This is a genomic window from Pasteurella dagmatis (assembly GCF_900186835.1).
GTDB classification, from domain to species: domain Bacteria; phylum Pseudomonadota; class Gammaproteobacteria; order Enterobacterales; family Pasteurellaceae; genus Pasteurella; species Pasteurella dagmatis.
Window position 1 is genome coordinate 1,960,001 of record NZ_LT906448.1, and the last position, 57,671, is coordinate 2,017,671.

Below are 57,671 nucleotides of genomic sequence, written 5' to 3' on the forward strand. Positions count from 1 at the left end.
AAAGCGTAATAGCTCACTAGTCGAGTCGGCCTGCGCGGAAGATGTAACGGGGCTAAAATATAGCACCGAAGCTGCGGCATCAGATGTAAATCTGTTGGGTAGGGGAGCGTTGTGTAAGCGGATGAAGGTGAATCGAGAGGTTTGCTGGACGTATCACAAGTGCGAATGCTGACATAAGTAACGATAAAACGAGTGAAAAACTCGTTCGCCGGAAGACCAAGGGTTCCTGTCCAACGTTAATCGGGGCAGGGTGAGTCGGCCCCTAAGGCGAGGCTGAAAAGCGTAGTCGATGGGAAACGGGTTAATATTCCCGTACTTGGATAAACTGCGATGTGGGGACGGAGAAGGTTAGGTTATCGACCTGTTGGATGGTCGTTTAAGGTAGTAGGTGGAAGATTTAGGCAAATCCGGGTCTTCTTAACACTGAGAGCTGATGACGAGGTGCTACGGCACTGAAGTAACTGATACCACGCTTCCAGGAAAAGCCACTAAGCTTCAGGTTTATCTAAACCGTACTGAAAACCGACACAGGTGGTCAGGTAGAGAATACTCAGGCGCTTGAGAGAACTCGGGTGAAGGAACTAGGCAAAATAGCACCGTAACTTCGGGAGAAGGTGCGCTTACCGTAATTGTAGTCCCTTGCGGACGAAGGTGAAGTAAGTCGAAGATACCAGCTGGCTGCAACTGTTTATTAAAAACACAGCACTCTGCAAACACGAAAGTGGACGTATAGGGTGTGATGCCTGCCCGGTGCTGGAAGGTTAATTGATGGTGTTATCGAAAGAGAAGCTCCTGATCGAAGCCCCAGTAAACGGCGGCCGTAACTATAACGGTCCTAAGGTAGCGAAATTCCTTGTCGGGTAAGTTCCGACCTGCACGAATGGCATAATGATGGCCAGGCTGTCTCCACCCGAGACTCAGTGAAATTGAAATCGCCGTGAAGATGCGGTGTACCCGCGGCTAGACGGAAAGACCCCGTGAACCTTTACTATAGCTTGACACTGAACATTGAATTTTGATGTGTAGGATAGGTGGGAGACTAAGAAGCAGGCACGCCAGTGCTTGTGGAGTCGTCCTTGAAATACCACCCTTTAACGTTTGATGTTCTAACGAAGACTGCGGAACGTGGTCTCGGACAGTGTCTGGTGGGTAGTTTGACTGGGGCGGTCTCCTCCCAAAGCGTAACGGAGGAGCACGAAGGTTTGCTAATGACGGTCGGACATCGTCAGGTTAGTGCAATGGTAGAAGCAAGCTTAACTGCGAGACAGACAAGTCGAGCAGGTGCGAAAGCAGGTCATAGTGATCCGGTGGTTCTGAATGGAAGGGCCATCGCTCAACGGATAAAAGGTACTCCGGGGATAACAGGCTGATACCGCCCAAGAGTTCATATCGACGGCGGTGTTTGGCACCTCGATGTCGGCTCATCACATCCTGGGGCTGAAGTAGGTCCCAAGGGTATGGCTGTTCGCCATTTAAAGTGGTACGCGAGCTGGGTTTAGAACGTCGTGAGACAGTTCGGTCCCTATCTGCCGTGGGCGTTGGATGATTGATTGGGGCTGCTCCTAGTACGAGAGGACCGGAGTGGACGCATCACTGGTGTGCCAGTTGTCTCGCCAGAGGCATTGCTGGGTAGCTAAATGCGGAAGAGATAAGTGCTGAAAGCATCTAAGCACGAAACTTGCCAAGAGATGAGTCATCCCTGACTTAAAGTCAGTAAGGGTTGTTGGAGACTACGACGTAGATAGGCTGGGTGTGTAAGTGTAGTGATACATTGAGCTAACCAGTACTAATTGCCCGAGAGGCTTAACCATACAACGCTCAAGTGTTTTTGGGTGTAGGTGAGAGACGCTAAGCAAAGCAATAACGCAGACGAAAATTGGAAAGACTCATTAGACAGCTTGTTTCGAATTAAAGAACAAAGACAATAAGATAACATCAACGGGATATCTTGGCGGCGATAGTGCAGTGGACCCACCTAATTCCATGCCGAACTTAGAAGTGAAACGCTGTTACGCCGATGGTAGTGTGGGGTTTCCCCATGTGAGAGTAGGTCACCGCCAGGTTTTGATTTAGAGAGAGCCTCAACTAGTGATAGTTGAGGTTTTTTTGTGTTCGGTGGAAATTGTAAAAGATGAAAAAAAGAGTAGAGATGAAATAAAAGAGGGCTAGTTTTTAGTGTCACTCAAAAATATGGACATATCCAGAACATTCGATCCTTGCAATTCGTTTTCTATGTTTGAATACTTCAACACCATTCTCTTCAGGAACTTTAGGAATACCAGAAAATATACGATAAATATAAGGCCCAGTTGTTAACTCATAGGCACGTTTAGTTTCAAATCCGTTTTGAGTTTCACTGGTTCGTTTTACATCTTCAATATGATTTTCGAGTCTAATCTCTGGTTTATCAAGGTTTTTACCGAAACGATAAATATAGACTTCCTCATATTTGGTTAATTGAATAATTTTTTTGTTAGGCGCTTTACAGTAGAAAATGGGTTCTTCTTGTTGATAGTCTATATCTTCTACAACATTATTGGCTGTAGCAGCACTAACAAAGAATAATAAGGTAATGAGTGTTATTTTTTTCATAGGGCATTCCTTATATTTTGGATGATTTGTAAATAGTATATGCTTTTTCATAAGTGATGTAATAGTTTATTTTTTGTTCTCTGATATCTTCTGCACAAATAAAAAGAGAGAACCTAAGTTCTCTCTCAAAGTGCGGTATATTTTACCCTAACTTTTATGCATTTAAGATGTTTTGAATTTCCGTCATACTTAAATGATATCCATGTGGGCAGGCGCGCCAAGCATCTAGCATACGAGTATACTTATCCCACATTGGTACTTGTGAGTCACAACCATGTTCACAACGCATAAAGTCTTGATATTTACCTTCCACTCCCGTAATAAAGCGCAAGTAGTTAAGATATTTTTTCTCACGTACAGCACAATAACCTGCAAATTGTAGGCGGTGTGGTGTTAATGCCGTTTTATCATTTAAGTTGTCATAAGAAATTTGTAATGCTTGATACATTTCAAGTGTATCTAGTACAGTTTGGCATTCTGCTTCTGAAATATCAGAAAATTCTTTATCTAATTCCTTTAACTCTAGTGCAAAACCACCTTTAACAATAGCTTCTAAGCGTTGGTATTTTTTAGCATTTTCGATATCTAATAGTGCCATCAATTTATATTGGTTTGCTAAAATAAGACGTTGAGTTGAAGTCATTTCCATAATTTATTCCTTCTAGTCGATTTCGTTTAAAATATCTTGTGAAAGATCCTGTTTTGGTGCACCTGTTTTTCCATCTTTAATGCGATATTCCAAATTTTGGAAATACGCTTCACGGAAGGTTATATAAGGATCTTGTGATTGTTCTAATAATGCTTCTTTATCTAATGCTTTAGCACGACCATCGATGATTTGTACGCCTGATTTTAGCAACGTCCAAGGACCTAATAAAGATAACATTGGATAAGTTGTGTCGGCTAGATTACCAATATCTTGACGTGGAGTAGCAGCTCCGTAGAAAGGTAGCATCACATATGAGCCTGTTTCTACGCCATAGCGACCAAGCGTATCACCAAAGCGACTTTGATTTTTAATCTTAAGTGGATCGCTGTAGCTTGCGACATCAATTAACCCGCCAATACCAAATACAGAGTTAATCCAGAAGCGATTAAAGTGAACCATTGCTTTTTGAAAATCACCAGATAGCATACGGTTTACGAAGCTTGCTGGTTCATCTAGGTTATTTGCAACATTGGTTAAACCTGATTTAACAGGCGTTGGTACATATTCTTTCCAACCTTTTGCAACAGGTTTTAGTACATAAGGATCAACAACTTTATAGTTAAAGTCCCACATCACGCGGTTAAATCCCTCAAGAGGATCTTTACGTTCCCCTGTTTGTTGATCGATAGTTGTACAGCCACTTAATAAAAGTGAAGTACAAGCAAGTGTTGCAAGAAAGTGTGTTTTTTTCATACTTTTTCTCTGTCAGGTTAAAAGACACTTCATTTTAGCAAGTTAATGATTAACTACAAAACACTTTATATCTGAATAAAAAATTCACATATAATTGCATTTATATGCAGTTATATTTGTTAAATATTCATTTAATCGTTTGCGAAAATAACTTGAATAGTTACACATTGTCCATTAGAATTGCGAGGTTTAATTTTTGGTTAGAGAAATTCTCATCAGAAGTTGATATTCAGACACGATTTAGTGGCTTATTTCATTTCTCATTAGCCAAGTGCGGTCAGTTTTAAATAAGTTTTACTAAGTTGTGGTTAATGAACATTTGTAAGTGTTCAACCGAAACAAATTAGGAGTTTTTTATGTCTGAACCAGCAATTCTCGTATTAGCTGATGGTAGTGTTTTCTACGGGAAATCCATTGGTGCAAAAGGTCACACCATTGGCGAAGTCGTTTTTAATACCTCAATGACTGGCTACCAAGAAATCCTCACCGACCCTTCTTATTTTAAACAAATTGTGACATTAACCTATCCTCATATTGGCAATACTGGAGCAAATCAAGAAGATTGTGAATCAAATAGTGTATATGCCGCGGGATTAATTATTCGTGACTTGCCTTTATTACACAGTAACTTCCGTTCGGAAGTTAGTCTAAGTGATTACTTACAAACTAATAATGTGGTTGCTATCGCAGATATTGATACTCGCCGTTTAACCCGAATTTTACGTGATAAAGGTGCACAAGCAGGTTGCATTATGACAGGTGAAATTGATGAGGTAAGAGCTCTTGAATTGGCTAAAAGTTTTGGCTCAATGGCGGGTAAAGATTTAGCTCAAGAGGTAACGAGCAACGACTCATTCTCTTGGTCATCAGGTGAGTGGAGGTTAGGAAAAGGCTTTGTTGAACAAACACAGCCTGAATTTAATATTGTGGCTTACGACTTTGGCATAAAACACAATATTTTAAGAATGCTAGCTGAGCGTGGTTGTCGTATTACTGTTGTGCCTGCTAAAACCCCTGCAGCACAAGTACTCTCGCTCAATCCAGATGGTATCTTTTTATCCAATGGGCCTGGTGATCCAGAACCTTGTGACTATGCGATTTCTGCGATTAAAACCTTACTTGCATCAAAAAAGCCGATTTTTGGTATCTGCTTAGGTCACCAATTGCTTGCCTTGGCCGCAGGCGGAAAAACCAAGAAAATGGCATTTGGTCACCATGGTGCAAATCACCCAGTGCAAGATTTAGATACTCAAAAAGTTTTGATTACAAGCCAAAACCATGGTTTTGAGGTGGATGAAGCTAGTTTGCCAAGTAATGTGCGTGTAACACACCGCTCTTTATTTGACCATTCGGTACAAGGGATTGAGTTGATTGACCAATCTGCCTTTTCTTTTCAAGGGCACCCAGAAGCAAGTCCAGGCCCAAACGATGTTGCTTATTTATTTGATAAATTTATTAATGAAATGCGTAAAGCAAATTTAAGTCAATTATCGACTTACGCTGCACATCATTAATAAAAAATGAACTTTGCGTAGAGGAGCACAAAAATGATCTTATCTACGCAAAATTTATCAAATAATGACCGCACTTTGCATCTGAAACGGAGGCTTAATGATGTTAACACCTTATCCATATCAACTCGTCAATGTTTTTGCTGAAAGCCATTTTGGTGGTAATCCGTTGGCTGTTTTTCCGCAAGCAGATGGTTTAAATGATCTGCAAATGCAGCTGATTGCACGACAATTTAATTTGTCCGAGGTGGTATTTGTGCATCAAGCCGAGCAGCTAAGTGCGGTGAAAAAATTACGAATTTTTACCCCTGATTATGAGCTACCTTTTGCGGGTCATCCTACGATTGGTGCGTCGTTTGTACTACATCGTCAATTAGGTTTACCCGATCAATATGTACTGCAAACAAATGCAGGATTGATTGAGATTTATCATCAACAAAAGCAGATTATTTTTGGTTTGAATACGGATATTCAGATTCAAACTATCAAGGACGATCCCCTTTTATATGCAAAACTATTGGGTTTGCAGCCAGCTGACATCGCTCAAATTGCTTGGGTGAATACGGGGAGTCAGCAACTGCTTATCCAACTGAATTCTGCTTCCGCTATTAAAACTTGCCAAATTGACACCGCACTTTTTCATCAACTTGTTCAACAATCTGCTTTGTATGTGTGGTTTGAAGAACATAACCAAGCCAAAGTGCGGTTATTTTTTGGCTCAAATGGTGCAGTTGTGGAAGACCCAGGCACAGGATCTGCAGCTGCAAATTTAGGTGGACTATGCATAAAAAATGGCTTAACGCCACTGAATTGGAAAATTACCCAAGGCGATGAAATCCAACGTCCAAACCGTTTAACATTAAGTGTTGACGAATCCGAAACCATTTATGTTGGCGGTGAAGTGATTGCAGTAGGGAATGGTGAGTTTTTTGTGCCGAGTGATAATATTAAGTAAGTGGTAATAAATAATCAATTTTATAAATACAAGAACTAGCAAGCTTGTACTATTAAGGAGAGGAGGAATTATGTCGAAAATTAAGACAAGTTTTAATGTTATAGAAGAAAGTACAAAACGTTTAGCTGTGTTGATTGATGCTGATAACGCATCTGCTAGAGATATTAAAGCAATATTAGAAGAAGTAACAAAATATGGTGAAGCGACAGTTAAGCGGATTTATGGAAATTTTGTTTCTACTAATGGTCAATGGAAAGAAACAATTAATCAATATGCGATTAAACCAATGCAACAGTTTGCATTTACTACGGGTAAAAATGCAACAGATGGTTTTATGATAATTGATGCAATGGATTTGTTATATACGAACCGTTTTGATGGTTTCTGTATCGTATCAAGTGACAGCGATTTTACGGCTTTGGCTATTCGTTTAAAAGAACATGGGGCTACTGTTTATGGCTTTGGAAAAAAACAAACGCCTTTAGCTTTTCGTAATGCATGTAGCCGTTTTATCTATGTTGAGAATTTACATGATGATGAGCCAAGTCAGGTAAATGATGAGGTTAACCAAATGAGTAATGTCTCTAAACCAGAGGAAACAGCTACAGCTATTTCATCAGTGAAGCCAATTCCTATAGAGACATTGAAGAAAATTTTTGAACAACAAAGTGATTGGATCCAATTAGGATTATTAGGACAACAATGGGGTTTGTTAGAAACTGATTTTGATCCAAGAAATTATGGATGTAAGAAATTAAGTGATCTTGTGAAAAAACATGACGATATTTTCGAATGTTCAATGAGAAATGTATCAGAAAGTGGTCAAGCTCAAATGTATGTTAAATTGAAAAAATAATGTGCAGAAACCTTGCTTGATTTAAAAGAAAAAACGTACGGTTAAATTTTTAATCGTTTTACAGAGAGAGAACAAAAATGCCAAAACGTACAGATATAAACACCATATTAATTATCGGCGCGGGTCCAATTGTGATTGGGCAGGCGTGTGAATTTGACTATTCGGGGGCACAAGCCTGTAAAGCGCTGCGTGAGGAAGGGTATAAAGTCGTCTTAGTGAACTCAAATCCTGCGACGATTATGACTGATCCGAATATGGCGGATGTGACTTATATTGAGCCGATTGAGTGGCGAACGGTTGAGAAAATTATTGAAAAAGAACGTCCAGATGCTATTTTGCCAACAATGGGCGGTCAAACTGCGTTGAACTGCGCACTAGATTTATCGAAAAATGGCGTGTTGAAAAAATACAATGTAGAACTGATTGGTGCGACTGAAGATGCCATTGATAAAGCGGAAGATCGTGGTCGTTTTAAAGAAGCGATGGAAAAAATTGGCTTAAGCACACCAAAATCTTTTGTTTGTCATACCTTTGATGAAGCCTGGGCAGCGCAAGCGGAAGTGGGGTTCCCAACCTTAATTCGTCCGTCTTTCACAATGGGCGGTTCTGGCGGTGGTATTGCCTATAACAAAGATGAGTTTTATGCGATTTGTGAGCGTGGCTTTGATGCCTCGCCAACTCACGAATTATTGATTGAGCAATCCGTTTTGGGTTGGAAAGAATATGAAATGGAGGTCGTACGTGATAAAGCTGATAATTGCATTATCGTGTGCTCGATTGAAAACTTTGACCCAATGGGTGTGCATACGGGAGATTCTATTACCGTAGCACCTGCGCAAACTTTAACCGATAAAGAATATCAGATTATGCGTAATGCCAGCCTTGCGGTGTTACGTGAGATTGGTGTAGATACCGGTGGTTCAAACGTACAATTTGCGATTAATCCACAAAATGGTGAAATGATTGTGATTGAAATGAACCCACGTGTAAGCCGTTCTTCTGCGCTTGCTTCAAAAGCGACAGGCTTCCCAATTGCGAAAGTGGCAGCGAAATTAGCAGTCGGTTATACCTTAAATGAATTGCGTAATGATATTACAGGCGGATTAATTCCTGCTTCTTTTGAACCCTCGATTGATTATGTCGTGACTAAAGTGCCACGTTTTGCCTTTGAAAAATTCCCGAAAGCCGATGATCGTTTGACTACTCAAATGAAATCAGTGGGCGAAGTGATGGCGATGGGGCGTACATTCCAAGAGTCATTGCAAAAAGCCTTGCGCGGTTTAGAAACGGGCATTTGTGGTTTTAATTTAATGTCGGAAGATCTTGAGAAAATTCGTCAAGAATTGGGAAACCCTGGGCCAACACGCATTTTATATGTCGCAGATGCCTTTGGTGTGGGCTTCACGTTAGATGAGGTGCATCATTACAGCAAAATTGATCCGTGGTTCTTAATTCAAATTCAGGATTTAGTTTTAGAAGAGTTAGCGTTGGAAAAACGAGTGTTAGACGAGTTGGATTATGCGGAATTACGTCGTTTAAAACGCAAAGGCTTCTCTGATAAACGTATTGCTCAATTAACGAACTCTACAGAAAGTGCGGTTAGAAATAAACGCATTTCGTTAAATTTACACCCTGTTTATAAGCGTGTAGATACCTGCGCAGGTGAATTTACTTCGGATACTGCGTATCTGTATTCGACTTATGAGGAAGAATGTGAAAGCCGTCCTTCAGATAAGAAAAAAATTATGATTTTAGGTGGAGGACCAAATCGTATTGGTCAAGGGATTGAATTCGATTATTGCTGCGTTCACGCCTCACTTGCATTACGTGAAAGTGGTTTTGAGACCATTATGGTGAACTGTAATCCAGAAACAGTTTCAACAGATTTTGATACTTCTGACCGTTTGTATTTTGAACCATTAACGTTGGAAGATGTGCTAGAAATTATTCATGTAGAAAAACCATATGGCGTGATTGTGCATTACGGTGGGCAAACACCATTGAAATTAGCGAATGATTTATATGCTAATGGTGTGAATATTATTGGTACCTCAGCCGATAGCATTGATGCGGCGGAAGATCGCGAACGTTTCCAACAAATTTTGCATAAATTGAATCTCAAGCAGCCAACTAACCGCACTGCACGCAATGCAGAGGAAGCGGTGAAATTAGCTGAAGAAGTTGGTTATCCATTGGTAGTGCGCCCCTCTTATGTATTAGGTGGACGTGCAATGCAAATTGTGTATAACGTGGAGGAATTGAAGCGCTATATGCGTGAAGCTGTTTCAGTTTCTAATGACAGCCCAATCTTATTAGATCACTTTTTAAATAATGCGATCGAAGTGGATGTAGATTGTATTTGCGATGGTGAAGATGTTGTGATTGGTGGCATTATGCAACATATTGAACAAGCGGGGATTCACAGTGGCGACTCGGCTTGCTCATTACCACCATATTCATTAAGCCAAGAAGTGCAAGATGAAATTCGTCGTCAAACTGCTGATATGGCATTTGCATTGGGGGTAAAAGGGTTGATGAATGTGCAGTTTGCGGTACAAGATGGCGTAATTTATGTCTTAGAAGTCAACCCTCGTGCAAGTCGTACTGTGCCATTTGTGAGTAAAGCGACTGGTCGCCCATTAGCGAAAATTGCGGCACGTGTGATGGCAGGCATCACTCTAAAAGAGCAAGGTATTCAAGACGAAGTGATGGCGCCGTTCTATTCAGTGAAAGAAGCAGTATTTCCGTTCATCAAATTCCCTGGAGTGGATACAGTATTAGGTCCTGAAATGCGTTCAACAGGTGAAGTAATGGGGGTGGGCAAAACCTTTTCTGAAGCTTTCTTAAAAGCACAGCTAGGTGCTGGTGAACGTATTCCAAAAACAGGAAAAGTCTTCTTGTCTGTAAATGATGCGGATAAGCCACGTTTATTACCTATCGCTCGTCAATTACAAGAGGCTGGCTATGGTTTATGTGCGACTTTAGGTACAGCAACATTTCTACGTGAAAATGGCATTGCTGTACAAATTATTCATAAAGTGCGTGAAGGGCGTCCAAATATCGTGGATGCAATTAAAAATGGTGAGATTGCGATGGTGATTAATACGGTAAGTGGTTTAGCAGAAACTGTTACTGATGGACACGAAATCCGTCGTAGTGCTTTGCAACAGAAAGTCTTTTTACAAACTACACTTGCTGGTGCAGAAGCACTTGCTGATAGTGTTAGTCGTTTGGCAGATTCCTATGTGTATTCAGTGCAAGAGCTACATCGCAGTTTACATAATGTATGCTAGTTAAATTAAAAGAGCGGTGAAAATGACCGCACTTTTTCTTTTTTCACACAAAAAAATCGGGACACTTGCCCCGATTTCTTATCTCTTACTGTTTAGTAATTAAAGGTAGTATTTTTCAACTACTTTTAAGTTGTCATCAAGTTTGTACACTAATGGCTGACCAGTTGGGATTTCTAAATCCATAATGTCAGCATCAGAAATACCTTCGATGTGTTTTGCAAGCGCACGTAATGAGTTACCATGAGCGGTTACAAGTACTCGTTTACCAGAAAGTAATGCTGGTGCAATTTGGTCTTCCCAGAATGGCAATACACGCTCAAGGGTGATTTTTAGGTTTTCTGCATCTGGTACAACATCGCTTGGTAAATGAGCATAGCGACGATCGTTGTGAGCAGAATTTGGATCTTGTGGGTCTAAATCTGGAGGAGAAATATCATAAGAACGACGCCAAATGTGTACTTGCTCATCACCATATTGTTCAGCAGTTGCTTTTTTATCTAAGCCTTGTAATGCACCGTAGTGACGCTCATTTAAACGCCAGTTTTTCACTTGTGGAATCCAAAGTTGGTTAGATTCTTCTAACACGATATTACAAGTTTTGATTGCACGAGTTAACACAGATGTGAATGCAATATCAAATTCAAAACCCGCTTCAAGTAATTTTTTACCTGCTGATTTTGCTTCTTCGATACCACGATCAGTTAAGTTCACATCACGCCAGCCTGTGAATAAATTTTTTGCGTTCCACTCACTGAAACCGTGGCGAATAAAGACCAATTCCATAGAAAATCTCCTCAAATGTTAATCAAAAATGATAGGCAAGTTATAGCAAAAAACAGTCTTCATTGAAAGGAAAATACTGTGCTTTTCTGATCTGTCGCAAACATTTAATTAAAAATTAGGTTTAGAGCCGTTGAACAAATAATGGTATATTTAGTCAGATTGATTTTAAGGGAAATTTATTGATGTGGTTTAGATTGGCTCAGGCGAAAAATTTGAAAAAATTGACCGCACTTTGTTGTGGGTTTTTATGCATTTCAGTGAATGTGTTGGCGAATGATCTTTCAAAAATTCAGCAACAAATTAAGCAACAGGAACAAAAAATTGCTGAACAGAAAAAAGAGCAGCAAAAGTTGCAATCGCATTTAAAAAACCAAGAAAATCAAATTAATCAGGTGCTGACTCAACTACGCCAAACTGAAACAGATTTAAAAGAAAGCCGTAAAATTATCAGTGAAACAGAAAAGCAAATTAAACGCTTAGAAAAACAAGAGCGAGAGCAAAAACAAAAGTTAGCGAAACAGCTTGACTCTGCCTATCGTTCGGGTGCAAATCCTTCTGTGATGGAAAGAATTTTGTCGGAAGATGCGAAAAATGCGGATCGTCTGAAGCAATATTATGCACATATGAACCAAGCGCGTTTGGATTTAATCGAAGATATCAAAGCCACTCAAGCACAACTTGAACAGGAAAAAGCTACGATCTTATCGCAACAAAAAGAGCAGCAAAGCCAGTTATCCCAGCAGAAAAAACACCAACAAGATCTGCAGAAAGTACAGCAAGAGCGTCAATCTACCTTAAATCAACTGAATCGTAATTTATCGCGTGATGAAAATCGCTTGGAAACGTTGCGCGCCAATGAAAATGCATTGCGCCAAGAAATTGAACGTGCAGAACAGGCTGCTCGTCAGCAAGAACAGCGCGAACGTGAGGCCTATGCTCAGAAAAAACAAGCGGAAGAAAAGAAAACACACAAACCTTATAAACCAACTGCACAAGAAAAACAGTTGATGGCAAGCTCAAGTGGATTGGGTACGCCGAAAAAACAATATGCTTATCCAACTGCAGGGAAAATCCTCAATAGCTTTGGTTCAACACAAATGGGAGAATTGCGTTGGAAAGGAATCGTGATTGGAGCAAGTAAAGGTAGCGCAGTGAAAAGTATTGCCGATGGACGTGTGATTCTAGCCAACTGGCTACAAGGTTATGGCTTGATGGTGATTGTAAAACACGGTGAACACGATTTAAGTTTATATGGTTATAATCAATCCGTCTTAGTAAAAGAAGGACAGTTTGTGAAAGCGGGTCAAAAAATTGCAGAAGTGGGCAGCAGTGGAGGGCAATCTCAATCAGCACTTTATTTTGAAGTGCGTCGTAAAGGGGTGGCTGTTAACCCAATAGGTTGGTTGAAATGAGAAAGTTAGTGCGTCATTGGCAAAAAAGTGCGGTTGTTTTTGCGCTATTTTTGAGTCCATTGGTGGTGGCTCAGTCAGCTAAACTCGCCATTGTGATTGATGATATTGGCTATCATCAAAAAGAAGATGCGCAGATTTATGCAATGCCGACAGAAATTTCAGTAGCGATTATTCCTTCTGCGCCCCACGCTCGTCAGCGCAATGAACAAGCTAAGCAACAAGGACGCGATGTGCTGATTCATATGCCAATGCAGCCGTTAGGACAGCAAAAAATAGAGACCGGCGGTTTGAAATTAGGTTTAAGCCAAGATGAAGTAAATGATCGGGTGCAAACGGCAAAACGGATTGTGTCGCACGCTATTGGTATGAATAATCATATGGGCAGTGCTGCAACATCGGACAGTGCATTGATGACAAAGCTAATGAGATCACTAAAAGAGCAGCATTTATTCTTTTTAGATAGCCGTACAATTGGGCGTAGCGTGGCGGGTAAAATTGCCAAAGAGTATGGTGTGAAATCCTTAGATCGTCATATTTTTTTAGATGACAGCGACTTATACGCTGATGTGCAACGTCAATTCCAAAATGCGGTGCGTTATGCACAAAAAAACGGAACTGCTATTGTGATTGGTCATCCTCGTAAAAATACAGTTGCTGTGTTGCAAGCCGGTTTAAAAAACTTGCCTAAAGATGTGCAATTAGTGGGGATAGGGAGTTTATGGAGAAATGAAAAAGTGGTGCCAGCTAGACCATTTAACTTGTTGTTTAACGATATACCAGCACCAACCTCAGTTGCCCCTTTTCAATCAGTTCCATTACTCAGGGGCATTCCAGATTAATATTTATAACTTACAGTAAAGACATAAGTACGACCACGTGCAAAGTTATTTAACACATTGATGGTTTGATCTGATAGGTCAAGATTAAATACAGATTGACTTGCTGCATCATTATTAGAATCTAATGGGTTAACATATCGTTTATCAAATACGTTTTGTACTTCTGCTTTAAGCACCAAGTTTTTAAGTGGTTCATAGCTTACTTGAAGATCAACGATGATAGGTTGTTTTGGTATTTCTTCAGTTACCCTAATTCTTTCTTTTACTGTATCACGAGCATCTCCAGATTTTATTGTTAAAGGTTTACTTAATACTCTTTTACTTGAACCATAGTATTTTGCAGTACCACTAAAATTGAGTTTTCCATCTAAAAAACGAGTACCAATTTCTAATGAACCATAATCTTTAGGTAAAATAGATATTTTACTTGCACCGAACCCTTGTAACAATCGTTCCGTTTCACTTGCGCCTTTCCCTCTCGCACTACCATCTGTGAATGAGACAGGCTGATTATTTTTTTGTCGCGCATAAGCTAGGTTAAAATAAATATTTCCCAGGTCATAACTTAATTCTGTTTCAATACCTGTCATTTTTACTCGTTGTTGATAATTCTTATGTAGAATATTCGTATCATTCAGATAGCGTAATTTACCAGCTACTAGTGGCTGGCGATTATCTGAGTTATAAATGAAATCTTTAACATGAGTATTATAATAAACAACTTTATAGCCTAACTTATCATTATCGGTAAAGACTTTCTCTTGATAGCCATTAATCCCAAATTGTATAACTTTGGCTTTTTCAGGTCTTAAATTGGTGTTTACACCATAGTCACTTACACTGGAGAAAAAGACCTCTCGAATATTAGGTGCACGGTGGCTTTTTGAATAACTAATGAAAGGGGTAAATAAATCATGAATATTAGCGGATAGTGTTGCAGAATAATTGTACATCTTTCCAGCACTACTATCTGGTAAGGTAAAATGTACTTCACGACATTCTTCTAAGTATTCATCTAAATCCTCATCATAAGTTCTCACGCAGTTATGCTGTTTTATATAAGCAAGTTTTGATTCAAGTTCTTGAATTTGAGTCTGCAGCTGTTTACGAACTTCAGGATTTTTTTCTCGAGCTATTTTTCGAGATAACACATTAATTTCAGCACTTGTATCGGAGATATATTGAGGTAAATATTTTAGACGCTCTCCTTTTAATGAGTATCGACTAAGATTGACATTATAATCAAAGCTCAATATTTTCCAGCTGAGATTATTATCAATATAAAAGGTAATGATATTTTGTTTTCCATTTGGTTGAAATGTTGCTTTTCCTAAACTTTTTCTTACACAACCTAATCCAAAGCAATCAAAATCATAAGGTTTGTCCTCATCTTCAAGGTTAATATTTAACTCCTCAGACGGATCTCGGTTTTTAAAGTAACGACTTTTTAAAGTCGTAAGCCCAATACGTGTTTTTAACGCAGTTTCAAACGGTAATTCAAAACGGAATGTATTGTTGATATCGATAGTATCGGCTTTATTATTGACAGTTAATGGTTCTAATAATGGTTTACCAATAATCATTGCGCCTTTGGCGTATTTTTGTGAAGATTCATTACGTGCAGCTAAGAAATTAAAATCAAGCCATGAGCTATCTGGTAATGTAAAATTATAGTTCACTTGGTAATTGTTATTTTGAATTGAGCGCCCTCCCACGCCAGTTTGATATTGTCGATAGGAAAGCGTACTTTGCTGATAATGATCACCATATTCTAATTTGGCAAGGTGACTGATAGGTCTTTGACGTACATGAGCGGCATCAAATGGTGAAGTATCAGTTTGTTCAATATCATCTTCATCTAACCCTGTTAGATCAATGGAGCTTTCTGTCACTTTTCTACCTCCGCCGATGCGATAATCTTGCGAAAGATGACGTTCACTAAAGCCATATAACAAGCCGATCCAACGTTCTTTTTCAAAATCTCGTTTAAATGCGACAGCGCCTAGAATTTGGGGTTTTGTGGCATTACTTCCCCACAAATATTTTCCCATAAAGCCAATTTGCCTTCCTTCGGTAACTAAATCTTTTACACCAATAGTTTTGAAGTTTGCAGATCCTAACAAGGTGTTTGCACCACTACTGCCCTCAAAAGAACCACGATCAATATCTACGCTATTTAAAAAACCAGGGTCAATTAGGTTACCAAATTGTGACGTACTACTACTGCGACTACCTCCATCAGCAGAACTGGCATAAAATGTTTGGCTGACACCATCAATCATCGAGTTGACACGACCGAACCCTGTTCCTCCCCGTACATTGACAGATACAGTCCCTGAGGATTTATCTATTTGAGTGAATGCCCCAGGCACGGAACGTAACACTGTATCTAGACTTTGGGTTGAGGTTTCAAAGTTAGTACGTGTACTGCTAGCAGATTGTTTTAAAAAGACTTTATCTTTTTCTTTAAACGCTTCTGTTTCTACTGATATTACATCTAATTCTGTGGTTTCCGCATATGCACAGAAGGGGATAATTAAGGGCAAAATATAGCTCAATCCTTTTCTTGATTTGTTCATAAATAAATTTCCTATAAATTTAGAATTTTTCAAAAAATTTTGATAATCCGAAAATAATAATGCAATAAATAATCATTATCAAATTAATATTTTGAAAGTAAATTTTATTTTTTTATTTAAAAAATGTTTAAAAATAAAGAGATACCGATAGATATATTTTGAGGTAAGGATGAGGATTGTGTACCGTATACTAAAAGTGCGGTGATTTTTAAACAAATTTCACCATCACAGTTTATTACATTGCTGTTAATTTTTGTAAAAGTCTATCCATTGCACGATAACCAAGGGCTTCAGCAAGATGAGTTTGTTGAATTTGATATTCATCATTTAAATCAGCAATAGTTCGTGCGACTTTTAAAATACGGTGATAGGCACGTACTGATAACCCTAATTTAGTTAAGGCGTTTTCTAAAAATAACGCATCTTTATCGCTAATTCTGCAATCTCGTTCTATCTCTTTACTAGTTAAGTAGGCGTTGATTTTACCTGCCCGAGCTAGTTGAATTTCACGTACTTTCAGCACTTTTTCACGCACTTGTGCACTAGTTTCTCCTCGATCAGTTTGATTTTGTAATGTACCTTGCGGTAATAATGGCACTTCAATAGATAAATCAAACCGATCTAAAAACGGTCCGGATAAACGATTGAGATAACGCATAATTTGTTGTGGCGATGTGCGATTATGTGTGCCTTGATAATGCCCTGTTGGGCTCGGGTTCATAGCTGCAATTAATTGAAATCGTGCAGGAAATTGAATTTTTGCATTGGCTCTTGAAATAATAATTTCGCCACTTTCTAGCGGTTGGCGTAAGGCATCTAACACTTTGCGTTCAAATTCGGGCAGTTCATCAAGGAACAAAACACCATTGTGTGCAAGGGATATTTCGCCTGGTTTTGGGATCGTTCCCCCTCCCACTAATGCTGGTGTTGAAGCACTGTGATGTGGAGAGCGAAAAGGGCGCTGTTTCCAGTTATGAAAATTTAATTCATTGTGGATAAGGCTAGTGACAGAGGCAGTTTCAATTGCCTCTTGGTCAGTCATTTCAGGTAACAATGAGGTTAAACGGCTAGCAAGCATTGTTTTTCCTGTTCCAGGTGGACCCAAAAGCAACAGATTATGTTGCCCTGCTGCAGCAATAGTTAATGCTCGTTTAGCGTGTTGTTGACCAATAATATCGGTCAGATCTTTTTGCAGTTTTTGGGAAGAATTCACTGTGCTTTGCTGTGTAATGTTGGATGCCAAAGGTAAGTTTGAACGATTATTGAGAAAACTCACAACCTCTAATAAATTTTGTGCAAAGTAAGTATCTTGATCGGAAACTAATGAAGCCTCATTAGCATTTTGACTGGCTATAATCAAATGGCGCTTTGCTTTTTGCCCTGCAAGAATAGCAGGAATTACACCATGTACACCACGCAAATCACCTGTTAAAGCCAATTCCCCAACAAATTCAAATTGCTGTAATTTTTGTGGTTCAATTTGTCCTGAAGCAGCAAGCATCCCAATTGCAATAGGTAAATCAAAGCGACCTCCTTCTTTCGGTAAATCAGCAGGAGCAAGGTTAACTGTGATGCGTTTAGCAGGGTATTTAAATTGTGCATTCAATAGGGCGCTGCGTACTCGATCTTGGGCTTCTTTCACGGTTTTTTCAGGCAAGCCTACAAGGGTAAACCCCGGTTTTCCGTTACTTAAATGTACCTCAATAGTGACTAAAGGGGCTTGAACACCCATAGAAGCGCGGCTATAAACAATGGCGAGCGACATTTTTTACTCCGTAAGCGAATTTATTCAACTGACGGAATATAAAAAAAGTGCGGTTTATTTTGAATGAGTTCCACACTTTTTTACGATCGAGATCGCAATAATCAAGTTTTATTCAGTGAAAAGTGGTGCAAACCAACTATCTAATTTTGTTGCAAGACGATCGATACCAATTTTATTTTGTGCTGAAAATGCTTCTACCTGCACATCACCTTGGAAAGGTAAAATCGCTTCACGTACCATTTTTACTTGCTTACTTCTTGCGCTTTGGCTGAGCTTGTCTGCTTTGGTTAATAAAATCAGTACAGGTAAATCTGCAGATATTGCCCATTCCACCATTTGCTGGTCAAGATCTTTAAGCGGATGGCGTATATCCATTAGCACTACAACGCCGGCTAAACATTCACGTTTTTGTAAATATTCACCAAGTGATTTTTGCCATTGGATTTTCATTTGTTCTGGTACAGCAGCATAGCCATAACCCGGTAAGTCAACTAATTTACATTTTGGTTCAACTTCAAATAAATTGATCAATTGTGTACGCCCTGGGGTTTTAGATGTACGAGCTAAACTTTTTTGATTGGTTAAGGCATTAAGTGCGGTGGATTTTCCTGCATTTGAGCGACCAGCAAAGGCAATTTCAATGCCACTATCTTCTGGCAATACACGAATATTGGGTGCGCTAGTGAGAAAGTGGGTTTTATGATAATTTAGTTTAATATCAGACATAGATGCTCCTTTAGATCGCTTAGAATACCTTATAAAATGCCATAAAAAAATGAAAAAGTAGCTATTTTGTGCGAAAATAGCCCTTCTTTGTTATTAATCATCCTAATTTTATGACCAATAAATTATATCAATGGCCTGATCCTATTCGTTTATATCCAGATCAAGGTACAAAATCCTATCGTTTAAAACGCTTTCGCTTTCATCTTCGCTCACTATTGCATTATCGTAACATTAAGCGATTTGAGCAATTTGTTAATCAGCAGCCAATATTGGCAAGTTTATTGAATGCTCGTCCAAGTTTTAGTTATCCACTGGCACATCGATTTTTAGATAAGCGCTTTAGTACTAAACAACGTTTCGATTCTATTTGTGAAAACTTGCATTTTTTACCTGAAAAATTGACCATACTTAATTTGCCTCAGTTATGGGAGAAAGAAATTTGTTTCGGTGAGGTGATTGAAGATTTTGAGCTATATCTTTGCTTAAACTATCATCAAGCAATGGAAGGCTATTGGGCGTTAGAATTACGCTATAGACCAACGAATCAACTTATTTATTTATTAACTTTTGGCAAAGTAGAGCATGCATTATTAATCGCTGTGATTCAAGGTCCGAACTTTGAAGGATCAAAAGATTTAGTAAAATTATTAACGAAAAAGTGCCATGGTTTACGCCCTGCCTATTTGATGGTGGAGTCAATGAAAGCGTTAACCAATGCTTTGGGTTATACCAAATTATTGGGTATTCCGCATAAGTATCAAAATAAATCTCGTTTGGTACAAAGTAAACGTTATGTGGTGGATTATGATGCTATTTTTTCTGAATCAGCAGGTGTGATGAAAGATTATTGGGAATTACCCGTACAATTTACAATGAAGGATATGGAAAGTATCCCAAGTAATAAGCGCTCAATGTATCGTAAGCGCTATGCAATGTTAGAGCAATTACAGATGGCAATGAACCAAATTTTACAGCATTAATAACAGAAAAAGTCGCTGAGATATCAGCGACTTCTTTATTTATGTTTATTGAATAATAAGTGCGGTGATTTTTTATTAAATTTTAACGCACTAAATTCACAGCACCACCGTAACCCAATTGACGCCATGCTTCATATACAGTTACTGCTACTGAGTTAGATAAATTCATACTGCGACTATTTTCTGTCATCGGAATTCGAATTTTTTGTTCAGCTGCCAAACTGTTTAAAATTGACATTGGAATTCCACGACTTTCGGGACCAAACATCAAATAATCACCGAGCTCAAACTGCACTTGGCTGTGTGCTGGCGTGCCTTTAGTTGTTAAGGCAAACAAACGTTTTGGTCGTTCCGATTGCAAAAATGCCTCAAAAGTTTTATGGCGTTTAATTTCTGCAAATTCGTGATAGTCTAAGCCAGAACGGCGTAATTTTTTATCATCCCAAGTAAAACCAAGTGGCTCAATTAGATGTAGGCGAAAACCAGTATTAGCACATAAGCGAATAATGTTGCCTGTATTTTGTGGGATTTCAGGTTCGTATAAAACAATATCTAACATGATCGAGCATTATTAATAAAAAGTGATACCATTTTAACATAGTTTCGATGTCGGCTAAATTCTTTACGAGCAATAAAAAGGTTTCAGTGATCAGAAACCTTTTGCAATTTTAACGAAGAATTAAAAATTTTTACTTACACTTAGATAAACACGGTTGCGGTCATAACGTGCAAATGGGTTGTTACTATCGGTTTTTTGGTATGACCAAGTGATTTTAGGAGTAATGCCTAGCCAGTGAATACTACGATGCCATATAGTTAGGTTCACACCATATTCTTGATTTTTCTGCGCAAATTTAAAGAAAATTGGTGCAAAAATTGCATTTTGAGGTGCTGATGGCATACGGTAAGATCGTTTTGCATAGCTGATCTGTAAACGGGTTGAAATCCCTTTTGGCCACTCTTGTCCCCAGCCTAAACGTGCAGCAGGGCGATCAAAGGCATTTGCCTTCCAATGGGCGTTTTTTCGATAAAAATCTAAGCCCGCAAACCAATATTGTTGGCTATTTGGGAAATATATCAATGTATTTGTTGCTGAATAGAAATTGCCGTTGGATTTTCTACGTCTCGGATCGAGATAACGCTGTTCACCGTATTCAAGTGCGGTAGAGATTTTCCAATGTGGGTTTAACCAATAGCTAATATCGAAAGCTACGCCACTGGTTTTTGAGTATCGGTGTAACGTACGGGCATCTTTTTTGGCATTTTCACCACCAGCATACCAAAATTGCTCTAAATAAGGGATGAATTTTACTTCTGTTTTAGCATTACGATAACCAACACCAAGACCGCCACGCAATGATACTTCATCATATTTACGGTTATTCCAATAATATTTACCATTTAGATCGGCATCAAATTCAGTGAAAAAACCATGTTTAATTGACCAAGTTTTATTTATCCCGAAATAGTAGCTGATTCCTTCTGCACTTTCAGGTTCACTTGATGGTGTGAAGTTGCCAGCTTTAGTCCCTTTTTTGGGAGCATTATTCACGTTTTTCTCGTTCAAATAATTGCCTCCACTGTAGAAGCTCCAGCTGTCTTGCTCGTTGATAGCCTTAACGTAGTTATCAATAATTTGTATTAATTGTGGGGGTAAATTTTCTGCACGTAATTGTTGGAATTGATCTTTTGCGGCATCGTATTCACGGTTTTGCATTAATACAATTGCTAATTGTAAGCGTGCAGGCTGTATTTTGGGCTGTTCTGCAATCACCTCACGATATAAACGGATGGAATCATTTAATCTACCTTGTTTTTTCGCCACCATTGCGCGAGCCCAATTCAATAGAATAGGGTCTTGTTCAGGTAATTTTTCATAAATTGGCAATAATAACTCTGTGACCCGCATATCATTATTTCTTAATGCAGGAATTAATGCTCGGATTAATAAATCAGGGCGCTGTAATAATTGTTCTGGGGTGATAGATAATTGCTGTTTTTGAGGCGTAGTTATTGCCGGAGAACTTGCTCGAGAAGGCATTTGTTCTTGTTTGATTGCTGTTGGTTGGCGGAAAGATTCTTCTGGTCGAGAGTTGTCAACTTGAACAACAGTATCATTTGCGGAAGATGTTTGGCTGATTAAACTTGATACAGCAAATAATGCTGCAAAGTAAGTGAATAAAGAAAGCGATTTTTGTTTCATAATATGTTTTCAAATAGAGGGTGGATCATATAGAAAAAATGCTATCTAACTAACATATCATAGCAGGTTAATGGGGTGCGGGGAATAGACTGTTTTTTAAGCACGATATAGCCTGTAGCACACTTGCCCTGTGTTTTTTTCTTTCAGAACGATCCAATTCTCTGGTGTTGTAATAGGTTGATTTTTCTCTGTTTCTACATACACTAAAGCGTTAGGTGCTAACCATTGATGTTGTGCGAGCAAATTGATAGTTTGTTGTGCTAAACCAAAATGGAAAGGTGGGTCGATAAATACAATATCAAAGTGCGGTGCATTTTGTGGTTGATTTAAAAATTGTAAACTATTTTGGTTGATGACTTTTGCTTGTTCAGTGTTGCATTTCAAGGTTGCAAGGTTTTTGCTTAATTGTATAGCCACATTTTTATCCAATTCTAAAAATGTCACTTGTTTGGCCTGACGAGAAAGTGCCTCAAATCCTAGTGAGCCACTGCCAGCAAAGCAGTCCAAGCAGGTAGAATCTACGATATGGGGCATCAACCAGTTAAATAAGGTTTCTTTGACTCGATCACCAGTTGGGCGTAATCCTTCTGAAGATAACACAGGTAATTTACGTCCACGCCATAATCCAGAAATAATGCGAACTTCACCTTTAAGTGATGTATGATTTTGAGTTTTTTTTATCATTTGTATTTATAGAAAGGAAGAGGCACTATAGTGCCTCGGTAATTATTCATTTTCTTTTTTTTCTGCGAAAAGTACACCATAATAATTTTCGGCTTTACCTGCCCCTATAATGTATTCTTTTTGATTAGAATTAATAAGGTGTAGTTGCATGGACATATTATCTCCACCGTTTGAACTTAGCTTATATTCATTATCTTTATTTGGTCTAATGATTAATTCTCTTTCTTTTCCTTCTAAATCAAAAATTTTGTTATTAACTTCACTGCTATGTGGATTTGTGATTTCACCACTAATTCTTCCATTTGTGTAGATTAAGTCCACATCTCCAAATTGTTGTATATAATCATTTCCTATTTTTACAGAGAATGAAAATCCACCATATTGTGAGTACTTAGCAGAGTAGTTTGCTAAGGAGCGGTTGTCTTCTATACTCTTATCAAAAGCATATGAGTATGTAAGATATGAGTTTTTATAATCAGCTTCTGGTTTTAAATAATAGCCATAATATATATTGCCATTTACTAAATCGAATGAATAATTAAGTTTTCCATGACTATAATGACTAGTTTCTCCTTCTTTACGCAATGCGATCGTAGTTTGTTTAGATTTAGTTTTATCATATTTGGTTTGATCATCTGGATTTTCCACTAACACTAAATCATATATTTCTACATTATTCCTATTTTCGTTAATCACTGTAGGAGAATGATATTTAGAGGTTTTCATTCCAAACCATTCTGTATTTATATCGCTATCCGCATATACTTTAACGACAGCAGGTTGACTTGAGGGAGTGTGTGCAGGTTTATCTTCTCGCGTATTTTGATTTTTAGGCTGTTCTGGTTGCAGTTGGTTTTTATCTTCTCGATCTTGCGGTTGTTCTTTTTCTAGTTGTTTTTCAGGTTGGGTTTCATTATGTGTTTTAGGTTCAACCTGTGGTTGAGAGTTTACTGCAGTTGGGTTAACTTGCTGTGCTTCATGACTACTTTCAGCATTCGTATCTGAGCCACCGCCACAAGCTACAAGTAAGCTAGATAATCCGATAAATAAGCTGGTTTTGATAACTAACTCTTTCATGTCTTAGTCCTTAGTTTATGTTGAAAAAGCGGAAAAACACTGAAATATCCACAATGATTTGTATATTTTACATCAATTTTTGATTTTTACACTCTGAGTTTACAAATTGTAATAAAATTTTATCTATCCTGAATGAGATTTTTTTCATCGTTTTGTTATTCGGTGTTAAAATACGCCATTAAGTTTTTGAATTTAGCTATGTAATTAAATGAGAGCAAATTATGGCGGCGGACAATAAAAAAGGTGGCTTTTGGTCTTGGTTAGGTTTAGGCAAAAAGAAAGAAACACAAGACGAAGCACAAACTCAATCCCCTGAAACCCAATTAACAGAAACCCAATCTATTGAATCTTCTCAACTGGAAACTGAGACAGTAGTTGAGCAAGTACCGTCCGCAGAAAGTGCGGTCGTTTCTAATGAGGTTTCTTCTTCAGCGCTAGCGGAACATATTGTAGAAACAGAAACAAAAAGCCCTTCTATTGAACATCAAGAAACAGAAACTGTTGAGCCAGTTCAATCTTTAGCGAGCGAAGTAGTGGTTGAAGAAGTCTCTGATGAGCAAGTTATTCCAGTACCTGAACAAGAAGAAACTCCGGCAGTTGAACTTTCACAAGCTGAAAATGCTCCAATTGTTGATGAGCATGCTATTGGAAAGACTTTGGTTGAAGAAAGTGCGGTCGAAAATGAACAAGAATTAGTTGCCGCACCACAAGAACAAGAAAAACCAAGCGAAGGTGGCTTTTTCAGCCGTTTAGTCAAAGGGTTATTAAAAACTAAGCAAAATATTGGTGTGGGTTTCCGTAGCTTTTTCTTAGGTAAGAAAATTGACGATGAGTTATTTGAAGAATTAGAAGAACAATTGTTAGTAGCGGATTTAGGCGTGCCAACTACAACAAAAATTATCAATAATTTAACGCAACACGCTAGCCGTAAACAGTTACAAGATGCAGAATTATTGTATCAACAATTAAAAGTAGAAATGGCTGAGATTTTAAAACCTGTTGCACAACCGTTATTAATCGACCAAAGCAAAAAGCCTTATGTAATTTTAATGGTGGGCGTGAATGGTGTGGGTAAAACGACAACCATTGGTAAATTAGCTCGCAAGTTCCAAAATGAAGGTAAATCTGTAATGTTAGCAGCGGGCGATACTTTCCGAGCTGCTGCAGTAGAGCAATTACAAGTGTGGGGAGAGCGCAATAATATTCCTGTGGTGGCACAAAGTACGGGTTCAGATTCGGCTTCTGTGATCTTTGATGCAATGCAATCGGCGGCAGCACGTAATGTTGATGTGTTAATTGCAGATACCGCTGGTCGTTTACAGAATAAAAATAACTTAATGGATGAATTGAAAAAAATCGTTCGTGTAATGAAAAAATATGATGAGACTGCACCGCACGAAATTATGCTTACCCTTGATGCGGGAACCGGTCAAAATGCGATTAGTCAGGCGAAATTGTTCCACGAGGCGGTGGGCTTAACGGGAATTAGCTTGACCAAATTAGACGGTACAGCGAAAGGTGGTGTGATTTTTGCGATTGCCGATCAATTCAATTTACCAATTCGCTATATTGGCGTTGGTGAGAAAATTGAGGATTTACGTGAATTTAAAGCAGATGAATTTATTGAGGCACTATTTGTTCACGATGAATAATCGAGTTTTACATTATTAGACGTTGTTGCGCAATGTCTAAGTATTATTCACCATATGATGGTTAAGATAAAAAAATGATTAGATTTTCTAATGTCAGTAAGGCATATCTTGGCGGGAAGCCTGCGTTACAAAATATCAGTTTTCATTTGCCTGTGGGCAGTATGACTTACGTGGTTGGTCATTCTGGTGCAGGGAAAAGTACTCTGTTGAAATTAATTATGGGGATAGAACGTGCAAACGGCGGTCAGATTTGGTTTAACGGTCACGATATTACACGTTTATCTAGTTACGAAATACCATTTTTACGCAGACAAATCGGTATGGTTCATCAAGACTATCGTTTATTAGTGGATCGCTCGATTGTCGATAATGTGGCATTGCCTTTGATTATTGCGGGTATTCACCCAAAAGAGGCTGAAATCCGAGCATTAGCTTCTCTAGATCGTGTTGGTCTGCGTGACCGTGCTAATCATTTGCCAGTACATTTATCTGGTGGTGAGCAACAACGTGTTGATATCGCACGTGCGATTGTGCATAAACCGCAATTATTACTTGCGGATGAGCCAACAGGTAACTTAGATAACACATTGTCGATTGAAATTTTTAGCTTATTTGAAGAATTAAACCAACTCGGAATGACGGTGTTAATTGCCACACACGATTTGAGCATTATTCAGCAAAAGCCAAAACCTTGCTTAGTACTTGAGCAAGGCTATTTACGTTAAGGGGAAAACAGATGACTACTCGCCGTATCGAAGCCCCGTTTTGGGTACAAATACAATATGTGCTACGTGGTGTGTTTACAGATTTAATGAAACGTCGTTTTGGCACGCTGTTGACGATTTTAGTGATCAGTGTTTCGCTTACTATCCCAATGGTGAGCTATTTGCTATGGAAAAACGTTCATCACGCTACAACGCAGTTTTATCCTGAAAGTGAATTAACCATTTATTTGCACAAAAACCTTAGTGAAGAAGATGCTAATGTGGTGGTAGAAAAAATTCGTCAACAAGAAGGTGTGGAGTCGCTTAACTATATTTCACGCCAAGAAAGTTTAAATTCATTTCGCGATTGGTCTGGCTTTGGCAATGAACTGGATATTTTGGACGACAATCCTTTGCCTGCAGTGGTAATGATTAAGCCAACTAAACTTTATAATGAATCGAAGAGACGAGCGGAACTGCGTGCGAATTTAGACAAAATCAAAGGCGTGCAAGAAGTGCGTTTAGATAATGATTGGTTAGAAAAATTGACTGCACTGACTTGGCTGGTGGCACACGTTGCCATTTTCTGTGCGGTATTAATGACCTTAGCGGTGTTTTTAGTGATTGGTAATAGCATTCGTTCTGATGTTTATAGCAATCAAGCAAATATCGCAGTAATGAAATTGCTTGGTGCAACAGACCAGTTTGTCCTCCGCCCATTCTTATATACTGGCATTATTTATGCCGTTTGTGGTGGTTTACTGGCGTGTTTATTAAGCATGTTAGTTATTGGCTATTTCACAAGTGCAGTGAAATATGTGACCGATATTTTCGCAGTGACTTTCGAGCTCAATGGCATCAACTTCGCAGAATTTCTTTTTGTGTTAATCGTATGTGCTGTTGTTGGCTATGTCAGTGCGTGGATCGCTGCCACTCGCCATATCCGTTTACTCGAGAAAAAAAGCTAAAATTAACCGCACTTTTGTTTGGTTTTGAAATAAATAAAAAAGCGACTTAAATCGAGTCGCTTTTTTTGTCTAAAATGCACTTTAGCCTACCTGATGAAAATTGCGTGAGAAATATACTAAAGATTGTGCGTTTTGCTGCGATTCGTTGAGTTGGATTTCATCGAGCTCAATCAGAAAAACAGAATGCGTGCCGACTTCTTGGATATCAATAACATGACCAGTTAGATTGGCGATTGCCTCTTTTAAACGTGGTGGTGCAAGTGAGTCTTGCTCTGGGTGCCAAATGTCCCAAGTAAAACGTTCGTCCATACAGCTTTCGCAAAAGCCTGCAAAGTGTTCTGCTAATTTTGTTTGATTGGCGTTGAGGATATTTACACAAAGATGTTTATTTTTTTCAAATACTTCGTTCATTAAACTTTGCTGATTGATGCATGCAAGGATTGTTGGTGGTGTATCTGTCACTGAGCATACGGCAGTAGCGGTTAATCCACATCTTCCAGCTTTACCATTTGTGGTGATGATATTTACTCCTGCAGCAAGTTTTGCCATTGCATCACGAAAATGCTGTTGAATAGGTGTAAGCATAGTGATTTCCCTTCTTTATTATTCTTTGATGTAAATCAAATTCTGAAACATTTATTTAACAAATGATAGCATAAATCCACTTAATTTTTAGGGATTAGATAAAAACAAGCACAAATATATGAACGTATTGTAGAAAAATTCAGTGTCACACAAAGTGTCTGCGTTTAGGGCCATGTCAATGAGATAGGAATGAATATCTATATAGTCGAAGAGCCACTTTCTTTGGACAAACAGTGTTACGAGAGGTGATACAAGCCATGTTATTTGGTAAAAGGAGAAAGCTTTGCGTCATCAGTACCGATCTTTAAGTTTGATGTTGAAGAATAAATAACTGAAATGTCGAGGAACGCAGAATCTAGTCTAGTATCATATCTTTATATGTAAGATATTTCATGTATTTGGCGCATGTCTGAAGACTTGGAATATTTCTAGATAACGTACAGAAAAACTTGTGCTTTTTACTGATAATGCCAGCAAATTACGACTTAATTCTAGTCAAGTTATCAAAGTTCCGTATTTTTCACCGCACTTTAGTCCAATTGAGTATTTATTGTTAATAAATTGTTTTTTTTCTGTGTTAAGTCCTTTATTCTATATGCCCTTTATTTATGAAAAGTGAATTTATGATTGAAAAATTTAACTTAGATTCCAGTAACATCGCAGTATTTTTGCAACAACAAACCGAAAAACAAAATGCATTTACGTTGTTAAATGGAATTTGTCAGTGGCTGCGAGCGGGCGGTGAAACAAAAGCCGCAGAGCGACTACGCCAAGTTACACAAATTTTAACGGAAGATACCGCACTTATGGAGCAAGTAAGTGCGGTGGTTTGCCAGTGGCTGTGCCAAATGCGTTTGTACCCGTTGTTTGTGAGCTGTGGTATTTGGGGCAGAGAAGGCTTCGGGCGAGAAATCAAAAGCCGTATTTATGAAAAAATTAACCCATCTTTTAAAGATCTTAATGATTTAAGAGATATTTTCTTTGTTTTATTCTGTCAGAAAAATGATGTGACTTGGCTACAAGCGATTCCCATTCAGGACTGGATTCGACTGCTAGACTTATTACAACAACACAGCAACGAGCGTGATCGTGAGAATGTACATAATCATTTGCGTTACGAAGGTTTGTTTGCTATTGAAATGTTGGCAATTTGGATTGCAGCAGAAGAGCTTGAACCAGAACTTATTCGTTTAGAGCCATCATTATTAAATGCTGATTCGCCGTTTGTTGCTTTACATCGAGAAGTGCATAATTGGGTAAGTGCAAGGCGAAAACACAAAGAATATAACGACGATCATTTGCAAGTGATGTTTGACCAATGTCGGGCTCAAATTGAGCGTATTCAGCGCCGTTGCTCTAGTTTAGGTTCAACTTTAGGTGTTGCTCATTTATTAACCCGTCTAAGCCAAACTTTAGAGCGTTTATCGGTACTAATGGACGTTTTCCAAGAGGATCGTTTATTGCCACGCCGAGTTTTAATTCTATGTGGTTTATTGGCTGTGAGTTCTGCGGAAAGCCACAGCGCAACAGCACTTTGGCGACAAAGTGTGAAACTGCTTGCGCGTAGTATTACACAAAATAAAAGCGACCACGGTGAGCATTATATTACTCGTGACGGCAAAGAATACCGCACGATGTTTTATTCTGCCGCAGGTGGTGGTGTACTCATTGCCATGATGGCATTGTTTAAAATGTACCTTGGTGATTGGATTGCAGATCCAGTTTGGCGTGGTATTGCAGAAGGCTTAAATTATGGTATTGGTTTTACTATTATTTTTATGTTGCACGGTACGGTTGCAACCAAACAGCCTGCGATGACAGCTGCACGTTTTGCGGATATGGTGGAAAATGAGCAAGGCAAATCAGTAAATATGCGATTAGCGCAATTGTTAATTGATGTATTCCGTTCGCAGAGTATCGCGGTATTAGGTAACGTTACATTAGCGATTAGTGTAGCTTGTCTAGTAGCGATGACTTATCAATATTCGTCAGGCCAACCGCTCTTAACAGAAGCAGAAATTACTTATCAGCAAAAATCTATAGATCCGCTAAAAGGTGCACTTTGGTTTGCAGCCATTGCTGGCGTTTGGTTGTTCTTTTCAGGGATTATTTCAGGTTATTTTGATAATCGTAGTAACTATCTGAATTTAAAAATGCGCTTACGCAATCACCCAATTTTACGTCGCATCCTAAGCCGTAAAATGCGACATTGGTTTGCAGAATATTGGCATAATAACTACGGCTCAATTATGGGTAACTTGTGTTTCGGAGTGCTGTTAGGTTTGACTGGGGTTGTGGGATATTTATTGAATTTGCCACTTGATATCCGTCATGTTGCTTTTTCATCTGCCAATTTAGGCTATATGGCAATCAGCGGTGATTTTACTTGGCCACTGTTTTTGCAAAGTTTAGGCTTCGTATTACTTATTGGTATTGTGAACTTGTGTGTGAGTTTTGCTATCGCCCTATGGGTTTCTCTTCGCTCTCTTGAAACTCAAATTGACAGCTGGTTTGATATTGGTAAATGCGTGTGGATACTCATCAAACAACGACCATTATCGTTGTTTATTCCCTAAGTCAGTCTATATTTCAAAGCGGGCTAATAGTCCGCTTTTTTATAGTATTAACTCTTAGGCGTAAGTAGAAATTATGTTAGTTTGATAGATCTTAAGCCTGCATTTGATAAAGCAATATTTAGGTTATTTAGTGCAGTTTCTTTTTCTTTTATGGTAAGTAAATTGACGTTTTTATTCTGTAAGGCAGCAGTGAGATCCCAGAAGATCCCAAGTTCCGCAGTAATTCCTTTTTTCTTTAAACGTACATAAGTATTGATAGCGCCTAAAGTTCGGAAGAGATCTAAATCATGAATGTCGACTTTTGCTAATAATCTTTCATATTTAATTGAAAGATTAGGTAGTTCTTTGATTCTTGATTTTTTTGCAATAAGTTCGGCATTTTTTTGATCTTTAACTTGCTGAATAGAACGTTCAATTAAAGATTTATAAATGATTTTATCTGAAGTGAGGGATAGAGGTAGGCGGTAATAATTAGAAATATTTAATTTACCTGAGATTTCATTTGAAAGATAGCTTGCCGCACCTTGTGACTCCAAGTATTCTGCAAATTCATCTTCTGCTCTTAAATAAAAAACACCATGTTGATATAAACCAAACATGGTGCCTTCTCTAAATAAGCCATAACTTGCAAATAAACTCTTCGCAGTGACTTCTCCAATTAGTTCACGTAATGTTGCTCGAATAGCTAGAGTGTCTTTTTCTGTTTTCGTCATAGTAGTACGTCCTGTGCTATGGTTAATAACAAGTTTCTGACAGACTTTATAGCATATTTTTCATAATTGAAATACTATTTAATAAAATATTATTATTTTTTATGATATGGATCGAAAAAATGAAAAAAAATTAACGATATTTTACTGTTTTTGAATGTTACTATTTGATTTTAAAAAGGTATAAATGAACTTTTATATTGGATATTCTGTGCAGTATTTTATTCAAATGACAATCTTTGAAGGATTTTAGGTCAAGAATAATAATAAAATTTAGTTTGACTGACTAAAAAAAAAGCAAACGATAAAAGAAAATAAAAAAAGCCCTTGATCGAATTTCTGAAATCCCTATAATGCACCTCCGCACCGCAAGGGTGGCAAGCCAGAAGAAAATAGCGTGAATGGGATATAAACCAGTTGAATTTCTTCAATATTCTCCAAAAGGAATATAGAAAAAGTTGCTTGACATTGAAATTAAATTTAATTATTATTTTCAGCCTTGCTTAATGCAACGTTCTTTAACAATATATCAGACAATCTGTGTGGGCACTTGTTGATTGATTTCATTTTGAAAAAAATTTAATTATTGAAGTCTTAATAGGTGCTTAAACTGAAAATTCATAAACTTTTGAAGTGAATGTAAACTTTAGCTAAGCAGTTTATTGAGCGATTGAACTTGAATTGAAGAGTTTGATCATGGCTCAGATTGAACGCTGGCGGCAGGCTTAACACATGCAAGTCGAACGGTAGCAGGAAGAAAGCTTGCTTTCTTTGCTGACGAGTGGCGGACGGGTGAGTAATGCTTGGGAATCTGGCTTATGGAGGGGGATAACTGTGGGAAACTGCAGCTAATACCGCGTAGTATCGAGAGATGAAAGGGTGGGACCTTCGGGCCACCTGCCATAAGATGAGCCCAAGTGGGATTAGGTAGTTGGTGGGGTAAAGGCCTACCAAGCCGACGATCTCTAGCTGGTCTGAGAGGATGACCAGCCACACTGGGACTGAGACACGGCCCAGACTCCTACGGGAGGCAGCAGTGGGGAATATTGCGCAATGGGGGGAACCCTGACGCAGCCATGCCGCGTGAATGAAGAAGGCCTTCGGGTTGTAAAGTTCTTTCGGTAATGAGGAAGGGGTATTATTGAATAGATAATATCATTGACGTTAATTACAGAAGAAGCACCGGCTAACTCCGTGCCAGCAGCCGCGGTAATACGGAGGGTGCGAGCGTTAATCGGAATAACTGGGCGTAAAGGGCACGCAGGCGGACTTTTAAGTGAGATGTGAAATCCCCGAGCTTAACTTGGGAACTGCATTTCAGACTGGGAGTCTAGAGTACTTTAGGGAGGGGTAGAATTCCACGTGTAGCGGTGAAATGCGTAGAGATGTGGAGGAATACCGAAGGCGAAGGCAGCCCCTTGGGAATGTACTGACGCTCATGTGCGAAAGCGTGGGGAGCAAACAGGATTAGATACCCTGGTAGTCCACGCTGTAAACGCTGTCGATTTGGGGATTGTGCTTTATGCATGGTGCCCGAAGCTAACGTGATAAATCGACCGCCTGGGGAGTACGGCCGCAAGGTTAAAACTCAAATGAATTGACGGGGGCCCGCACAAGCGGTGGAGCATGTGGTTTAATTCGATGCAACGCGAAGAACCTTACCTACTCTTGACATCCAAAGAAGGCCGTAGAGATATGGCTGTGCCTTCGGGAACTTTGAGACAGGTGCTGCATGGCTGTCGTCAGCTCGTGTTGTGAAATGTTGGGTTAAGTCCCGCAACGAGCGCAACCCTTATCCTTTGTTGCCAGCGATTTGGTCGGGAACTCAAAGGAGACTGCCAGTGACAAACTGGAGGAAGGTGGGGATGACGTCAAGTCATCATGGCCCTTACGAGTAGGGCTACACACGTGCTACAATGGTGCATACAGAGGGCGGCGAGACGGCGACGTTGAGCGAATCTCAGAAAGTGCATCTAAGTCCGGATTGGAGTCTGCAACTCGACTCCATGAAGTCGGAATCGCTAGTAATCGCAAATCAGAATGTTGCGGTGAATACGTTCCCGGGCCTTGTACACACCGCCCGTCACACCATGGGAGTGGGTTGTACCAGAAGTAGATAGCTTAACCTTCGGGAGGGCGTTTACCACGGTATGATTCATGACTGGGGTGAAGTCGTAACAAGGTAACCGTAGGGGAACCTGCGGTTGGATCACCTCCTTAACCGAAAATGGAACGACTGCAAGTGTTCACACAGATTGTTTGATAAATTGTGTAAATGAAAAAGCAATGGCAAAGTGGAGAGCATCTTTAAATGCTGTCCCCATCGTCTAGAGGCCTAGGACATCGCCCTTTCACGGCGGTAACCGGGGTTCGAATCCCCGTGGGGACGCCATTTAAAGATGACTTTTGTTGTCTTTATTGTTCTTTAAAAAATTGGAAACAAGCTGAAAAACTGAAGAGATTTTCGAAAGAAAGTCTGAGTAGAAAAATCTTGTATGAAAAAGGCATACAAGTATTAGCGTTTAAACACAACAGTTAAGTAGAAAATAGTAAAGTATTACTAAAAATACTTGAGGTTGTATGGTTAAGTGACTAAGCGTACAGGGCGGATGCCTTGGCAATCAGAGGCGATGAAGGACGTGCTAATCTGCGAAAAGCTTGGATGAGTCGATAAGAGGCGTTTAATCCAAGATGTCCGAATGGGGAAACCCAGTAGATGAAGAATCTACTATCGTTACTTGAATTCATAGAGTAACGAGGCGAACCGGGAGAACTGAAACATCTAAGTACCCCGAGGAAAAGAAATCAACCGAGATTCTGTGAGTAGCGGCGAGCGAAAGCGGAAGAGCCAGTAAGTTTTAGCAAATGCATTAGAAGAACATTCTGGGAAGGATGGCGGCACAGGGTGATAGCCCCGTATTCGACAATGCCTATGTGGAACTAAGCTTACGATAAGTAGGGCGGGACACGAGAAATCCTGTTTGAAGATGGGGGGACCATCCTCCAAGGCTAAATACTCCTGATTGACCGATAGTGAACCAGTACTGTGAAGGAAAGGCGAAAAGAACCCCAGTGAGGGGAGTGAAATAGAACCTGAAACCCTGTACGTACAAGCAGTGGGAGCCTGTAAGGGTGACTGCGTACCTTTTGTATAATGGGTCAGCGACTTATATTTTGTAGCGAGGTTAACTGAATAAGGGAGCCGAAGGGAAACCGAGTCTTAACTGGGCGATTGAGTTGCAAGGTATAGACCCGAAACCCGGTGATCTAGCCATGGGCAGGTTGAAGGTTGGGTAACACTAACTGGAGGACCGAACCGACTAATGTTGAAAAATTAGCGGATGACTTGTGGCTGGGGGTGAAAGGCCAATCAAACCGGGAGATAGCTGGTTCTCCCCGAAATCTATTTAGGTAGAGCCTTGAGCGGACACCTTCGGGGGTAGAGCACTGTTTCGGCTAGGGGTCCATCCCGGATTACCAACCCGATGCAAACTGCGAATACCGAAGAGTGATACTCAGGAGACACACGGCGGGTGCTAACGTTCGTCGTGGAGAGGGAAACAACCCAGACCGCCAGCTAAGGTCCCAAAGTCTATATTAAGTGGGAAACGAAGTGGGAAGGCTTAGACAGCTAGGATGTTGGCTTAGAAGCAGCCATCATTTAAAGAAAGCGTAATAGCTCACTAGTCGAGTCGGCCTGCGCGGAAGATGTAACGGGGCTAAAATATAGCACCGAAGCTGCGGCATCAGATGTAAATCTGTTGGGTAGGGGAGCGTTGTGTAAGCGGATGAAGGTGAATCGAGAGGTTTGCTGGACGTATCACAAGTGCGAATGCTGACATAAGTAACGATAAAACGAGTGAAAAACTCGTTCGCCGGAAGACCAAGGGTTCCTGTCCAACGTTAATCGGGGCAGGGTGAGTCGGCCCCTAAGGCGAGGCTGAAAAGCGTAGTCGATGGGAAACGGGTTAATATTCCCGTACTTGGATAAACTGCGATGTGGGGACGGAGAAGGTTAGGTTATCGACCTGTTGGATGGTCGTTTAAGGTAGTAGGTGGAAGATTTAGGCAAATCCGGGTCTTCTTAACACTGAGAGCTGATGACGAGGTGCTACGGCACTGAAGTAACTGATACCACGCTTCCAGGAAAAGCCACTAAGCTTCAGGTTTATCTAAACCGTACTGAAAACCGACACAGGTGGTCAGGTAGAGAATACTCAGGCGCTTGAGAGAACTCGGGTGAAGGAACTAGGCAAAATAGCACCGTAACTTCGGGAGAAGGTGCGCTTACCGTAATTGTAGTCCCTTGCGGACGAAGGTGAAGTAAGTCGAAGATACCAGCTGGCTGCAACTGTTTATTAAAAACACAGCACTCTGCAAACACGAAAGTGGACGTATAGGGTGTGATGCCTGCCCGGTGCTGGAAGGTTAATTGATGGTGTTATCGAAAGAGAAGCTCCTGATCGAAGCCCCAGTAAACGGCGGCCGTAACTATAACGGTCCTAAGGTAGCGAAATTCCTTGTCGGGTAAGTTCCGACCTGCACGAATGGCATAATGATGGCCAGGCTGTCTCCACCCGAGACTCAGTGAAATTGAAATCGCCGTGAAGATGCGGTGTACCCGCGGCTAGACGGAAAGACCCCGTGAACCTTTACTATAGCTTGACACTGAACATTGAATTTTGATGTGTAGGATAGGTGGGAGACTAAGAAGCAGGCACGCCAGTGCTTGTGGAGTCGTCCTTGAAATACCACCCTTTAACGTTTGATGTTCTAACGAAGACTGCGGAACGTGGTCTCGGACAGTGTCTGGTGGGTAGTTTGACTGGGGCGGTCTCCTCCCAAAGCGTAACGGAGGAGCACGAAGGTTTGCTAATGACGGTCGGACATCGTCAGGTTAGTGCAATGGTAGAAGCAAGCTTAACTGCGAGACAGACAAGTCGAGCAGGTGCGAAAGCAGGTCATAGTGATCCGGTGGTTCTGAATGGAAGGGCCATCGCTCAACGGATAAAAGGTACTCCGGGGATAACAGGCTGATACCGCCCAAGAGTTCATATCGACGGCGGTGTTTGGCACCTCGATGTCGGCTCATCACATCCTGGGGCTGAAGTAGGTCCCAAGGGTATGGCTGTTCGCCATTTAAAGTGGTACGCGAGCTGGGTTTAGAACGTCGTGAGACAGTTCGGTCCCTATCTGCCGTGGGCGTTGGATGATTGATTGGGGCTGCTCCTAGTACGAGAGGACCGGAGTGGACGCATCACTGGTGTGCCAGTTGTCTCGCCAGAGGCATTGCTGGGTAGCTAAATGCGGAAGAGATAAGTGCTGAAAGCATCTAAGCACGAAACTTGCCAAGAGATGAGTCATCCCTGACTTAAAGTCAGTAAGGGTTGTTGGAGACTACGACGTAGATAGGCTGGGTGTGTAAGTGTAGTGATACATTGAGCTAACCAGTACTAATTGCCCGAGAGGCTTAACCATACAACGCTCAAGTGTTTTTGGGTGTAGGTGAGAGACGCTAAGCAAAGCAATAACGCAGACGAAAATTGGAAAGACTCATTAGACAGCTTGTTTCGAATTAAAGAACAAAGACAATAAGATAACATCAACGGGATATCTTGGCGGCGATAGTGCAGTGGACCCACCTAATTCCATGCCGAACTTAGAAGTGAAACGCTGTTACGCCGATGGTAGTGTGGGGTTTCCCCATGTGAGAGTAGGTCACCGCCAGGTTTTGATTTAGAGAGAGCCTCAACTAGTGATAGTTGAGGTTTTTTTGTGTTCGGTGGAAATTGTAAAAGATGAAAAAAAGAGTAAAATAGATAGGATTTTTATAGAATCCTTAATATCAAAGAGAGATTATGGCAAAATTAAATGTACTTGTTTATCCCGATGATCGTTTGAAGATTGTTGCAAAACCTGTTGAAGAAGTGAATGATAAAATTCGTGAAATTGTTGATGATATGTTTGAAACAATGTATCACGAAGAAGGTATTGGTTTAGCAGCAACTCAAGTAGATATTCATCAACGTATTATTACGATTGATGTTGAGGGAACAAAAGAAAATCAATATGTGTTAATCAACCCTGAAATTATTGAAAGCTGTGGTGAGACGGGTATTGAAGAAGGTTGCTTATCTTTACCAGGTTTCCGTGGTTTTGTGCCTCGCAAAGAGAAAGTGACTGTTAAAGCGCTGGATCGTAACGGTGAAGAATATACACTCAATGCAGATGGCTTATTAGCAATTTGTATCCAACACGAAATCGATCACCTAAATGGTATTGTTTTTGCCGATTATTTATCGCCGTTAAAACGTCAGCGTATGAAAGAAAAATTGGTGAAGCTACAAAAACAAATCGCCAAGCAAAAGTAATTTATAATACCCACGCTTGTTAGGCGTGGGTTTATCCATAACGTAGAACATTATCATGAAATCATTAAAAGTGATCTTTGCTGGAACACCAGAGTTCGCAGCTCAACATTTACAAGTCTTACTAAATTCTCATCATGAAGTGATTGCGGTTTATACTCAACCTGATAAACCCGCTGGTCGTGGTAAAAAATTACAAGCGAGTCCAGTTAAACAACTCGCAGAACAATATCAAATACCTGTCTATCAACCTAAATCCTTACGTAAAGAAGATGCACAAGAAACATTACGTGCATTACAAGCCGATGTTATGGTTGTCGTTGCTTACGGTTTAATTTTGCCGAAGGCAGTCTTAGAAATACCTCGTTTAGGTTGTTTGAATGTTCATGGATCTTTATTGCCTCGTTGGCGTGGTGCAGCACCAATTCAACGTGCTATTTGGGCTGGGGATGAGCAAACTGGTATTACTATTATGCAAATGGATGAAGGTTTGGATACTGGGGATATGTTACACAAGGTTTATTGTGATATTGCTTCTGACGAAACTTCAACAAGTTTGTATGCCAAATTAATGGAAATTGCGCCGAATGCTTTAATTGATGTGCTTGATGATTTAGATGAGGGCAAATATATTGCAGAAAAACAAGATGATCTGTTATCAAACTACGCAGAAAAATTGTCTAAAGAAGAAGCAAAACTGGATTGGAAACTTCCAGCAGTGCAGTTAGAGCGTTGTATTCGAGCTTTTAATCCTTGGCCGATTAGCTATTTGACACTGTTAGATTCGAAAGGCACTGAACAAATTTTAAAAATCTATAAAGCAACAGTACTACCGCACATTAATAAACCTGTGGGTACTATTTTGTCTGTGACTAAAGAAGGTATTCAAATTGCAACTATTGATGGTGTATTGAATATTTTAGAACTGCAACCTGCGAGCAAAAAACCGATGTCAGTGCAAGATTTCTTGAATGGGCGCACAGATTGGTTTAGTGTAGGTAAAATTATATAATGGTTAAATTTAAAACATCTAAAAAAAATACCGCACTTTCTACACGAGCAATTGCAGCTCAAGTGATTTTGCAAGTGCTTGATCAAGGGAAATCTTTATCAGCGCTGATTCCTGAAGTTCAAAATCAAGTTAAAAGCCAAGATTTATCTTTATTGCAGGAAATTTGTTTTGGCATTTGTCGTGTTTTACCACGTTTAGAACACATTATTAAACAACTCGTTGATAAGCCGTTAAAAGGCAAAACACGTATTGTGCATTGCTTGCTATTAGTTGGATTATATCAACTGCTTTATACCCGCATTCCTGCTCATGCAGCCGTCGATGAAGTTGTTAATGCAACAACTAGCCTAAAATCAGACAGTTTCCGTGGTTTGATAAACGGAGTATTGCGTCGTTTTTTGCGTGAACAAGATACCATTTTGGCGAATGTAGATAAACATTGGCAAACATTACATCCAGACTGGTTCGTGAACCGTCTGAAAAAAGTGTATCCAAATTGGCGTGAGATTATTGAAGCTAATAATCAAAAACCACCAATGTGGTTACGTGTTAATCAGCAAAAAAATTCACTAGAAACATACCGCTCTTTATTACAAGCACAGGGCGTTGAAAGTGAAGTGGCTGATAGCTCTTGTGCGTTGCGCTTATTACAGCCGCTTGGCGTAGCACAATTGCCTTATTTTGATCAAGGCGCGGTAACGGTGCAAGATTTGAATGCACAATGGTCAGCGTTACTTCTCGAACCTCAAAATGGGGAATTAATTTTAGATGCTTGTGCGGCACCAGGTGGAAAAACCACTCATATTTTAGAAAATGCCCCGCAAGCACAAGTTGTTGCGCTTGATGTTGAACCTAACCGTTTAAAGCGTGTATATGAAAACCTTACTCGTATGCAACAAAAAGCACAAGTGATTTGTGGGGATGCAACTCAGCCAGAACAATGGTTAAGTCAAATCAGCGATAGTGCGGTGCAATTTGACAGAATCTTATTAGATGCGCCTTGTTCAGCGACAGGTGTTATTCGACGCCACCCTGATATTAAATGGTTACGTCAAGATGCTGATATTCCTCAATTAGTGCAGTTACAATCACAAATTTTACAAGCCCTCTGGGCGTTATTAAAGCCAAGTGGTACGCTGTTATATGCCACTTGCTCTGTTTTACCTGAAGAGAATGCTTTGCAAATAGAGCAATTTTTACAAAACAATACAGATGCAAAATTAGAGCCTTTACCATTTGATTTACCTGACTCAGCAATTGGTGTGCAATTCTTGCCAAAGGAAAATGGCGGTGATGGGTTCTATTATGCGAAATTAAAAAAGCTATTTTAAGTGAGTGCTTAGATGAACTTTCCAAAAATTGATGTCGTTATACCTTGTTATAACGCAGAAAAAACGATTATTCGTGCGGTTAATTCAGTTGTTAATCAACCACAATTAAATCATCTTTGGTTAGTGGACGATGGATCGACCGATAATACATTACAGTTGGCAGAACTGATTGCAAAACAGTTTCCCGATAAAGTGACGATTGAAAAATTGCCATATAATGTAGGGGCAGCAAAAGCAAGAAATTGGGGGGCGTTACAAACAACTACCGATTTTATTGCGTTTTTAGATGCAGATGACGCGTATGAGCCAGAAGCGTTGACTGTGGCGGCGAGTGTTTTTCATTTCCGTCCTGAAGTGGCATTAGTGCGTCTAGCATTAAAACCAGTTGATTTAGCAGAACGTTATGCAAAACATCCGGAATTAAATAAAGCATGGCAAGCAATGCAAATGACTTGTGGTGGTAACCTTGTTTTCCGTCGCACCTTTTTCTTAGCTTGTGGAGGTTTTCCACAAAACCAAATTTTCCGCAATTTAGGCGGTGAAGATGGTGCATTGGGGATTGCGACAACAAAAATTGCTTCAGTAGCGACCTTATTTGATGATGTGGGTGTATTGCACTATTGCCGTGAAGGAATGCACGCAGAACGTTTATTAGATGCAATGTTATTTGATAAACATGATCCGAATGTGTCACAAGAAAAATTAGCGCAAGCAGAACAAGTAACAGAGCGTATTTGTCAGGATATTAAAGACTTAAAATGGTGCTTAAACTCTGATCGTATTGGGGTTAAGCCGTTACTTATTGAAAGATCGGATCGGTAATGAAAATTATCATTTTAGGCGCGGGCCAAGTTGGTACAACTTTAGCTGAAAACTTAGTAAGTGAAGATAATGATATTACGTTAGTGGATAATCAATCACTACGCCTAGAAAACTTACAAAGTAAGCACGATTTAAGGGTAGTGAATGGTTCTGCATCTTCACCACGTGTATTGCGAGAGGCTGGGGCACAAGATGCTGATTTATTAGTGGCTGTAACAAGTTCAGACGAAATTAATATGGTTGCTTGTCAAATTAGTTATACACTATTTAATACGCCAACCAAAATTGCCCGTATTCGTAATGCAGAATATTTGCGTGAGAAAGATAAATTATTCCAACCAGATGTGTTACCTATTGATCATATTATTTCACCTGAAAAATTAGTAACAGATGAAGTAACACGCTTAATTGATTATCCTGGTGCATTACAAGTCGCACATTTTGCTGATGGCAGAATTAGCCTTGTTGTTGTGAAAGCCTATTATGGAGGACCATTAGTAGGTTATGCACTATCTGCGTTGAAAGATCATATGCCACACATAGAGTGTCGTATTGTCTCTATTTTACGTCAAGATAAGGTGATTCGCCCGCAAGGCTCGACAATCATTGAAGCGGGTGATGAAGTGACTTTTATTTGTGAAACTATTCACATTAAAGCGGTAATGAATGAACTTCAACGATTAGAAAAACCTTATAAGCGGATAATGATCGTAGGTGGTGGTAATATCGGCATTGGTGTTGCTAAGCAATTGGAAGGGCAGTGTTCGGTTAAATTAATTGAACGCAATTCAGAGCGAGCAAGAGCATTAGCCGAAAAATTATCAAACACGATGATTTTTTGTGGTGATGCTTCAGATCAATCTTTCTTATTTGAAGAGCAGATTGAGAATATTGATGTGTTCTTGTCGCTGACTAGCGATGATGAGGCAAACATTATGTCTGCCTTATTAGCTAAGCGTTTGGGGGCTAAAAAGGCCATGGTGTTAATTCAACGTATGGCATATATTAATCTGATCCAAGGAGGAACAATTGATATCGCAGTATCACCGCAACAAGCAACAATTTCTGCTTTATTAAGTCATGTACGTAAAGGAGATGTTGCTAACGTTGCCTCATTGCGGCATGGTGTGGCAGAGGCATTGGAGATTATAGTGCATGGTCAGGGTAGCTCTTCGAATGTAATTGGGCGCAAGGTTTCTGAATTGAAATTGCCACAAGGTGCAATTATAGGTGCAGTATTGCGCCAAGATGAAGTGATTATGGCAAAGAAAAATTTGGTTATAGAAGATAATGATCATGTTATTGTGTATCTAAGTGATAAAAAATACGTTTCTGATATTGAAAAATTGTTCCAGCCAAGTACATTCTATTTGTAGAATTTTGAGAAAAAACTGTACAATTTGATGAAATTTTCTATAATAACTTTGATTTTTATCAAGTTATCATTTTTTTATTTAGTTTATTTAGGAGAATTTTATGAGTTTTGTTAAAGAATTTCGCGAATTTGCAATGCGTGGTAATGTTGTTGATATGGCAGTTGGTGTAATCATCGGTGGAGCATTCGGTAAGATTGTGAGTTCGCTTGTAGGTGATGTAGTAATGCCTGTGTTAGGTATCCTCACTGGTGGTGTAGATTTTAAAGACTTAAGCATTGTGTTAAAAGAAGCTGTAGGTGAAGCGCCAGCTGTAACATTAAATTATGGTGCATTCATCCAAACAGTATTTGACTTCACGATCATTGCATTTGCTATCTTCTTAATGATCAAAGGATTAAACAAATTAAAACGCGAAGAACCGAAAGTGGAAGAGCCAGAAGCACCAAAACTTTCAAATGAAGAAGTATTATTAACAGAAATTCGTGATTTATTGAAAAAATAGTTCTTTTCCCTAAGATAAAAAAATCTTCCCAAACAGGAGGATTTTTTTATGTCCAATAAAAATCCCTTCCTTGTTTAAGAGAAGTATATCCTTTACAATATTCGCTTAATTTTCTTTTCAAAAGGTAACCTAAATGACCGATTTCAAAGCTCTTCAAGTGACTACTCGCAGTATTATTGCTGATTTATTAGCAGACGGTAGTGATCCAGATGCACTTTATATCATTGAACATCATATTGTTCACAATGATTTTGATAAATTAGAGAAAATTGCTGTTGAGGCCTTCAAAGCAGGTTATGAAGTGTCAGAGGCAGAAGAATTTGAAGATGAAAAAGGCAAAGTGATTTTCTGTTTTGATATCATTAGTGAAGTTGAATTAAACGCAGAAATTATTGATGCACAACAGAAAGAGGTATTACCTTTAGTTGAAAAATTCGGTGGAATTTACGATGGTTGGGGTACTTACTTTGAGGACCCTAATTCTGAAGATGATGAATACGGCGAAGATGGTGAATTTTTCAACGATGAATTTGATGATGACTTTAATGATGAGCCTCATCGAAACTAATAAAAAATGACCGCACTTTTGGCAAGTTGTTGAAAGTGCGGTTTTGCTTTGAACTATTTTTATGAAAATCTGCCTAATTGATACTAGTTCAAAATAATAAAAGGATATTTTATGAAATTAAGACATATTGCATTAATGCTATTAGCACTTCCACTGACTTTTACTGTGCAAGCTCAGGCACAAAAAATAGAAAACCAAATTCAGTTTATTACCGAAGTTGTCAAAGAGGTTGAAAAAGATGAAATGCAAGTATCATTTTATGTGCAGGAAGAAGGCAAAGATGCAAAAGCATTAAATCAAATAATTGTTGAGCGTATTAATCGAGCATTAGATTTAGTGAAAAAACAAGAAACTGTTCAAATAGTGTCTCAACAACGTTATACCCAAGTACGTTATGATAAAGACGGTAAGCAAAATGGCTGGATTGACCGTGCAGAGTTGGTACTAAAAAGTAAAGATAATCAAACACTTTCACAGCTGACTAGTCAATTAAGTGAGAATTTAAAAATTAGCAGTATGTATGCGACAGTTTCACAAGAAAGTTTAGATAAAGTGGAAGAAGAAATGACTGCAGCAGTATTGAAGAAATTTGAACAAAAGGCACAGTCTATTCAATCTTTGATGAAAGCAAAAAGTTATCGTGTGATTGAGTTAAATCTAGCCACGAATGATGTAATGGGCTCGAGCAAACAATATGCTGTTGCAATGCGTTCATCTGATAAATTTTATAACTCATATAGTGATGATGAAATGGCTTTAGAAGGCGGAAAAACGCAATTAAAAGCATCTGTGCAAGCAAGAATCGAATTAGTCAATGATTAGCTTTCTAATGGTTGATATTTCTTATACAATAACGAAATTCATTTACGTAGATAAATTGGAGTAATAATGAAAGTAGCAAAAAACGTAGTAGTGAGCATTGCTTATCAAGTTCGCACGCAAGATGGCGTATTAGTGGATGAGGCACCAGTAAATCAACCACTAGATTATTTACAAGGTCATAATAACTTAGTTATTGGTTTAGAAAATGCGTTAGAAGGCAAAGCAGTTGGCGATAAATTTGAAGTACGTGTTAAACCTGAAGAAGGTTATGGTGAATATAACGAAAATATGGTTCAACGTGTACCAAAAGAGGTCTTCCAAGGTGTTGATGAGTTAGTTGTTGGTATGCGCTTTATCGCAGACACGGATATCGGTCCATTACCAGTGGTAATCACTGAAGTGGCTGAAAACGATGTTGTAGTTGATGGTAACCATATGCTTGCTGGTCAAGAATTGTTATTTAGTGTTGAAGTTGTTGCAACTCGTGAAGCAACTTTAGAAGAAATCGCACACGGTCATATTCATCAAGATGGTGGTTGCTGTGGCGGTCACGATAGTGATGAAGAGGGTCATGGTTGTGGTTGTGGTAGTCATCACGATCATCACCACCACGATCACGATTCTTGTTGTGGTCAAGGTGGCTGTAAACACTAATCTGAATAAAGAAGAAAGACCGCAAAAGTGCGGTCTTTTTTTATTGTTTTTTATCGCAAGCTATTAACTTAAATCCACATCTTTTGTAGCGAAGAAATAAGTTGTGATAAAGCCTACTGTATAGGCTACTACTGTTCCGGTGAGGTACACGGCAATCGCAGGGTAAACACCTTTATCTGAGGTCATTAATGGAGTTGCCAATAAACCTGATGGGCCAAATACGCTGTTTAATCCCATTGGGAAGCCAAGATAAGCGATTAATCCGATCGTAAAACCACCTGCTGCGCCACCAATACATGCGGTAATAAATGGTTTCACACGTGGCAAAGTCACGCCATAAATCAATGGTTCACCAATGCCTAAGAATCCAGGAATAATTGCCCCTTTAATTTGTGTACGTAATACAGCATCTTTATTGGCTTTAAAGTACAGTGCTAATGCTGCGCCCACTTGTCCTGCCCCAGCCATTGCTAGGACGGGAAATAAGGCATTAAAGCCCTGTGATTCTACTAGAGCAAAGTAAACTGGCACAAAGCCTTGGTGAATCCCCAGCATTACTGCAATTAAGAATAAGCCCGCCAATAATGCTGCACCAAATGGGTTGTTATTTAAGTTTGAGAATAACCAAGACATTCCGTCAAATAGATATACCCCGATAGGCATAATTAACAAGAATGTAAACACCCCCATAATCAGTAAGGTGAACATTGAGGTTAAGGCCATATCCAAGTTGTCTGGAATAAATTTGCGTACCCATTGCTCGACTTTTGCACCCAAAATCGCTGCAATTAACACCCCGATGATGTTACCGCGTGGGTCAATTTTTAAGCCAAAGAAATCATTTAAACCAGAATAAATACCTTTTGTGGCTTCAGGGTTATAACCCAAAATAAACAGTGATGCCAAGATTGCTCCGTTTACACCTGACCCTCCAAAGGCTTTTGCTGCATTATAGCCAATTAAAATACTTAAGAAGCTGAATAACCCCTTACTGAACACTTTCATATAGTTGATTAAGTCCACTAGGAAAGCATTTGGATTTTCAACACCTGCAACAAATGATTGTTGTAACACGGTGGCTAAACCGAGTAACAAACCTGCACCAATGAAACCCGGAATGAGCGGAGTAAAAATCGTAGCAAATTTAGCAAAAAACTGATGAATAGCCGTGGTTTGGGTAGATTTAATTTGTTGTTTTTGCGCACGAGCAATGTCTTTTAAAGAAGGTGTGCTAGCATCATTATCGATTGATTTTTTCATCAATTCGGCAGCTTTTATTGCTTTGCCCGGACCGAGAATAATCTGCAATTGCTCGTCTGCTTTTACAACGCCAAAAACGCCATCAATCTGTTTTAATGCATTTGTATCTACTTGAGTGAAATCCTGCAAGGTGATCCTTAAACGTGTCATACAATTACTAACGAGCAGGATATTTGATTTCCCGCCTAATAATGGAATTAGACGTTGGATCAGTTCATTATCGATAGTGGCCATCTTACCCTCCTTAATTTAACTTACGTTAATGCTCGATGAATAAAACCATTGGATTCTGCTAAACGTTCTGTTGCTTCTTGTGCTGAAATATTCAATAAAATCATCACAATGGCGATTTTACATTGCCCATTAGCTTGTAATAAGGCGTATTCTGCTTGTTGGCGATCGCATTGCGTCGCTTCCATCACAATACGTTTTTGACGCTCGACTAATTTGGCATTAGTTGCGACCACATCTACCATTAAATTCCCAAACACTTTACCTGTTTTTATCATTGCGCCCGTAGTGAGCATGTTGAGAATAAGTTTCTGTGCAGTGCCAGCTTTCATACGTGATGAACCTGTTATCACTTCAGCGCCTACGATTGGCGTGATCGCAATGTCAGATACAGTGGCAAGTTCAGATTGTGGATTGCAGCTAATCCCGATTGTTATGCAACCTAATTGTTTTGCAAATTCAAGTGCAGCCAATACATAAGGCGTGCGACCACTTGCCGCAATTCCAACCACAATATCTTTACGGCTTAACTGAATATTTTTGAGATCTTCAATACCCCCTTCGCGGCTGTCTTCGGCATTTTCGACTGCTTTCAAAATTGCTTGATGACCGCCAGCAATTAAACCAACCACTTGTTCGTGCGCTGTGCCAAATGTGGGTGGACATTCACTCGCATCTAAAATGCCTAATCGCCCTGATGTGCCTGCACCGATATAAATTAAACGTCCTTTTTGCATAAAGGTATCGGCAATTTTATCTACGGCTTGTGCAATTTCAGGTAACACTTTTTTCACAGCAAGAGGGACTTTTTGATCTTCTTGATTGATGACATGTAGCATTTCTAATGTGGACAGGCTGTCGATGTTAGCACTTGCGCTATTTCGACTTTCAGTGACGAGTTTACTTAATTCCAATTGCATTATAATTCCTAATATAATGTGATTTAGCCTTATTTTTATTTTAAGCCAGAATGCTGGTGGACTGGGAATTATTTGTCGATTATGTGAGAGCGCTCACTTTTTGTGCGAGCTTAAAAAGAAAAGTGCGGTCAAAATCTTGTTAATTTTCACCGCACTTTTGTCATCTATTCATTTTCTATAAAACTTAATGCTTGTTCAACAACTTCTAATCCTGCACCAGCTTTGTGCGCATTCTCACTTAAATAACGGCGCCATTGACGAGCACCTTTACAGCTTTGGAATGCGCCAAGCATGTGACGCACCATATGATTGAGATAAACACCTTGGGTAAGCTGTTGCTCAATATAAGGGAACATTTTTTCCACCGCTTCTCGTGGAGTCACGATAGGGCTTGTTGGATCAAATAATGCTTGGTCGATATAGCCTAACAAACTCGGGTTTTGATAAGCTTCACGCCCAACCATCACCCCATCCATATATTGCAAATGCTGTTGCATTTCCTCAATAGTTTTAATCCCGCCGTTGATACTCATGATTAACTGTGGGAAATCACGTTTGAGTTGATATACACGTTCATAATCTAACGGTGGAATTTCACGATTTTCTTTCGGACTTAAACCAGAAAGCCATGCTTTGCGTGCGTGGATAATAAATTCTTGGCAGCCGGCTTGATGGACTTTTTGCACAAAATCACACAGGAACTCGTAGCTATCTAAATCATCGATGCCAATACGTGTTTTGACCGTAACAGGAATATCAACCACCTCTTGCATTGCGTTGATACATTCTGCCACTAAATCAGCTTTCCCCATTAAACAAGCACCAAACATCCCATTTTGCACACGATCAGATGGACAGCCTACATTCAGGTTAATTTCAGCGTAACCACGTTGCTCTGCAATTTTTGCGCACTGTGCCAGTTGAGTTGGGTTACTGCCACCTAATTGTAGTGCCACAGGGTTTTCCTCTGGAGAAAACGCAAGGTGATCATATTTCGCATGAATAATCGCACCTGTAGTGACCATTTCCGTATAAAGCAACGCGTGTTGACTAAATTGACGATGAAAATAGCGACAATGACGCGTTGTCCAATCTAACATTGGTGCAACGGAAAAGTGGCCACGATAAAAGTGCGGTTGATTTTGGGTCATTTTTCTTGTTCTCTTGTGTCTTCTTGAATTCGTTGACGGAAACGTGCCGCCGCAAAATGATAAAATGGTTTTGGATGAAATTGGCGTGAAATAATGGACGAAACTAATGAACAAATCAATAACCAAAACAAAACAGGTTGACAACCTGTCATTTCCATCACAACAACACTTGCGGTTACTGGTGATTGTGTTGCTCCTGCAAGAAAACCAGCCATACACAATAAAACTAGTAGGCGTTGATCTACAATACCGCCTGTTATTGACCAAATTTGCGCACCAATCCCAGCACCAACGGTCAATGCTGGTGTAAAAATACCGCCAGCAATGCCAGTCCAATAAGTTGCCACGGTAGAAATTAATTTTAAGATACCAAATTCTGAGGATAAATCTTCACCATCTAATGCATTGGCGACCACATAATAGCCTGTACCGTAAGTTTTCCCTTGCGTATAAGTGCCAAGTGCGGCCAAAAATAAACCTAAAATTAATGCTATATAAATAGGATGACGGCGAATCCAACCACGAATTCTTGATGGCGAAATACCTGCTAAGCCTTTAACTAACAAGCGTGCAAAAATACCTCCAAAAACACCACAAATCACACCACATAATACCACCCATAAAAACATATATGGCATAGAGGTTTCACCGTGATATTGTGGAAAGTAAGGGTTATTTCCTTCAATCGCGACTAAAATAAAACCTGAAGCGAGTACACCTAATAGTACTCGACGTTCCCAGCGTAATAATACACCTCGTCCCAGCTCTTCAATAGCAAAAATTACCCCAGCTAAAGGTGCATTAAATGCAGCAGCTAAGCCGCCTGCGGCACCTGTTGCCATTAACTCATTGGCACTTAGTCCATTAAATGCGATGCCTTTCTTACGGCAAATATTACCCCAAGCGAGCATTACTGCGGCACCGACTTGTACAGAAGGACCTTCACGTCCGACGGAGGCACCAATCAACATTGCAAGAAAGGTAAGCGGGACTTTCCATAAGGTTTGCCAGAACGCAACAAGGCGACTTTTATTATTGCTGTGCGGTAAACTAATAGAGGCTATCACTTGTGGAATTCCACTACCTGCCACATAAGGTGTGTACTTCGCAGTAAACCAAGTTAATAAGCCTAAACCTAGGGGTAACACTATCCAAGCTGCTAAAGGATATTGTGAAGTCCAATGTGCATTCCACTCTAAGCCAAGATCTGCTAATTTAGCAAAACCAAGAGAAAACAACGCAACAAGCGCTGCGCCGATAAGTAGGGCAGCAAATTCTAAACTTTTACGAGAAATACGATGTGTTTGGCGTAATTTCTTATGTAAAACATACCGCACTTTAGTATTAAATTGAGTTAGCGATAACATAACTTTTTGAATTGATAAGGAAGAGAAAGTTGAATTATAGCGCAAAATCAAAATGAGCTAAATATTACTCAAATAAGTAAAGATAAGGATTTCTTCAATTTTATTGCGAAAAGCACTTGCAAAGTGCGGTCGATTTCAGTACAATTCGCAGGCTTTCTTAATGATAGCCGTTTAATGTAATCATTTATTAAACGAGTATTGCGATATGTAATACGTAAAATGTTTCCAACAGGGAAACTATAAACAGGTCAACTTGCACCCCTTTTCGATTTTTAGAAGTAAGAAAAGTGTTGGTGTTAGTTTTTTATTAGCTAAATTTTGATTGGAGCTCTGGTCTAATGCAGAACCAAAGAATCCGTATCCGCTTAAAAGCATTCGATCACCGTTTGATCGATCAATCTACTGCGGAGATCGTAGAAACAGCTAAACGTACTGGTGCACAAGTTCGTGGTCCAATTCCGTTACCAACTCGTAAAGAGCGTTTCACAGTGTTGATTTCTCCACACGTGAATAAAGATGCGCGTGATCAATACGAAATCCGTACTCACAAACGTTTGGTTGATATTGTTGAGCCAACAGAAAAAACTGTTGATGCATTAATGCGTTTAGATCTAGCTGCCGGCGTTGACGTGCAGATTAGCCTAGGTTAATTAAGAGGTTATTACAATGATTGGTTTAGTCGGTCGTAAAGTTGGTATGACTCGTATCTTCAATGAAGATGGCGTTTCAATTCCAGTTACCGTTATCGAAATCGAAGCCAACCGTGTGACTCAAGTTAAAACTGTAGAAACAGATGGCTATTCTGCAATTCAAGTTACTACTGGCTCTAAAAAAGCAAGTCGTGTAACTAAGCCAGAAGCTGGTCATTTCGTGAAAGCAGGTGTTGAAGCTGGTCGCGGTTTATGGGAATTTCGTACTACTGAAGGTGAAGAATTCACTTTAGGTCAAGAAATTAATGTTGACATCTTCGCTGATGTTAAAAAAGTTGATGTTACTGGTACTTCTAAAGGTAAAGGTTTTGCTGGCGGTGTTAAACGCTGGAACTTCCGTACCCAAGATGCTACTCACGGTAACTCTTTATCACATCGTGTACTTGGTTCTATTGGTCAAAACCAAACTCCAGGTCGTGTGTTTAAAGGTAAAAAAATGGCAGGACACTTAGGTGCTGAGCGTGTAACCGTTCAATCACTAGAAGTTGTTCGTGTTGATGCTGAACGTAAATTACTATTAGTTAAAGGTGCTGTTCCGGGTGCAACTAATGGTGATGTTATTGTTAAACCAGCAGTTAAAGCATAAGTCAGGAGATAGAGATGGAATTACAAGTTGTAGGTGCAAATGCACTAACTGTTTCTGAAACTACCTTCGGACGTGAGTTCAACGAAGCATTGATTCACCAAGTTGTTGTTGCTTATGCAGCAGGTGCTCGTCAAGGTTCTCGTGCACAAAAAACTCGTGCTGAAGTGTCTGGTTCAGGTAAAAAACCTTGGCGTCAAAAAGGTACAGGTCGTGCTCGTTCAGGTGATATCAAGTCACCAATCTGGCGTTCGGGTGGTGTAACTTTCGCAGCTAAACCACAAGATCACAGCCAAAAAGTGAACAAGAAAATGTACCGTGGTGCAATCAAAAGCATTCTTTCTGAACTTGTTCGTCAAGAGCGTTTAGTTGTTGTTGATAAGTTCGAAGTTGAAGCACCAAAAACTAAAGTTTTAGTACAAAAATTAAAAGAATTAGCACTCGAAGATGTGTTAATTATCACAGCAAGCTTAGATGAAAATCTATTCTTAGCAGCACGTAACCTTTACAAAGTAGATGTACGTGATGTTCAAGGTATCGATCCAGTGAGCTTAATCGCATTCGATAAAGTTGTTGTAACTGTAGATGCTGTGAAACAAATTGAGGAGATGTTAGCATGATTCAACAAGAACGTTTGCTAAAAGTGTTAAAAGCACCACATGTCTCTGAAAAAGCAACAAATAACGCTGAGAAGTCTAACACTATTGTTTTCAAAGTAGCTTTAGATGCAAATAAAGTTGAAATTGCTAACGCAGTTGAGCAATTATTTGAAGTGAAAGTGGATTCTGTTCGTACCGTTGTAGTGAAAGGTAAAACTAAACGTCACGGTGCAAGAATGGGACGTCGCAGTGACTGGAAAAAAGCTTATGTAACTCTTCAAGAAGGTCAATCACTTGACTTCGTTGAAGGTGCAGAGTAATTCGGAGGAGTAGAAGATAATGGCTATCGTTAAATGTAAGCCGACCTCCGCTGGTCGTCGTCACGTTGTTAAAATCGTGAACCCTGAATTACATAAGGGTAAACCTTACGCTCCACTTTTAGATACTAAATCTAAGACTGGTGGTCGTAACAATTTCGGACGTATTACTACTCGCCATATTGGTGGTGGTCATAAACAACATTACCGTTTAATCGATTTCAAACGTAACAAGTTAGATATTCCAGCGGTTGTTGAGCGTCTTGAATATGACCCTAACCGTTCTGCAAATATCGCTTTAGTGCTTTATAAAGATGGTGAACGTCGTTATATCTTAGCACCTAAAGGTTTATCTGCAGGCGATACAATCCAAGCTGGTGCAAATGCGCCTATTAAAGTTGGTAACTCATTACCAATGCGTAATATCCCAGTTGGTTCAACAGTACATAATGTTGAATTAAAGCCAGGTAAAGGCGGTCAAATCGCTCGTTCAGCTGGTGCTTATGTACAAATTATCGCTCGTGAAGGTAACTATGTAACTTTACGTCTTCGCTCAGGCGAAATGCGTAAAGTATTATCTGAGTGTACAGCGACCATCGGTGAAGTTGGTAACTCAGAACATATGCTTCGCGTATTGGGTAAAGCAGGTGCTAACCGCTGGAGAGGCGTTCGCCCAACAGTTCGTGGTACAGCAATGAACCCAGTAGATCACCCACACGGTGGTGGTGAAGGTCGTAACTTTGGTAAACACCCAGTAACACCTTGGGGCGTTCAGACTAAAGGTAAGAAAACTCGCCATAACAAACGTACTGATAAATTTATCGTACGTCGTCGTGGTAAATAATATTAATTAATAAAGAGGATTAGCCATGCCACGTTCTCTCAAGAAGGGTCCTTTCCTTGACCTACACTTGTTGAAGAAGGTAGAGAAGGCGGTGGAAAGCGGGGATAAAAAACCAATTAAAACTTGGTCCCGTCGTTCAATGATCATTCCATCAATGATCGGATTGACCATCGCAGTCCATAATGGTCGTCAGCACGTTCCTGTTTATGTATCTGATGAAATGATCGGTCATAAATTAGGTGAATTTGCACCGACTCGTACTTACCGCGGTCACGCTGCGGATAAGAAAGCTAAGAAGTAAGGGGTAAAAGATGGAAACTATTGCAAAACATCGTTACGCTCGCACTTCAGCGCAAAAAGCTCGCTTAGTTGCGGATTTAATCCGTGGTAAAAAAGTTGCTCAAGCATTAGAAATCTTAACTTTCACTAACAAAAAAGCAGCAGCTTTAGTGAAAAAAGTGCTTGAATCAGCAATTGCTAACGCAGAACACAATGACGGTGCAGATATCGATGATCTTAAAGTAGCGAAGATTTTCGTAGATGAAGGTCCAAGCATGAAACGTGTTATGCCACGTGCTAAAGGTCGTGCAGATCGTATTTTAAAACGTACTAGCCACATCACTGTGGTAGTGTCAGATCGTTAATAAGTAGAGGAATAGCAATGGGTCAAAAAGTACATCCACATGGTATTCGCTTAGGTATTGTTAAGCCTTGGAGCTCTACTTGGTTCGCGAATACACAAGATTTCGCTGATAACTTAGATGGCGATTTCAAAGTACGTAAATTCTTGAATAAAGAATTAGCGAATGCTTCAGTTTCACGCATCACTATTGAGCGTCCAGCGAAAAGCATCCGTGTAACTATTCACACAGCTCGTCCAGGTATCGTTATTGGTAAAAAAGGCGAAGATGTTGAAAAATTACGTAACGCAGTTGCGGCTATTGCAGGCGTTCCAGCGCAAATCAACATCGCTGAAGTGAAAAAACCTGAATTAGATGCAAAATTAGTTGCAGACAGCATCGCTTCTCAATTAGAGCGTCGTGTAATGTTCCGTCGCGCTATGAAACGTGCAGTACAAAACGCAATGCGTTTAGGTGCTAAAGGTATCAAAGTTGAAGTGAGTGGTCGTTTAGGTGGTGCAGAAATTGCACGTTCTGAATGGTATCGTGAAGGTCGTGTACCTCTACATACACTACGTGCGGACATCGACTATAACACTGCTGAAGCACATACTACATACGGTGTAATCGGTATTAAAGTATGGATCTTCAAAGGTGAAATACTCGGTGGAATGGCTGCAATTGCGCAACCAGAACAACAACCTGCTGAGAAGCCTAAGAAGGCTCCACGCGGCAAAGGTCGTAAGTAAGGAGAATCGCTAGATGTTGCAACCAAAACGTACAAAATTCCGCAAAGTCCACAAAGGTCGTAACCGTGGTATTGCAGCTGGTACAGAAGTAAGCTTCGGTACCTTTGGTTTGAAAGCAGTTGGTCGTGGTCGTTTAACAGCTCGCCAAATTGAGGCGGCACGTCGTGCAATGACTCGTGCAGTTAAACGTCAAGGTAAAATCTGGATCCGTGTATTCCCAGATAAACCAATTACTGAAAAACCATTAGAAGTCCGTATGGGTAAAGGTAAAGGTAACGTTGAGTACTGGGTAGCTTTAATCCAACCGGGTAAAGTACTATATGAAATGGATGGTGTGTCTGAAGAGATCGCAAGAAACGCATTTGCATTAGCAGCTGCTAAATTGCCAATTAAGACCACTTTCGTAACTAAGACGGTGATGTAATGAAAGCTCAAGAACTACGTAACAAAAATGTTGAAGAGCTGAATGCTGAGTTAGTGAACCTTTTAGGTGAACAATTCAAATTGCGTATGCAAGCAGCCACCGGTCAGCTTCAACAAACCCATCAGTTAAAACAAGTGCGTCGTAGTATTGCACAAGTAAAAACTGTATTAACCGAGAAGGCGGGTGAGTAATGACTGATAAAATTCGTAGCGTGCAAGGTAAAGTAGTTAGCGACAAAATGGACAAATCATTTGTTGTTGCTATTGAACGTAAGGTTAAACACCCACTTTATGGTAAGTTTATCCGTCGTACAACCAAATTACACGTGCATGACGAGAATAACGAAGCTAAATTAGGTGATGTAGTTGAAGTTAAAGAGTGTCGTCCACTCTCTAAAACTAAGTCATGGACTTTAGTTCGTGTAGTTGAAAAAGCAGTAATTGCTTAATATCAGCTTGACATAAAATGAAAAAGCCAATGGTGTTACTGTTGGCTTTTTTATTCAAAGAGATAGCTGATAAATAGCAAAAGTTTTTTATCAAAAGTACGCTTAAAATCTTTCTATTTTTTAACCGCACTTAATATTGCTTTTTTATTGTGCCTTGTGGTAAAATCCACGCCCTATCTGCCTTATTGCAGATAATTTCGTCCCGAAAGGGTTTTATTAATTTTAGCGGAGTACTAAGATGATCCAAGAACAGACTATGCTGGACGTTGCTGATAACTCAGGCGCTCGCAGTGTAATGTGTATCAAGGTTCTAGGTGGATCGCACCGTCGTTACGCTGCTATTGGTGATATCATCAAAATTACTGTGAAAGAAGCAATTCCACGCGGTAAAGTTAAAAAAGGTGATGTATTAAAAGCAGTTGTTGTGCGCACCAAGAAGGGTGTTCGTCGCCCAGATGGATCAGTCATTCGCTTCGATGGTAACGCTTGTGTAATTTTAAACAATAACACAGAGCAACCAATCGGTACTCGTATTTTTGGACCGGTGACTCGTGAACTTCGTTCTGAGAAGTTTATGAAAATCATCTCTTTGGCGCCAGAAGTACTGTAAGGAGAAGTGACAAATGGCTGCAAAAATTCGTCAAAATGATGAAGTAATCGTGCTTGCTGGTAAAGATAAAGGTAAGCGTGGTAAGGTAACTAAAGTGTTACCAAATGGTAAAGTGGTTGTTGAAGGTGTAAATATTATCACTAAACACGAAAAACCAGTTCCTGCATTAGGCAAAGAAGGTGGTTTAGTGAAGAAAGAGGCTGCAATTGATGCATCAAATGTTGCTATCTTTAACCCGAAAACAAATAAAGCTGACCGTGTAGGTTTTAGATTTGAAGATGGTAAAAAAGTACGTTTCTTCAAGTCTAATAATGAAATTATTTAATAAACTGGAGTAATGCGATGGCGAAACTGCATGATTACTACAGAGATCAAGTAGTTAATGAATTGAAAGAAAAATTCAACTACAAATCTGTCATGCAAGTCCCACGAATCGAAAAGATAACCCTAAATATGGGTGTGGGTGAAGCATTGACCGATAAGAAATTGCTAGATAACGCAGTTGCGGATTTAGCAGCGATTAGCGGTCAGAAACCTTTGATTACAAAAGCACGCAAATCTGTTGCAGGCTTTAAAATCCGTCAGGGATATCCAATCGGTTGTAAAGTAACACTACGTGGTGAACGTATGTGGGAGTTCTTTGAACGTTTAATTACAATTGCTGTTCCACGTATTCGTGACTTCCGCGGTTTAAGCGCAAAATCATTTGATGGTCGTGGCAATTACAGCATGGGTGTGCGTGAGCAAATCATCTTCCCTGAAATCGATTATGATAAAGTGGATCGTGTACGTGGTTTAGATATTACTATCACCACTACTGCGAAAAGTGATGAAGAAGGTCAAGCGCTACTTGCTGCCTTTAATTTCCCATTCCGTAAATAAGGCAGGTTACCATGGCTAAACAATCAATGAAAGCGCGTGATGTAAAACGCGTGAAACTAGCTGAAAAATTCTATACTAAACGTGTTGAATTAAAACAGATCATTTCAGATGTAAATGCCTCTGACGAAGACCGTTGGAATGCAGTGTTAAAGTTACAAACATTGCCTCGTGATTCTAGCCCAAGCCGTCAGCGTAACCGTTGTCGCCAAACTGGACGCCCACATGGTGTTCTTCGTAAGTTTGGTTTAAGTCGTATTAAGGTTCGTGAAGCTGCAATGCGTGGCGAAATCCCAGGCCTTAAGAAAGCTAGTTGGTAATTTACCACTTTATTTTGGAATCGGAGTAAAAATACAATGAGTATGCAAGATCCAATCGCAGATATGTTGACTCGCATTCGCAACGGTCAAGCTGCGAACAAAGTTGCGATCAGTATGCCTTCATCCAAGCTAAAAGTGGCAATTGCCAATGTATTAGCTGAAGAAGGTTATATCGAGAGCGTTAAAGTTTTAGATGGTGTTAAACCAGAGTTGGAAATTACTTTAAAATATTTCCAAGGTAAACCAGTTGTAGAAAGCATCCAACGTGTTAGCCGCCCAGGTCTACGTATTTATAAACGTAAAGATGAATTACCAAAAGTAATGGGTGGTTTAGGTGTTGCAGTAGTATCTACATCTAAAGGTGTGATGACTGACCGTGCAGCTCGCCAAGCGGGTTTAGGCGGTGAGATTATCTGTTATGTAGCTTAATAGAGAGGTAGGAAAATGTCTCGTGTTGCAAAAGCACCTGTTAGTATTCCTGCCGGCGTTGAGGTTAAACTTGACGGTCAGCTACTAACAGTTAAAGGTAAAAATGGTGAGTTATCTCGTACCATTCATAGCTCAGTTGAAGTTAAACAAGATAATAACGAATTAACTTTTTCTCCACGTGAAGGTATTGTTGGAGCAGATGCACAAGCAGGAACTGCACGTGCATTAGTTAACGCAATGGTTATCGGTGTTACTGAAGGCTTCACCAAGAAGTTACAATTGGTGGGTGTAGGTTATAGAGCACAAATCAAAGGCAATACAGTTGCTTTAAGTTTAGGCTTCTCTCACCCTGTCGAGCACGCTTTACCAGCAGGTATTACAGCTGAATGTCCATCTCAAACGGAAATCGTGTTGAAAGGTGCAGACAAACAGTTAATCGGTCAAGTTGCTGCAGATATTCGTGCTTATCGCCGTCCTGAGCCTTACAAAGGTAAAGGGGTACGTTACGCTGATGAAGTTGTACGTATCAAAGAGGCTAAGAAAAAATAATTAAGGTAACACTATGGATAAGAAATCAGCTCGTATCCGTCGTGCAGCTCGCGCACGTCATATGATGAAAGAGCAAGGTGTAACTCGTTTAGTTATTCACCGCACTCCACGTCATATTTATGCGCAAGTGATTGCACCAAACGGTTCAGAAGTTCTTGCCGCTGCTTCAACTGTTGAAAAAGTAATTAGTGAGCAAGTGAAATATACCGGAAATAAAGATGCAGCAGCAGTAGTTGGTAAAGTTGTTGCAGAAAGAGCATTAGCAAAAGGCGTTAAAGACGTTGCTTTTGATCGTTCTGGTTTTAAATATCATGGTCGTGTCCAAACTTTAGCGGACGCTGCCCGTGAAGCTGG

At 39.7% G+C, this 57,671-nt stretch carries 55 protein-coding genes, 1 tRNA gene and 5 rRNA genes (2 of these 61 running past the window's edge); 44 read left to right on the forward strand and 17 right to left on the reverse strand.

What is annotated here, in order from left to right:
- Together CKV78_RS08900 and rrf (CKV78_RS08905) are read left to right on the forward strand one after the other, a co-directional pair.
- Positions 1-1,811: ribosomal RNA gene (locus CKV78_RS08900) — 23S ribosomal RNA — on the forward strand; it begins 1,085 nt to the left of the window's first position.
- A gap of 136 nt (positions 1,812-1,947) precedes the next feature.
- Positions 1,948-2,063 (forward strand): 5S ribosomal RNA (gene rrf, locus CKV78_RS08905).
- Positions 2,064-2,178: 115 nt separating this feature from the next.
- Here rrf (CKV78_RS08905) and CKV78_RS08910 read toward each other — a convergent pair.
- The 3 genes from CKV78_RS08910 to CKV78_RS08920 form a co-directional block, all read right to left on the reverse strand.
- Positions 2,179-2,592, reverse strand: a complete 414-nt coding sequence (locus CKV78_RS08910; protein WP_032855717.1) for a hypothetical protein — start codon at positions 2,590-2,592, stop codon at positions 2,179-2,181.
- Positions 2,593-2,746: 154 nt separating this feature from the next.
- Positions 2,747-3,241: a YfbU family protein gene (locus tag CKV78_RS08915; protein ID WP_005765609.1), complete on the reverse strand. Its 495-nt coding sequence runs from the start codon at positions 3,239-3,241 to the stop codon at positions 2,747-2,749.
- A 12-nt stretch (positions 3,242-3,253) separates the two neighbouring features.
- Positions 3,254-3,994 (reverse strand): MlaA family lipoprotein, encoded by a 741-nt coding sequence (locus CKV78_RS08920; protein ID WP_005765607.1) that lies wholly within the window; start codon positions 3,992-3,994, stop codon positions 3,254-3,256.
- 356 nt (positions 3,995-4,350) lie between these two features.
- Here CKV78_RS08920 and carA point away from each other — a divergent pair, with 356 nt between their 5' ends.
- The 4 genes from carA (at position 4,351) to carB (ending at position 10,609) form a co-directional block, all read left to right on the forward strand.
- Complete coding sequence (gene carA, locus CKV78_RS08925; protein WP_005765605.1) at positions 4,351-5,508, forward strand: glutamine-hydrolyzing carbamoyl-phosphate synthase small subunit; 1,158 nt, start codon at positions 4,351-4,353, stop codon at positions 5,506-5,508.
- 100 nt (positions 5,509-5,608) lie between these two features.
- Positions 5,609-6,460: a PhzF family phenazine biosynthesis protein gene (locus CKV78_RS08930; RefSeq protein WP_032855721.1), complete on the forward strand. Its 852-nt coding sequence runs from the start codon at positions 5,609-5,611 to the stop codon at positions 6,458-6,460.
- A gap of 70 nt (positions 6,461-6,530) precedes the next feature.
- Complete coding sequence (locus CKV78_RS08935) at positions 6,531-7,316, forward strand: NYN domain-containing protein (RefSeq protein ID WP_005765601.1); 786 nt, start codon at positions 6,531-6,533, stop codon at positions 7,314-7,316.
- Between the two features lie 77 nt (positions 7,317-7,393).
- The gene (gene carB / locus CKV78_RS08940; RefSeq protein ID WP_005765599.1) at positions 7,394-10,609 is read left to right on the forward strand and encodes a carbamoyl-phosphate synthase large subunit; all 3,216 of its coding nucleotides are present in this window, start codon (positions 7,394-7,396) and stop codon (positions 10,607-10,609) included.
- Between the two features lie 99 nt (positions 10,610-10,708).
- On the opposite strand, the gene CKV78_RS08945 is transcribed toward carB, so the two are convergent.
- On the reverse strand, positions 10,709-11,392 hold the full coding sequence (locus CKV78_RS08945; protein ID WP_005765597.1) for a 2,3-diphosphoglycerate-dependent phosphoglycerate mutase: 684 nt from the start codon (positions 11,390-11,392) through the stop codon (positions 10,709-10,711).
- A 182-nt stretch (positions 11,393-11,574) separates the two neighbouring features.
- Here CKV78_RS08945 and envC point away from each other — a divergent pair, with 182 nt between their 5' ends.
- Complete coding sequence (envC, locus tag CKV78_RS08950) at positions 11,575-12,804, forward strand: murein hydrolase activator EnvC (RefSeq protein ID WP_005765595.1); 1,230 nt, start codon at positions 11,575-11,577, stop codon at positions 12,802-12,804.
- A complete protein-coding gene (locus CKV78_RS08955; RefSeq protein ID WP_005765593.1) occupies positions 12,801-13,643 on the forward strand; it encodes a divergent polysaccharide deacetylase family protein in 843 nt (280 codons plus the stop codon). Before envC ends, CKV78_RS08955 begins: the two co-directional genes overlap by 4 nt.
- Here the strand turns inward: CKV78_RS08955 and CKV78_RS08960 are convergent.
- The 3 genes from CKV78_RS08960 to yihA all read right to left on the reverse strand — a co-directional run bounded on the left by CKV78_RS08960 (position 13,640) and on the right by yihA (position 18,713).
- Positions 13,640-16,222 carry a TonB-dependent receptor domain-containing protein gene (locus CKV78_RS08960; RefSeq protein WP_005765591.1) on the reverse strand — a complete coding sequence of 861 codons (2,583 nt, stop codon included), beginning with the start codon at positions 16,220-16,222 and terminating at the stop codon, positions 13,640-13,642. The two genes, CKV78_RS08955 and CKV78_RS08960, sit on opposite strands and share 4 nt — an antisense overlap.
- A 235-nt stretch (positions 16,223-16,457) precedes the next feature.
- Positions 16,458-17,987 carry a YifB family Mg chelatase-like AAA ATPase gene (locus CKV78_RS08965; RefSeq protein WP_032855716.1) on the reverse strand — a complete coding sequence of 510 codons (1,530 nt, stop codon included), beginning with the start codon at positions 17,985-17,987 and terminating at the stop codon, positions 16,458-16,460.
- A gap of 108 nt (positions 17,988-18,095) precedes the next feature.
- A complete protein-coding gene (gene yihA / locus CKV78_RS08970; RefSeq protein ID WP_005765587.1) occupies positions 18,096-18,713 on the reverse strand; it encodes a ribosome biogenesis GTP-binding protein YihA/YsxC in 618 nt (205 codons plus the stop codon).
- A 110-nt stretch (positions 18,714-18,823) separates the two neighbouring features.
- Here yihA and CKV78_RS08975 point away from each other — a divergent pair, with 110 nt between their 5' ends.
- A complete protein-coding gene (locus CKV78_RS08975; protein ID WP_005765585.1) occupies positions 18,824-19,693 on the forward strand; it encodes a VirK/YbjX family protein in 870 nt (289 codons plus the stop codon).
- An 82-nt stretch (positions 19,694-19,775) separates the two neighbouring features.
- On the opposite strand, the gene trmL is transcribed toward CKV78_RS08975, so the two are convergent.
- From trmL to CKV78_RS08995, 4 genes are all read right to left on the reverse strand, one after another.
- A complete protein-coding gene (gene trmL / locus CKV78_RS08980; protein ID WP_005765583.1) occupies positions 19,776-20,252 on the reverse strand; it encodes a tRNA (uridine(34)/cytosine(34)/5-carboxymethylaminomethyluridine(34)-2'-O)-methyltransferase TrmL in 477 nt (158 codons plus the stop codon).
- Between the two features lie 120 nt (positions 20,253-20,372).
- On the reverse strand, positions 20,373-21,896 hold the full coding sequence (locus CKV78_RS08985) for a surface lipoprotein assembly modifier (RefSeq protein WP_005765581.1): 1,524 nt from the start codon (positions 21,894-21,896) through the stop codon (positions 20,373-20,375).
- Between the two features lie 96 nt (positions 21,897-21,992).
- Positions 21,993-22,580, reverse strand: coding sequence for a 16S rRNA (guanine(966)-N(2))-methyltransferase RsmD (gene rsmD, locus CKV78_RS08990; protein ID WP_005765579.1), 588 nt, complete (start codon positions 22,578-22,580; stop codon positions 21,993-21,995).
- A gap of 42 nt (positions 22,581-22,622) precedes the next feature.
- Positions 22,623-23,657 (reverse strand): hypothetical protein, encoded by a 1,035-nt coding sequence (locus CKV78_RS08995; RefSeq protein WP_005765576.1) that lies wholly within the window; start codon positions 23,655-23,657, stop codon positions 22,623-22,625.
- 221 nt (positions 23,658-23,878) lie between these two features.
- Here CKV78_RS08995 and ftsY point away from each other — a divergent pair, with 221 nt between their 5' ends.
- The 3 genes from ftsY to ftsX all read left to right on the forward strand — a co-directional run bounded on the left by ftsY (position 23,879) and on the right by ftsX (position 26,981).
- Positions 23,879-25,309: a signal recognition particle-docking protein FtsY gene (ftsY, locus tag CKV78_RS09000; protein WP_005765574.1), complete on the forward strand. Its 1,431-nt coding sequence runs from the start codon at positions 23,879-23,881 to the stop codon at positions 25,307-25,309.
- Positions 25,310-25,383: 74 nt separating this feature from the next.
- A complete protein-coding gene (ftsE, locus tag CKV78_RS09005) occupies positions 25,384-26,034 on the forward strand; it encodes a cell division ATP-binding protein FtsE (RefSeq protein WP_005765572.1) in 651 nt (216 codons plus the stop codon).
- 11 nt (positions 26,035-26,045) lie between these two features.
- The gene (gene ftsX / locus CKV78_RS09010) at positions 26,046-26,981 is read left to right on the forward strand and encodes a permease-like cell division protein FtsX (RefSeq protein WP_005765570.1); all 936 of its coding nucleotides are present in this window, start codon (positions 26,046-26,048) and stop codon (positions 26,979-26,981) included.
- A gap of 81 nt (positions 26,982-27,062) precedes the next feature.
- Here the strand turns inward: ftsX and hpaC are convergent, their stop codons facing one another.
- Complete coding sequence (hpaC, locus tag CKV78_RS09015) at positions 27,063-27,566, reverse strand: 4-hydroxyphenylacetate 3-monooxygenase, reductase component (protein WP_005765568.1); 504 nt, start codon at positions 27,564-27,566, stop codon at positions 27,063-27,065.
- 623 nt (positions 27,567-28,189) lie between these two features.
- Here hpaC and CKV78_RS09020 point away from each other — a divergent pair.
- Complete coding sequence (locus CKV78_RS09020) at positions 28,190-30,142, forward strand: site-specific recombinase (RefSeq protein ID WP_050397020.1); 1,953 nt, start codon at positions 28,190-28,192, stop codon at positions 30,140-30,142.
- A gap of 71 nt (positions 30,143-30,213) precedes the next feature.
- On the opposite strand, the gene CKV78_RS09025 is transcribed toward CKV78_RS09020, so the two are convergent.
- Positions 30,214-30,855 (reverse strand): TfoX/Sxy family DNA transformation protein, encoded by a 642-nt coding sequence (locus CKV78_RS09025; RefSeq protein WP_005765564.1) that lies wholly within the window; start codon positions 30,853-30,855, stop codon positions 30,214-30,216.
- Positions 30,856-31,530: 675 nt separating this feature from the next.
- Between CKV78_RS09025 and CKV78_RS09030 the strand changes: the two genes are divergently transcribed.
- The 13 genes from CKV78_RS09030 to slyD all read left to right on the forward strand — a co-directional run bounded on the left by CKV78_RS09030 (position 31,531) and on the right by slyD (position 44,307).
- Positions 31,531-33,072: ribosomal RNA gene (locus CKV78_RS09030) — 16S ribosomal RNA — on the forward strand.
- 96 nt (positions 33,073-33,168) lie between these two features.
- Positions 33,169-33,244: transfer RNA gene (locus CKV78_RS09035), tRNA-Glu, on the forward strand.
- A 190-nt stretch (positions 33,245-33,434) separates the two neighbouring features.
- Positions 33,435-36,330, forward strand: a 23S ribosomal RNA gene (locus CKV78_RS09040).
- A gap of 136 nt (positions 36,331-36,466) precedes the next feature.
- Positions 36,467-36,582 (forward strand): 5S ribosomal RNA (gene rrf / locus CKV78_RS09045).
- The 16S, 23S and 5S rRNA genes sit together here with 1 tRNA gene alongside, the layout of an rRNA operon.
- Before the next feature lie 128 nt (positions 36,583-36,710).
- Positions 36,711-37,223, forward strand: a complete 513-nt coding sequence (gene def / locus CKV78_RS09050) for a peptide deformylase (RefSeq protein ID WP_005764354.1) — start codon at positions 36,711-36,713, stop codon at positions 37,221-37,223.
- 55 nt (positions 37,224-37,278) lie between these two features.
- Positions 37,279-38,232, forward strand: a complete 954-nt coding sequence (gene fmt / locus CKV78_RS09055; protein WP_005764352.1) for a methionyl-tRNA formyltransferase — start codon at positions 37,279-37,281, stop codon at positions 38,230-38,232.
- Positions 38,232-39,563, forward strand: a complete 1,332-nt coding sequence (gene rsmB / locus CKV78_RS09060) for a 16S rRNA (cytosine(967)-C(5))-methyltransferase RsmB (RefSeq protein ID WP_005764351.1) — start codon at positions 38,232-38,234, stop codon at positions 39,561-39,563. The genes fmt and rsmB overlap by 1 nt, the downstream gene beginning before the upstream one ends.
- A gap of 12 nt (positions 39,564-39,575) precedes the next feature.
- A complete protein-coding gene (locus CKV78_RS09065) occupies positions 39,576-40,385 on the forward strand; it encodes a glycosyltransferase family A protein (protein WP_005764349.1) in 810 nt (269 codons plus the stop codon).
- Positions 40,385-41,761: a Trk system potassium transporter TrkA gene (gene trkA / locus CKV78_RS09070; protein WP_005764347.1), complete on the forward strand. Its 1,377-nt coding sequence runs from the start codon at positions 40,385-40,387 to the stop codon at positions 41,759-41,761. Before CKV78_RS09065 ends, trkA begins: the two co-directional genes overlap by 1 nt.
- A 100-nt stretch (positions 41,762-41,861) precedes the next feature.
- Positions 41,862-42,263, forward strand: a complete 402-nt coding sequence (gene mscL / locus CKV78_RS09075) for a large-conductance mechanosensitive channel protein MscL (RefSeq protein WP_005764345.1) — start codon at positions 41,862-41,864, stop codon at positions 42,261-42,263.
- Positions 42,264-42,396: 133 nt separating this feature from the next.
- Positions 42,397-42,831: a ribonuclease E inhibitor RraB gene (gene rraB / locus CKV78_RS09080; protein WP_005764343.1), complete on the forward strand. Its 435-nt coding sequence runs from the start codon at positions 42,397-42,399 to the stop codon at positions 42,829-42,831.
- Between the two features lie 111 nt (positions 42,832-42,942).
- Positions 42,943-43,653, forward strand: coding sequence for an SIMPL domain-containing protein (locus tag CKV78_RS09085; protein WP_005764340.1), 711 nt, complete (start codon positions 42,943-42,945; stop codon positions 43,651-43,653).
- Between the two features lie 66 nt (positions 43,654-43,719).
- On the forward strand, positions 43,720-44,307 hold the full coding sequence (gene slyD, locus CKV78_RS09090) for a peptidylprolyl isomerase (protein WP_005764338.1): 588 nt from the start codon (positions 43,720-43,722) through the stop codon (positions 44,305-44,307).
- Positions 44,308-44,370: 63 nt separating this feature from the next.
- Here the strand turns inward: slyD and murP are convergent, their stop codons facing one another.
- The 4 genes from murP to CKV78_RS09110 all read right to left on the reverse strand — a co-directional run bounded on the left by murP (position 44,371) and on the right by CKV78_RS09110 (position 49,236).
- A complete protein-coding gene (gene murP, locus CKV78_RS09095) occupies positions 44,371-45,801 on the reverse strand; it encodes a PTS N-acetylmuramic acid transporter subunit IIBC (protein ID WP_005764336.1) in 1,431 nt (476 codons plus the stop codon).
- Positions 45,802-45,821: 20 nt separating this feature from the next.
- Positions 45,822-46,718, reverse strand: coding sequence for an N-acetylmuramic acid 6-phosphate etherase (gene murQ, locus CKV78_RS09100; RefSeq protein WP_005764334.1), 897 nt, complete (start codon positions 46,716-46,718; stop codon positions 45,822-45,824).
- A gap of 164 nt (positions 46,719-46,882) precedes the next feature.
- Positions 46,883-47,869 (reverse strand): tRNA dihydrouridine(20/20a) synthase DusA, encoded by a 987-nt coding sequence (dusA, locus tag CKV78_RS09105; protein ID WP_005764332.1) that lies wholly within the window; start codon positions 47,867-47,869, stop codon positions 46,883-46,885.
- Complete coding sequence (locus tag CKV78_RS09110; RefSeq protein ID WP_005764329.1) at positions 47,866-49,236, reverse strand: chloride channel protein; 1,371 nt, start codon at positions 49,234-49,236, stop codon at positions 47,866-47,868. Before CKV78_RS09110 ends, dusA begins: the two co-directional genes overlap by 4 nt.
- 338 nt (positions 49,237-49,574) lie before the next feature.
- On the opposite strand from CKV78_RS09110, the gene rpsJ reads away from it, so the two are divergent.
- The 18 genes from rpsJ to rplR form a co-directional block, all read left to right on the forward strand.
- Entirely contained in the window at positions 49,575-49,886 is a 312-nt protein-coding gene (gene rpsJ / locus CKV78_RS09115) for a 30S ribosomal protein S10 (RefSeq protein ID WP_001181005.1), read from the forward strand.
- Between the two features lie 16 nt (positions 49,887-49,902).
- A complete protein-coding gene (rplC, locus tag CKV78_RS09120) occupies positions 49,903-50,532 on the forward strand; it encodes a 50S ribosomal protein L3 (RefSeq protein WP_005764326.1) in 630 nt (209 codons plus the stop codon).
- A gap of 14 nt (positions 50,533-50,546) precedes the next feature.
- Complete coding sequence (gene rplD / locus CKV78_RS09125; RefSeq protein ID WP_005764324.1) at positions 50,547-51,149, forward strand: 50S ribosomal protein L4; 603 nt, start codon at positions 50,547-50,549, stop codon at positions 51,147-51,149.
- On the forward strand, positions 51,146-51,448 hold the full coding sequence (gene rplW, locus CKV78_RS09130; protein ID WP_005724030.1) for a 50S ribosomal protein L23: 303 nt from the start codon (positions 51,146-51,148) through the stop codon (positions 51,446-51,448). Before rplD ends, rplW begins: the two co-directional genes overlap by 4 nt.
- Positions 51,449-51,467: 19 nt before the next feature.
- Positions 51,468-52,289 carry a 50S ribosomal protein L2 gene (gene rplB / locus CKV78_RS09135; protein WP_005764322.1) on the forward strand — a complete coding sequence of 274 codons (822 nt, stop codon included), beginning with the start codon at positions 51,468-51,470 and terminating at the stop codon, positions 52,287-52,289.
- 25 nt (positions 52,290-52,314) lie between these two features.
- Positions 52,315-52,590 (forward strand): 30S ribosomal protein S19, encoded by a 276-nt coding sequence (gene rpsS / locus CKV78_RS09140; protein WP_005539416.1) that lies wholly within the window; start codon positions 52,315-52,317, stop codon positions 52,588-52,590.
- A gap of 10 nt (positions 52,591-52,600) precedes the next feature.
- Positions 52,601-52,933 carry a 50S ribosomal protein L22 gene (rplV, locus tag CKV78_RS09145; protein WP_005625897.1) on the forward strand — a complete coding sequence of 111 codons (333 nt, stop codon included), beginning with the start codon at positions 52,601-52,603 and terminating at the stop codon, positions 52,931-52,933.
- Between the two features lie 17 nt (positions 52,934-52,950).
- Positions 52,951-53,658 (forward strand): 30S ribosomal protein S3, encoded by a 708-nt coding sequence (gene rpsC / locus CKV78_RS09150; RefSeq protein WP_005764320.1) that lies wholly within the window; start codon positions 52,951-52,953, stop codon positions 53,656-53,658.
- A 13-nt stretch (positions 53,659-53,671) separates the two neighbouring features.
- The gene (gene rplP / locus CKV78_RS09155; protein WP_005717925.1) at positions 53,672-54,082 is read left to right on the forward strand and encodes a 50S ribosomal protein L16; all 411 of its coding nucleotides are present in this window, start codon (positions 53,672-53,674) and stop codon (positions 54,080-54,082) included.
- Positions 54,082-54,273 (forward strand): 50S ribosomal protein L29, encoded by a 192-nt coding sequence (rpmC, locus tag CKV78_RS09160; RefSeq protein ID WP_005706394.1) that lies wholly within the window; start codon positions 54,082-54,084, stop codon positions 54,271-54,273. The genes rplP and rpmC overlap by 1 nt, the downstream gene beginning before the upstream one ends.
- Positions 54,273-54,530, forward strand: coding sequence for a 30S ribosomal protein S17 (gene rpsQ / locus CKV78_RS09165; protein WP_005764317.1), 258 nt, complete (start codon positions 54,273-54,275; stop codon positions 54,528-54,530). Before rpmC ends, rpsQ begins: the two co-directional genes overlap by 1 nt.
- A gap of 238 nt (positions 54,531-54,768) precedes the next feature.
- Entirely contained in the window at positions 54,769-55,140 is a 372-nt protein-coding gene (gene rplN / locus CKV78_RS09170; RefSeq protein ID WP_005548786.1) for a 50S ribosomal protein L14, read from the forward strand.
- A gap of 13 nt (positions 55,141-55,153) precedes the next feature.
- Entirely contained in the window at positions 55,154-55,465 is a 312-nt protein-coding gene (gene rplX, locus CKV78_RS09175) for a 50S ribosomal protein L24 (RefSeq protein ID WP_005764314.1), read from the forward strand.
- Between the two features lie 17 nt (positions 55,466-55,482).
- Positions 55,483-56,022 (forward strand): 50S ribosomal protein L5, encoded by a 540-nt coding sequence (rplE, locus tag CKV78_RS09180; protein WP_005764312.1) that lies wholly within the window; start codon positions 55,483-55,485, stop codon positions 56,020-56,022.
- 11 nt (positions 56,023-56,033) lie between these two features.
- Entirely contained in the window at positions 56,034-56,339 is a 306-nt protein-coding gene (gene rpsN, locus CKV78_RS09185; protein WP_005764310.1) for a 30S ribosomal protein S14, read from the forward strand.
- A 36-nt stretch (positions 56,340-56,375) separates the two neighbouring features.
- Positions 56,376-56,768: a 30S ribosomal protein S8 gene (rpsH, locus tag CKV78_RS09190; protein WP_005724020.1), complete on the forward strand. Its 393-nt coding sequence runs from the start codon at positions 56,376-56,378 to the stop codon at positions 56,766-56,768.
- A gap of 15 nt (positions 56,769-56,783) precedes the next feature.
- Positions 56,784-57,317, forward strand: coding sequence for a 50S ribosomal protein L6 (gene rplF / locus CKV78_RS09195; RefSeq protein ID WP_005764308.1), 534 nt, complete (start codon positions 56,784-56,786; stop codon positions 57,315-57,317).
- A 13-nt stretch (positions 57,318-57,330) separates the two neighbouring features.
- Positions 57,331-57,671, forward strand: the 5' portion of a protein-coding gene (rplR, locus tag CKV78_RS09200; protein ID WP_005764306.1) for a 50S ribosomal protein L18. The gene runs 13 nt beyond the window's last position; only the first 341 of its 354 coding nucleotides appear in the window; the start codon lies at positions 57,331-57,333; its stop codon lies beyond the right edge, outside the window.

Bases quoted from the DNA above. Each gene is read 5' to 3' on its own strand.
- ftsE (WP_005765572.1), top strand. From the start codon at position 25,384: ATGATTAGATTTTCTAATGTCAGTAAGGCATATCTTGGCGGGAAGCCT.
- CKV78_RS08910 (WP_032855717.1), bottom strand. From the start codon at position 2,592: ATGAAAAAAATAACACTCATTACCTTATTATTCTTTGTTAGTGCTGCT.
- CKV78_RS08995 (WP_005765576.1), bottom strand. From the start codon at position 23,657: ATGAAAGAGTTAGTTATCAAAACCAGCTTATTTATCGGATTATCTAGC.
- CKV78_RS08930 (WP_032855721.1), top strand. From the start codon at position 5,609: ATGTTAACACCTTATCCATATCAACTCGTCAATGTTTTTGCTGAAAGC.
- carB (WP_005765599.1), top strand. From the start codon at position 7,394: ATGCCAAAACGTACAGATATAAACACCATATTAATTATCGGCGCGGGT.
- envC (WP_005765595.1), top strand. From the start codon at position 11,575: ATGTGGTTTAGATTGGCTCAGGCGAAAAATTTGAAAAAATTGACCGCA.
- rplN (WP_005548786.1), top strand. From the start codon at position 54,769: ATGATCCAAGAACAGACTATGCTGGACGTTGCTGATAACTCAGGCGCT.
- ftsY (WP_005765574.1), top strand. From the start codon at position 23,879: ATGGCGGCGGACAATAAAAAAGGTGGCTTTTGGTCTTGGTTAGGTTTA.
- rplW (WP_005724030.1), top strand. From the start codon at position 51,146: ATGATTCAACAAGAACGTTTGCTAAAAGTGTTAAAAGCACCACATGTC.
- rplE (WP_005764312.1), top strand. From the start codon at position 55,483: ATGGCGAAACTGCATGATTACTACAGAGATCAAGTAGTTAATGAATTG.
- rsmD (WP_005765579.1), bottom strand. From the start codon at position 22,580: ATGATAAAAAAAACTCAAAATCATACATCACTTAAAGGTGAAGTTCGC.
- CKV78_RS08975 (WP_005765585.1), top strand. From the start codon at position 18,824: ATGACCAATAAATTATATCAATGGCCTGATCCTATTCGTTTATATCCA.
- rplC (WP_005764326.1), top strand. From the start codon at position 49,903: ATGATTGGTTTAGTCGGTCGTAAAGTTGGTATGACTCGTATCTTCAAT.
- CKV78_RS09110 (WP_005764329.1), bottom strand. From the start codon at position 49,236: ATGTTATCGCTAACTCAATTTAATACTAAAGTGCGGTATGTTTTACAT.
- trkA (WP_005764347.1), top strand. From the start codon at position 40,385: ATGAAAATTATCATTTTAGGCGCGGGCCAAGTTGGTACAACTTTAGCT.
- rplV (WP_005625897.1), top strand. From the start codon at position 52,601: ATGGAAACTATTGCAAAACATCGTTACGCTCGCACTTCAGCGCAAAAA.
- CKV78_RS08965 (WP_032855716.1), bottom strand. From the start codon at position 17,987: ATGTCGCTCGCCATTGTTTATAGCCGCGCTTCTATGGGTGTTCAAGCC.
- rraB (WP_005764343.1), top strand. From the start codon at position 42,397: ATGACCGATTTCAAAGCTCTTCAAGTGACTACTCGCAGTATTATTGCT.
- ftsX (WP_005765570.1), top strand. From the start codon at position 26,046: ATGACTACTCGCCGTATCGAAGCCCCGTTTTGGGTACAAATACAATAT.
- slyD (WP_005764338.1), top strand. From the start codon at position 43,720: ATGAAAGTAGCAAAAAACGTAGTAGTGAGCATTGCTTATCAAGTTCGC.
- mscL (WP_005764345.1), top strand. From the start codon at position 41,862: ATGAGTTTTGTTAAAGAATTTCGCGAATTTGCAATGCGTGGTAATGTT.
- rpsS (WP_005539416.1), top strand. From the start codon at position 52,315: ATGCCACGTTCTCTCAAGAAGGGTCCTTTCCTTGACCTACACTTGTTG.
- CKV78_RS08945 (WP_005765597.1), bottom strand. From the start codon at position 11,392: ATGGAATTGGTCTTTATTCGCCACGGTTTCAGTGAGTGGAACGCAAAA.
- CKV78_RS09085 (WP_005764340.1), top strand. From the start codon at position 42,943: ATGAAATTAAGACATATTGCATTAATGCTATTAGCACTTCCACTGACT.
- CKV78_RS09020 (WP_050397020.1), top strand. From the start codon at position 28,190: ATGATTGAAAAATTTAACTTAGATTCCAGTAACATCGCAGTATTTTTG.
- murP (WP_005764336.1), bottom strand. From the start codon at position 45,801: ATGGCCACTATCGATAATGAACTGATCCAACGTCTAATTCCATTATTA.
- rplD (WP_005764324.1), top strand. From the start codon at position 50,547: ATGGAATTACAAGTTGTAGGTGCAAATGCACTAACTGTTTCTGAAACT.
- rpsC (WP_005764320.1), top strand. From the start codon at position 52,951: ATGGGTCAAAAAGTACATCCACATGGTATTCGCTTAGGTATTGTTAAG.
- rplP (WP_005717925.1), top strand. From the start codon at position 53,672: ATGTTGCAACCAAAACGTACAAAATTCCGCAAAGTCCACAAAGGTCGT.
- hpaC (WP_005765568.1), bottom strand. From the start codon at position 27,566: ATGCTTACACCTATTCAACAGCATTTTCGTGATGCAATGGCAAAACTT.
- CKV78_RS08915 (WP_005765609.1), bottom strand. From the start codon at position 3,241: ATGGAAATGACTTCAACTCAACGTCTTATTTTAGCAAACCAATATAAA.
- trmL (WP_005765583.1), bottom strand. From the start codon at position 20,252: ATGTTAGATATTGTTTTATACGAACCTGAAATCCCACAAAATACAGGC.
- yihA (WP_005765587.1), bottom strand. From the start codon at position 18,713: ATGTCTGATATTAAACTAAATTATCATAAAACCCACTTTCTCACTAGC.
- rplB (WP_005764322.1), top strand. From the start codon at position 51,468: ATGGCTATCGTTAAATGTAAGCCGACCTCCGCTGGTCGTCGTCACGTT.
- rpsN (WP_005764310.1), top strand. From the start codon at position 56,034: ATGGCTAAACAATCAATGAAAGCGCGTGATGTAAAACGCGTGAAACTA.
- rpmC (WP_005706394.1), top strand. From the start codon at position 54,082: ATGAAAGCTCAAGAACTACGTAACAAAAATGTTGAAGAGCTGAATGCT.
- murQ (WP_005764334.1), bottom strand. From the start codon at position 46,718: ATGCAATTGGAATTAAGTAAACTCGTCACTGAAAGTCGAAATAGCGCA.
- rsmB (WP_005764351.1), top strand. From the start codon at position 38,232: ATGGTTAAATTTAAAACATCTAAAAAAAATACCGCACTTTCTACACGA.
- rpsJ (WP_001181005.1), top strand. From the start codon at position 49,575: ATGCAGAACCAAAGAATCCGTATCCGCTTAAAAGCATTCGATCACCGT.
- fmt (WP_005764352.1), top strand. From the start codon at position 37,279: ATGAAATCATTAAAAGTGATCTTTGCTGGAACACCAGAGTTCGCAGCT.
- dusA (WP_005764332.1), bottom strand. From the start codon at position 47,869: ATGACCCAAAATCAACCGCACTTTTATCGTGGCCACTTTTCCGTTGCA.
- rplF (WP_005764308.1), top strand. From the start codon at position 56,784: ATGTCTCGTGTTGCAAAAGCACCTGTTAGTATTCCTGCCGGCGTTGAG.
- CKV78_RS09065 (WP_005764349.1), top strand. From the start codon at position 39,576: ATGAACTTTCCAAAAATTGATGTCGTTATACCTTGTTATAACGCAGAA.
- CKV78_RS08985 (WP_005765581.1), bottom strand. From the start codon at position 21,896: ATGAAACAAAAATCGCTTTCTTTATTCACTTACTTTGCAGCATTATTT.
- CKV78_RS08960 (WP_005765591.1), bottom strand. From the start codon at position 16,222: ATGAACAAATCAAGAAAAGGATTGAGCTATATTTTGCCCTTAATTATC.
- CKV78_RS08955 (WP_005765593.1), top strand. From the start codon at position 12,801: ATGAGAAAGTTAGTGCGTCATTGGCAAAAAAGTGCGGTTGTTTTTGCG.
- def (WP_005764354.1), top strand. From the start codon at position 36,711: ATGGCAAAATTAAATGTACTTGTTTATCCCGATGATCGTTTGAAGATT.
- CKV78_RS09025 (WP_005765564.1), bottom strand. From the start codon at position 30,855: ATGACGAAAACAGAAAAAGACACTCTAGCTATTCGAGCAACATTACGT.
- rpsH (WP_005724020.1), top strand. From the start codon at position 56,376: ATGAGTATGCAAGATCCAATCGCAGATATGTTGACTCGCATTCGCAAC.
- CKV78_RS08935 (WP_005765601.1), top strand. From the start codon at position 6,531: ATGTCGAAAATTAAGACAAGTTTTAATGTTATAGAAGAAAGTACAAAA.
- carA (WP_005765605.1), top strand. From the start codon at position 4,351: ATGTCTGAACCAGCAATTCTCGTATTAGCTGATGGTAGTGTTTTCTAC.
- rpsQ (WP_005764317.1), top strand. From the start codon at position 54,273: ATGACTGATAAAATTCGTAGCGTGCAAGGTAAAGTAGTTAGCGACAAA.
- rplX (WP_005764314.1), top strand. From the start codon at position 55,154: ATGGCTGCAAAAATTCGTCAAAATGATGAAGTAATCGTGCTTGCTGGT.
- CKV78_RS08920 (WP_005765607.1), bottom strand. From the start codon at position 3,994: ATGAAAAAAACACACTTTCTTGCAACACTTGCTTGTACTTCACTTTTA.